Origin of the sequence: Arenimonas sp., assembly GCF_022842045.1 — a bacterium.
Classification (GTDB): domain Bacteria; phylum Pseudomonadota; class Gammaproteobacteria; order Xanthomonadales; family Xanthomonadaceae; genus Arenimonas.
Genome location: NZ_JALHQI010000005.1, coordinates 1 through 55254, shown reverse-complemented (window position 1 = coordinate 55254; position 55254 = coordinate 1). Strand labels below are relative to the sequence as shown.

General features: G+C 69.5%; 50 protein-coding genes, 10 tRNA genes and 1 pseudogene (1 of these 61 only partly in view). 16 read left to right on the top strand and 45 right to left on the bottom strand.

Features of this window, described 5'->3' with window-relative positions:
* The 4 genes in view from Q0C12_RS02415 to Q0C12_RS02400 are tightly spaced (at most 46 nt apart) and all read right to left on the bottom strand, a layout consistent with a single transcriptional unit that may run on beyond the window.
* On the bottom strand, positions 1-1508 hold the 5' portion of the coding sequence (locus tag Q0C12_RS02415) for a serine/threonine-protein kinase (RefSeq protein WP_290885676.1). It extends 13 nt beyond the left edge of the window; only the first 1508 of its 1521 coding nucleotides appear in the window; it begins with the start codon at positions 1506-1508; the stop codon falls past the left edge of the window.
* A 46-nt stretch (positions 1509-1554) separates the two neighbouring features.
* Entirely contained in the window at positions 1555-2262 is a 708-nt protein-coding gene (gene dnaQ, locus Q0C12_RS02410) for a DNA polymerase III subunit epsilon (protein WP_290885673.1), read from the bottom strand.
* Positions 2263-2270: 8 nt separating this feature from the next.
* On the bottom strand, positions 2271-2705 hold the full coding sequence (gene rnhA, locus Q0C12_RS02405) for a ribonuclease HI (protein ID WP_290885670.1): 435 nt from the start codon (positions 2703-2705) through the stop codon (positions 2271-2273).
* Positions 2706-2730: 25 nt separating this feature from the next.
* Entirely contained in the window at positions 2731-3423 is a 693-nt protein-coding gene (locus Q0C12_RS02400) for a methyltransferase domain-containing protein (RefSeq protein ID WP_290885667.1), read from the bottom strand.
* Positions 3424-3468: 45 nt separating this feature from the next.
* Between Q0C12_RS02400 and gloB the strand changes: the two genes are divergently transcribed.
* The 3 genes from gloB (at position 3469) to Q0C12_RS02385 (ending at position 6315) form a co-directional block, all read left to right on the top strand.
* On the top strand, positions 3469-4236 hold the full coding sequence (gene gloB / locus Q0C12_RS02395) for a hydroxyacylglutathione hydrolase (protein WP_290885720.1): 768 nt from the start codon (positions 3469-3471) through the stop codon (positions 4234-4236).
* Positions 4233-5435: a transglycosylase SLT domain-containing protein gene (locus tag Q0C12_RS02390; RefSeq protein WP_290885664.1), complete on the top strand. Its 1203-nt coding sequence runs from the start codon at positions 4233-4235 to the stop codon at positions 5433-5435. The genes gloB and Q0C12_RS02390 overlap by 4 nt, the downstream gene beginning before the upstream one ends.
* Positions 5436-5523: 88 nt before the next feature.
* Positions 5524-6315 (top strand): enoyl-ACP reductase, encoded by a 792-nt coding sequence (locus tag Q0C12_RS02385; RefSeq protein ID WP_290885661.1) that lies wholly within the window; start codon positions 5524-5526, stop codon positions 6313-6315.
* Positions 6316-6385: 70 nt separating this feature from the next.
* On the opposite strand, the gene Q0C12_RS02380 is transcribed toward Q0C12_RS02385, so the two are convergent.
* The 21 genes from Q0C12_RS02380 to Q0C12_RS02280 form a co-directional block, all read right to left on the bottom strand.
* Complete coding sequence (locus Q0C12_RS02380) at positions 6386-8332, bottom strand: SurA N-terminal domain-containing protein (protein WP_290885658.1); 1947 nt, start codon at positions 8330-8332, stop codon at positions 6386-6388.
* 83 nt (positions 8333-8415) lie between these two features.
* Positions 8416-8492: transfer RNA gene (locus tag Q0C12_RS02375), tRNA-Asp, on the bottom strand.
* 14 nt (positions 8493-8506) lie between these two features.
* Positions 8507-8581 (bottom strand) — tRNA-Val (locus Q0C12_RS02370).
* An 11-nt stretch (positions 8582-8592) separates the two neighbouring features.
* A complete protein-coding gene (locus Q0C12_RS02365; protein WP_034215002.1) occupies positions 8593-8865 on the bottom strand; it encodes an HU family DNA-binding protein in 273 nt (90 codons plus the stop codon).
* A 209-nt stretch (positions 8866-9074) separates the two neighbouring features.
* The gene (lon, locus tag Q0C12_RS02360) at positions 9075-11510 is read right to left on the bottom strand and encodes an endopeptidase La (protein WP_290885653.1); all 2436 of its coding nucleotides are present in this window, start codon (positions 11508-11510) and stop codon (positions 9075-9077) included.
* A 140-nt stretch (positions 11511-11650) separates the two neighbouring features.
* On the bottom strand, positions 11651-12946 hold the full coding sequence (clpX, locus tag Q0C12_RS02355; protein WP_290885650.1) for an ATP-dependent Clp protease ATP-binding subunit ClpX: 1296 nt from the start codon (positions 12944-12946) through the stop codon (positions 11651-11653).
* Between the two features lie 114 nt (positions 12947-13060).
* Positions 13061-13684 carry an ATP-dependent Clp endopeptidase proteolytic subunit ClpP gene (gene clpP / locus Q0C12_RS02350; protein WP_034215006.1) on the bottom strand — a complete coding sequence of 208 codons (624 nt, stop codon included), beginning with the start codon at positions 13682-13684 and terminating at the stop codon, positions 13061-13063.
* Positions 13685-13710: 26 nt separating this feature from the next.
* The gene (gene tig / locus Q0C12_RS02345; RefSeq protein ID WP_290885647.1) at positions 13711-15012 is read right to left on the bottom strand and encodes a trigger factor; all 1302 of its coding nucleotides are present in this window, start codon (positions 15010-15012) and stop codon (positions 13711-13713) included.
* Positions 15013-15097: 85 nt separating this feature from the next.
* Positions 15098-15182: transfer RNA gene (locus tag Q0C12_RS02340), tRNA-Leu, on the bottom strand.
* A gap of 32 nt (positions 15183-15214) precedes the next feature.
* A tRNA-Lys gene (locus tag Q0C12_RS02335) sits at positions 15215-15290 on the bottom strand.
* Positions 15291-15343: 53 nt separating this feature from the next.
* Positions 15344-15420, bottom strand: a tRNA-His gene (locus Q0C12_RS02330).
* Between the two features lie 38 nt (positions 15421-15458).
* Positions 15459-15535 (bottom strand) — tRNA-Arg (locus Q0C12_RS02325).
* Between the two features lie 71 nt (positions 15536-15606).
* A tRNA-Pro gene (locus Q0C12_RS02320) sits at positions 15607-15683 on the bottom strand.
* A gap of 135 nt (positions 15684-15818) precedes the next feature.
* A tRNA-Arg gene (locus tag Q0C12_RS02315) sits at positions 15819-15895 on the bottom strand.
* 139 nt (positions 15896-16034) lie between these two features.
* Positions 16035-16127, bottom strand: a tRNA-Ser gene (locus Q0C12_RS02310).
* A gap of 55 nt (positions 16128-16182) precedes the next feature.
* The gene (csrA, locus tag Q0C12_RS02305) at positions 16183-16401 is read right to left on the bottom strand and encodes a carbon storage regulator CsrA (RefSeq protein ID WP_290885644.1); all 219 of its coding nucleotides are present in this window, start codon (positions 16399-16401) and stop codon (positions 16183-16185) included.
* A 144-nt stretch (positions 16402-16545) separates the two neighbouring features.
* The gene (gene alaS / locus Q0C12_RS02300) at positions 16546-19209 is read right to left on the bottom strand and encodes an alanine--tRNA ligase (protein WP_290885641.1); all 2664 of its coding nucleotides are present in this window, start codon (positions 19207-19209) and stop codon (positions 16546-16548) included.
* Between the two features lie 167 nt (positions 19210-19376).
* Positions 19377-19889, bottom strand: coding sequence for a regulatory protein RecX (locus Q0C12_RS02295; protein ID WP_290885639.1), 513 nt, complete (start codon positions 19887-19889; stop codon positions 19377-19379).
* 28 nt (positions 19890-19917) lie between these two features.
* On the bottom strand, positions 19918-20952 hold the full coding sequence (gene recA, locus Q0C12_RS02290; RefSeq protein WP_290885636.1) for a recombinase RecA: 1035 nt from the start codon (positions 20950-20952) through the stop codon (positions 19918-19920).
* A gap of 182 nt (positions 20953-21134) precedes the next feature.
* The gene (gene lexA, locus Q0C12_RS02285) at positions 21135-21791 is read right to left on the bottom strand and encodes a transcriptional repressor LexA (protein WP_290885633.1); all 657 of its coding nucleotides are present in this window, start codon (positions 21789-21791) and stop codon (positions 21135-21137) included.
* Positions 21792-21847: 56 nt separating this feature from the next.
* Complete coding sequence (locus Q0C12_RS02280; RefSeq protein ID WP_290885630.1) at positions 21848-22354, bottom strand: CinA family protein; 507 nt, start codon at positions 22352-22354, stop codon at positions 21848-21850.
* 117 nt (positions 22355-22471) lie between these two features.
* Between Q0C12_RS02280 and Q0C12_RS02275 the strand changes: the two genes are divergently transcribed.
* The 4 genes from Q0C12_RS02275 to Q0C12_RS02260 all read left to right on the top strand — a co-directional run bounded on the left by Q0C12_RS02275 (position 22472) and on the right by Q0C12_RS02260 (position 28218).
* Positions 22472-22840, top strand: coding sequence for a BlaI/MecI/CopY family transcriptional regulator (locus Q0C12_RS02275; protein ID WP_290885626.1), 369 nt, complete (start codon positions 22472-22474; stop codon positions 22838-22840).
* The gene (locus tag Q0C12_RS02270; RefSeq protein WP_290885624.1) at positions 22830-24029 is read left to right on the top strand and encodes a TonB family protein; all 1200 of its coding nucleotides are present in this window, start codon (positions 22830-22832) and stop codon (positions 24027-24029) included. The genes Q0C12_RS02275 and Q0C12_RS02270 overlap by 11 nt, the downstream gene beginning before the upstream one ends.
* Positions 24030-24164: 135 nt before the next feature.
* Entirely contained in the window at positions 24165-26747 is a 2583-nt protein-coding gene (mutS, locus tag Q0C12_RS02265) for a DNA mismatch repair protein MutS (protein ID WP_290885621.1), read from the top strand.
* A gap of 163 nt (positions 26748-26910) precedes the next feature.
* On the top strand, positions 26911-28218 hold the full coding sequence (locus tag Q0C12_RS02260) for an amidohydrolase family protein (protein WP_290885618.1): 1308 nt from the start codon (positions 26911-26913) through the stop codon (positions 28216-28218).
* A gap of 7 nt (positions 28219-28225) precedes the next feature.
* On the opposite strand, the gene Q0C12_RS02255 is transcribed toward Q0C12_RS02260, so the two are convergent.
* The 6 genes from Q0C12_RS02255 to ffh form a co-directional block, all read right to left on the bottom strand.
* Entirely contained in the window at positions 28226-28630 is a 405-nt protein-coding gene (locus Q0C12_RS02255; RefSeq protein ID WP_290885616.1) for an RNA-binding S4 domain-containing protein, read from the bottom strand.
* Positions 28631-28716: 86 nt separating this feature from the next.
* The gene (rplS, locus tag Q0C12_RS02250) at positions 28717-29073 is read right to left on the bottom strand and encodes a 50S ribosomal protein L19 (RefSeq protein WP_034215033.1); all 357 of its coding nucleotides are present in this window, start codon (positions 29071-29073) and stop codon (positions 28717-28719) included.
* A gap of 115 nt (positions 29074-29188) precedes the next feature.
* Positions 29189-29947, bottom strand: coding sequence for a tRNA (guanosine(37)-N1)-methyltransferase TrmD (gene trmD / locus Q0C12_RS02245; RefSeq protein WP_290885612.1), 759 nt, complete (start codon positions 29945-29947; stop codon positions 29189-29191).
* Positions 29948-29961: 14 nt separating this feature from the next.
* Positions 29962-30468, bottom strand: a complete 507-nt coding sequence (gene rimM / locus Q0C12_RS02240; protein WP_290885609.1) for a ribosome maturation factor RimM — start codon at positions 30466-30468, stop codon at positions 29962-29964.
* A gap of 34 nt (positions 30469-30502) precedes the next feature.
* Positions 30503-30757: a 30S ribosomal protein S16 gene (gene rpsP / locus Q0C12_RS02235; protein ID WP_290885606.1), complete on the bottom strand. Its 255-nt coding sequence runs from the start codon at positions 30755-30757 to the stop codon at positions 30503-30505.
* Positions 30758-30883: 126 nt separating this feature from the next.
* Positions 30884-32257 carry a signal recognition particle protein gene (gene ffh, locus Q0C12_RS02230; protein ID WP_290885603.1) on the bottom strand — a complete coding sequence of 458 codons (1374 nt, stop codon included), beginning with the start codon at positions 32255-32257 and terminating at the stop codon, positions 30884-30886.
* Between the two features lie 108 nt (positions 32258-32365).
* On the opposite strand from ffh, the gene ccsA reads away from it, so the two are divergent.
* Complete coding sequence (gene ccsA / locus Q0C12_RS02225; protein WP_290885600.1) at positions 32366-33169, top strand: cytochrome c biogenesis protein CcsA; 804 nt, start codon at positions 32366-32368, stop codon at positions 33167-33169.
* 200 nt (positions 33170-33369) lie between these two features.
* Here the strand turns inward: ccsA and radA are convergent, their stop codons facing one another.
* Entirely contained in the window at positions 33370-34767 is a 1398-nt protein-coding gene (gene radA, locus Q0C12_RS02220) for a DNA repair protein RadA (RefSeq protein WP_290885597.1), read from the bottom strand.
* Positions 34768-34860: 93 nt separating this feature from the next.
* Positions 34861-34936 (bottom strand) — tRNA-Thr (locus Q0C12_RS02215).
* A 235-nt stretch (positions 34937-35171) separates the two neighbouring features.
* On the opposite strand from Q0C12_RS02215, the gene Q0C12_RS02210 reads away from it, so the two are divergent.
* Positions 35172-35648, top strand: a complete 477-nt coding sequence (locus Q0C12_RS02210; protein ID WP_290885594.1) for a PA2169 family four-helix-bundle protein — start codon at positions 35172-35174, stop codon at positions 35646-35648.
* 126 nt (positions 35649-35774) lie between these two features.
* On the opposite strand, the gene ispH is transcribed toward Q0C12_RS02210, so the two are convergent.
* The 5 genes from ispH to murJ are packed head-to-tail and all read right to left on the bottom strand — an operon-like array spanning position 35775 to position 42618.
* Positions 35775-36725, bottom strand: coding sequence for a 4-hydroxy-3-methylbut-2-enyl diphosphate reductase (ispH, locus tag Q0C12_RS02205; protein ID WP_290885591.1), 951 nt, complete (start codon positions 36723-36725; stop codon positions 35775-35777).
* Positions 36726-36732: 7 nt separating this feature from the next.
* A complete protein-coding gene (gene lspA, locus Q0C12_RS02200; protein ID WP_290885718.1) occupies positions 36733-37245 on the bottom strand; it encodes a signal peptidase II in 513 nt (170 codons plus the stop codon).
* Positions 37242-40019, bottom strand: a complete 2778-nt coding sequence (ileS, locus tag Q0C12_RS02195; protein WP_290885714.1) for an isoleucine--tRNA ligase — start codon at positions 40017-40019, stop codon at positions 37242-37244. Before ileS ends, lspA begins: the two co-directional genes overlap by 4 nt.
* A 59-nt stretch (positions 40020-40078) precedes the next feature.
* Positions 40079-41035, bottom strand: coding sequence for a bifunctional riboflavin kinase/FAD synthetase (locus Q0C12_RS02190; RefSeq protein ID WP_290885588.1), 957 nt, complete (start codon positions 41033-41035; stop codon positions 40079-40081).
* A 23-nt stretch (positions 41036-41058) separates the two neighbouring features.
* The gene (gene murJ / locus Q0C12_RS02185; protein WP_290885585.1) at positions 41059-42618 is read right to left on the bottom strand and encodes a murein biosynthesis integral membrane protein MurJ; all 1560 of its coding nucleotides are present in this window, start codon (positions 42616-42618) and stop codon (positions 41059-41061) included.
* Between the two features lie 152 nt (positions 42619-42770).
* Here murJ and rpsT point away from each other — a divergent pair, with 152 nt between their 5' ends.
* A complete protein-coding gene (rpsT, locus tag Q0C12_RS02180) occupies positions 42771-43040 on the top strand; it encodes a 30S ribosomal protein S20 (protein WP_034215061.1) in 270 nt (89 codons plus the stop codon).
* A 115-nt stretch (positions 43041-43155) separates the two neighbouring features.
* Here the strand turns inward: rpsT and cgtA are convergent, their stop codons facing one another.
* The 3 genes from cgtA to rplU form a co-directional block, all read right to left on the bottom strand.
* Complete coding sequence (gene cgtA / locus Q0C12_RS02175) at positions 43156-44229, bottom strand: Obg family GTPase CgtA (RefSeq protein WP_290885580.1); 1074 nt, start codon at positions 44227-44229, stop codon at positions 43156-43158.
* Positions 44230-44377: 148 nt separating this feature from the next.
* Entirely contained in the window at positions 44378-44638 is a 261-nt protein-coding gene (rpmA, locus tag Q0C12_RS02170; protein ID WP_034215066.1) for a 50S ribosomal protein L27, read from the bottom strand.
* A gap of 18 nt (positions 44639-44656) precedes the next feature.
* Positions 44657-44968 carry a 50S ribosomal protein L21 gene (gene rplU, locus Q0C12_RS02165; RefSeq protein WP_290885574.1) on the bottom strand — a complete coding sequence of 104 codons (312 nt, stop codon included), beginning with the start codon at positions 44966-44968 and terminating at the stop codon, positions 44657-44659.
* 324 nt (positions 44969-45292) lie between these two features.
* On the opposite strand from rplU, the gene uvrA reads away from it, so the two are divergent.
* Positions 45293-48229, top strand: a complete 2937-nt coding sequence (uvrA, locus tag Q0C12_RS02160) for an excinuclease ABC subunit UvrA (protein ID WP_290885571.1) — start codon at positions 45293-45295, stop codon at positions 48227-48229.
* Complete coding sequence (locus tag Q0C12_RS02155) at positions 48226-48624, top strand: thioesterase family protein (protein ID WP_290885568.1); 399 nt, start codon at positions 48226-48228, stop codon at positions 48622-48624. Before uvrA ends, Q0C12_RS02155 begins: the two co-directional genes overlap by 4 nt.
* 1 nt (position 48625) lies before the next feature.
* Here Q0C12_RS02155 and Q0C12_RS02150 read toward each other — a convergent pair whose 3' ends face one another.
* Complete coding sequence (locus Q0C12_RS02150) at positions 48626-49000, bottom strand: copper chaperone PCu(A)C (protein WP_290885565.1); 375 nt, start codon at positions 48998-49000, stop codon at positions 48626-48628.
* Positions 49001-49116: 116 nt separating this feature from the next.
* Here Q0C12_RS02150 and Q0C12_RS02145 point away from each other — a divergent pair, with 116 nt between their 5' ends.
* Genes Q0C12_RS02145 through Q0C12_RS02135 form a run of 3 tightly spaced genes read left to right on the top strand, consistent with a single transcriptional unit; the run spans position 49117 to position 51729 of the window.
* Positions 49117-50586, top strand: coding sequence for a DUF4139 domain-containing protein (locus Q0C12_RS02145; protein ID WP_290885562.1), 1470 nt, complete (start codon positions 49117-49119; stop codon positions 50584-50586).
* A 10-nt stretch (positions 50587-50596) separates the two neighbouring features.
* Positions 50597-51346 carry an enoyl-CoA hydratase/isomerase family protein gene (locus Q0C12_RS02140; protein ID WP_290885559.1) on the top strand — a complete coding sequence of 250 codons (750 nt, stop codon included), beginning with the start codon at positions 50597-50599 and terminating at the stop codon, positions 51344-51346.
* The gene (locus Q0C12_RS02135) at positions 51343-51729 is read left to right on the top strand and encodes a hypothetical protein (RefSeq protein WP_290885557.1); all 387 of its coding nucleotides are present in this window, start codon (positions 51343-51345) and stop codon (positions 51727-51729) included. Before Q0C12_RS02140 ends, Q0C12_RS02135 begins: the two co-directional genes overlap by 4 nt.
* On the opposite strand, the gene Q0C12_RS02130 is transcribed toward Q0C12_RS02135, so the two are convergent.
* The 3 genes and pseudogenes from Q0C12_RS02130 to Q0C12_RS02115 form a co-directional block, all read right to left on the bottom strand.
* The gene (locus tag Q0C12_RS02130) at positions 51730-52581 is read right to left on the bottom strand and encodes a sulfurtransferase (RefSeq protein ID WP_290885554.1); all 852 of its coding nucleotides are present in this window, start codon (positions 52579-52581) and stop codon (positions 51730-51732) included. It lies immediately after the preceding gene.
* Positions 52578-53380: pseudogene (locus Q0C12_RS02125) on the bottom strand (CoA pyrophosphatase). Before Q0C12_RS02125 ends, Q0C12_RS02130 begins: the two are co-directional and overlap by 4 nt.
* Positions 53381-53428: 48 nt before the next feature.
* On the bottom strand, positions 53429-54160 hold the full coding sequence (locus tag Q0C12_RS02115; protein WP_290885546.1) for an FKBP-type peptidyl-prolyl cis-trans isomerase N-terminal domain-containing protein: 732 nt from the start codon (positions 54158-54160) through the stop codon (positions 53429-53431).
* A gap of 163 nt (positions 54161-54323) precedes the next feature.
* Here Q0C12_RS02115 and Q0C12_RS02110 point away from each other — a divergent pair, with 163 nt between their 5' ends.
* Entirely contained in the window at positions 54324-55106 is a 783-nt protein-coding gene (locus tag Q0C12_RS02110) for an enoyl-CoA hydratase-related protein (protein ID WP_290885543.1), read from the top strand.
* The last annotated feature ends 148 nt before the right edge of the window (positions 55107-55254 follow it).

The following is a 55254-nucleotide window of genomic DNA, read 5'->3' as shown; positions in this document are numbered from 1 at the left end:
GGTGCCGGCGGCAGCGTAGGCTCCTCGCCCGCTTCGCCGCTGGTGACGGCGTCCTGGAGTCCGAGCAGGTAGGCATCGGCGGGATCCACCGCCAGCCCGGCGCGCACGATGACGCCGCATTGCGCCCAGCGGCCGGCCGCGCAGGCCTTGTGGCCGAAGCTGCGGTAGAACGCGACGATGCCCGCGATGCCGGCCTTCGCGCGCGCGTTCTCGGGATCCAGGCGCAGCGCCTGGCGGTAGTAGCCCAGCGCGCTGTCGTCATCGGGCAGGGTCAGTTTGCGGCCTGGCTCGGTCCGGGTGCCGTACTCGAAGAGCTGGTCGGCGGCATTGAGCAGGCGCGCGACTTCATCGGCGTCGCCGGCATCGACCGGCTTGGGCATCTGGAAATCGGCCGGCAATCCGGGGTCGTCCGGCGCATCGACCTGCCGTGCGTCGGGGCGTGCCCCGGCGACGTCCGCCGCTGCACCGGCGGGCTCCGCCGACGGCGACAGCAGCCACCAGGCCAGCACCGCCACCACGAACAGGCCGGTCAGTCCGGCCACCGGCAGCACCCAGGCCCGTCGTTTGCCGGCGCGCGCCACGCTGACGCGCGTGCGCTGCTGGGTGGCGGCGCCGCTGGCGATGCGCTGCCCGGCGCCCGGCTTGCGCGCGCGGGTTTCCTGGATTGCCGCCGCTTCGGGCGAGTTCGACACCACGCGATGCAGCGCCTCGATGAACGCGGCGCCGGTGTTGAAGCGCTGGCCCGCCTCCTTGGCCATCAGGCCATCGAGCAGCGGCTGCAGCCATTCGTGCGGCGCCGGCAGCCTCGGCACGGGATGCGTGACGTGCATCAACGCGACGGTGAACGGATCGGCGGCCTGGTAGGGCGGCGCACCGACCAGCATCTCGTAAAGCACGGTGCCGAGGCTGTAGAGGTCGGAACGGCCGTCCACCGGCTCGCCGCGCGCCTGCTCCGGGCTCATGTAGTCGGGCGTGCCGATCGACGCACCGGCGACCGTGGAGCTGTTGCTGCCGTCCATGGCCTTGGCGATGCCGAAGTCGGCCAGCACCACGCGGCCATCCTTGCGGAACAGCACATTGCCCGGCTTGACGTCGCGGTGCACGAAGCCCTTCTCGTGGGCGAAATCCAGGCCCTGCGCGATGTCGGTGGCGATGTCGAGCACGTGCGCGACGCTGAGGTCGCCCGCGGCGATGCGCTCCTTCAGCGTGCCGCCCGGGATGTATTCAGCGGCCAAGTAATACACGCCGTTGTGGCTGCCGATGTCGTACACCGTCACCAGGTTCGGGTGCTGCAGCTTGGCGGTGATCTTGCCTTCGACCACGAAGCGGCCGGCGAACTCGGCGTTGGCGGCCAGCACCGGCGACATCACCTTGAGCGCGACCTCGCGGTCGAGCGACTCCTGCATGGCCAGGAACACCGAGGCCATGCCGCCCTCGCCGATCGGCCGCAGGATGCGGTAGCCCGGGATGTTGATGTCGACCGAGGTGAGCAGGACGGTGGCGTTCAAGGCGACCCCAAGGCCAGTGGCTCCGGCCGATTATCCACCAAACGCGTCAGGCCGCCGGCCCGGGCCACAGGCATTTGCCGGCCTTGGCCGTGATCTTCTGCAGCCGGGCCTCGTGCGCGGCCAGCTCGGCGTCGCTGGCGCGCAGCACGCGGCGCGGCGCGGCCGGGATGGCCACGGCCCCGGGCAGTCGCGCCGCGGCCTCCGGTTCGCCCAGCGGCGCCAGGCCCAGGTCGCCCTGGCCCGCAGTCAGGCCCAGGTAGACCTCGGCCAGCAGCTCGGCGTCGAGCAATGCGCCGTGCAGCTTGCGGTGGCCGTTGTCGACGCCCAGGCGCTTGCACAGCGCGTCAAGCGAATTGCGCTGGCCCGGGAAGCGCTCGCGCGCCATCGCCAGCGTATCGAGCACGCTGGCGTGGTCCTCGAGGCGACCATAGTGTGCGCCGGCCAGCGAAAGCTCATGGTTGAGGAAGCCGACGTCGAAGCTGGCGTTGTGGATGATCAGCTCGGCGCCGGCGATGAACCCGAGCAGCTCGTCGATGACGGTCTCGAAGCGCGGCTTGTCGCGCAGGAAGTCCAGGCTCAGGCCGGTCACTTCCTGCGCCCCCGGCTCCATCTCGCGGCCGGGGTTGAAGTAGCGCTGGAACTGGCGGCCGGTCGGGCGCCGCTCGATGAGCTCGATGCAGCCGACCTCGACGATGCGGTTGCCCTTTTCCCAGGACAGGCCGGTGGTTTCGGTGTCGAGCACGATCTGGCGCATGGCGGGCCTCAGCGGAATTTTTCGGCGGCGGCGCGGGCGAGCTGGTCCACGCGTTCATTCTCGACGTGGCCGGCGTGGCCCTTGACCCACTTCCACTGCACCTTGTGCGGCTGGGCGGCGGCCTGCAGGCGCTCCCAGAGGTCTTTGTTCTTGACCGGCTCGCCCCCGGCGGTCTTCCAGCCGCGGCGGATCCAGTTCGGCAGCCATTCGCCGATGCCTTTCTGCACGTACTGCGAGTCGGTCGAGAGCACGACCTCGCAGGGCGACTTCAGCGCCTCCAGCGCCATGATGGCCGCCAGCAGCTCCATGCGGTTGTTGGTGGTGTTGGCCTCGCCGCCGGCGAGCTCGCGCTCGGTGTCGCCATGGCGCAGCAGTGCGCCCCAGCCGCCGGGTCCGGGGTTGCCGAGGCAAGCACCGTCGGTGTGGATTTCTACGGATTTCATTCGGGCTTCCATGCGTTGCATCGTGTCAGCCGGCACTCATGCCGGGGCGGAACTTCAGGGCGGGCGAACCAGCGCGCAGCGGGGTCATCCCGGGGTCGCGGCGCCGCGCCACCAGCAGGCTGGCCATGCGCAGGCCCGACCACGGATGATCGCGGCCCCGGACCGCCAGGTCCACTGCCTTGGAACTGGACCATAGCGGTCCGACTCCCCGGCGCCGCTGCACTTCGAGGCCGGCCGCCCGGACGTCGGCGGCCACGGCGGCCGGGTCGCGCGCCACCAGGCCGCGGAAGCCCCAGCGCAACCTCACCGGGCTCCACGGGTTCAGCGTCAGCAGGATTGCCACGCCTTCGGGCTTGAGTACCCGCGCCACTTCGTCCAGCAGGGCCGTCGGCGCCGCCGAGGTCTCGAGCACGAACAGGCCGTAGACCAGGGACACGCAGCCGCTGGCGATCGGCAGCTGGCCGTCGCGGCAGGCCAGGTCGCCCGTGAACCCGTCGCCACCACGGTGCAGGCTGACCACGTTGGCCAGCATGTTGCCCGACAGCACCGGCGCCAGCGCGGGCGTTGGCCGAAGGTACAGCCCGGTGTGGCCGAACACCCGGGTCAGCTCGGGGATGGCCTGGCGCTGGACCTCGTGGAGCATGCGCAGGGTGGCTTCGCGCCCGAACCAGGCCGCGGCGGGCGTGTCGGGTTGACGAGGGACGGGAGCCGGGGGCATGGTCGCGATTCTGCGTCATCAGCGCGCCCCAGGTCACCCCGTTTGCTGCGTGCGATCGCCCTGCCCGCCTTCCAGGACAACTACATCTGGCTCCTGGGCGGGCCGGACGGGGCCGTCGTGGTGGTGGACCCGGGTGACGATGCCCCGGTGCGGGCCGCCATCGCCGGCGGCCTTCGGCCGGTCGCCCTGTTGCTGACCCACCATCACGCCGACCACGTCGGCGGCGCCGCGCGGCTCCAGTCGGCGCTGGGTATTCCCGCCTATGGTCCGGACGATGCGCGCATCCCCGGCGAGGTGGTCCGCGTCGGCGACGGCGACCGGGTGGAAGTGCCGGCGCTGGGCGCGACCTTCGACGTGCTTGCCGTACCCGGGCACACGCGGAGCCATGTCGCCTTCCACGGCGCCGGCCACCTGTTCTGCGGCGACACGCTTTTCAGCCTCGGCTGCGGCCGGATGTTCGAAGGCGAGCCGGCGCAGTTCCTGGCTTCGCTGGAGCGCCTGGCCGCCCTGCCCGCCGACACCCGGGTCTGCTGCGGGCATGAATACACCGAGGCCAACGGCCGCTTCGCCCGGGCGGTGGAACCCGACAACCCGGCCCGCGAGGACTGGCTGGCGCACGTGGCCGGGCTGCGCCGTGCCGGGCAACCGAGCCTGCCGAGCACGCTGGCGATCGAACGCGCGGGAAACCCCTTCCTGCGCGTCGACCAGCCGGCGCTGCAGGCTCGGCTGGCCACGCACCTGGGCCGGGCGCCCGCGAACCGCATCGAGGCGTTCGCCGCGCTGCGCCAATGGAAGGATGGATTCACCGGATGAAACCGAACCGCATCGCCCTGGCTTTCCTGCTGCTGGTGCTGGCCGCGTGCCAGCCGACGGTGAGGCCCGATCCGCTCGAACCCTTGGAGCCGGCGACGCCGGTGCGGGTGGTGCCCGGCGCCGCGACGCCGCAAACAAAACCCACACCGCCGGCGGAGCCGGCCGCCGAGGCGGCGCCGGACCCGATCGACACCGGCGCCGAGGTCTTCGACCGGATGCGGGCGCGGTTTTCGGACCCGATCTGCGTCAAGGGCAACCACAACCGGCTCTGGCGCAAGCGCTATGCCGGCCATCCGGCCAGCTTCGCCCGCCAAATCGAGCAGATCCTGCCGCTGATGGGCTACGTGGTCGAGGAAGTCGAGCGCCGCGACCTGCCGGGGGAATTCGCCCTGGTGCCGATCGTCGAGAGTTGGTACCGGCCGGCCGCGATCGGCCCGGGCGGGCCTGCGGGCATGTGGCAGATGATCGCCAGCACTGCGCGCAACCACGGCATCCGCATACAGCCCGGCTACGACGGCCGGCTGTCGCCGGTGGAATCCACGGACGCCGCGCTGTCCTACCTGGAGACCCTCGACGGGCTGTTCGACGGCGAGTGGCGGGCGATGGCGATGGGCTACAACGCCGGCGAGTACCGCGTCCTGCGCGCCTTCCGCAACAGCGGCGACCATCGCGTGTCGGGCGAGAGCCGGCTGCCGCGCGGCCTGTCCAACACCACCTACGACTACGTCGCCAAGCTGCACGCGCTGGCCTGTTTGTTCGACAAACCCGAGCGACATGGCCTGGTGCTGCCCCGCGAGGCGCGCTTCACGCCACTGGCGCGGGTGGCGCTGCCGGCGGGCGTAAACAGCCTGGACCAGGCGGCCGTGCGGCTGGGCGTGGATGCCTCCGCACTGCGTGCACTCAACCCCGCCTATCGCCAGGGACGCGTGGTCGCGGGCGTGCCGCGCGACGTGCTGGCGCCGGTGACGGCGCTGGCGCAGCTGGCGCAGGCGGCCGGCGGCACGGGCGAAGGGACCGCGTCCCAGTCCATGGCGACGCCCGCCGGCGACGCCGGCCGCGTGCACGAGGTCCGGCGCGGCGACACGCTGTCGCGGATAGCGGCGCGCTACGGCGTGCCACTGCGCGCCCTGTTCGAGATCAATGGACTCACTGGCCGTTCGATCCTGCGCCCGGGCCAGGTGATCCGCATCGACCCCTGAGGCGCGCCACCATGCTTGGCGGTATGGCCCGCCGCGGTTCAAACTACCGGCCACTCGCCGCCGGTAGGGCGGCCATCGGGAGGAAACCATGGGATTCTTGACCGGCAAGCGCGCCCTGATCGTGGGTATCGCCAGCCAACGCTCCATCGCCAGCGGCATCGCCGAGGCCATGCATCGTGAGGGCGCCGAACTGGCCTTCACTTACCAGAACGACAAGCTCAAGTCGCGCGTCGAGGCCGCCGCGGCCGACTGCGGCTCCAGCATCGTGCTGCCGTTGGACGTGGCCGAGGACGCGCAGATCGACGCGATGTATGCCGAGCTCGGCAAGCACTGGGACGGCTTCGACATCCTGGTGCACTCGGTCGGCTTCGCGCCGCGCGAGGCGCTCGAGGGCGGGTTCCTGGACAACCTCACGCGCGAGAACTTCCGCATCGCCCACGACATCTCCAGCTACTCGCTGGCGGCGCTGGCCAAGGCCGGCCGGCCGATGATGAAGGGCCGCGGCGGCAGCATCCTGACGCTGAGCTACCTGGGCGCCGAGCGCGCGCTGGCCAGCTACAACGTGATGGGCCTGGCCAAGGCCAGCCTCGAGGCCAACGTGCGCTACCTGGCCATGAACCTCGGCCCGGAAGGCACCCGCGTCAACGCGATCTCGGCCGGGCCCATCAAGACCCTGGCGGCCTCGGGCGTGGGCAACCTGCGCAAGATGCTCACCCACGTGGCGGAAACCGCGCCGCTTCGCCGCAACGTCACCATCGAGGATGTCGGCAACGTCGGCGCCTTCCTGTGCTCGGACCTCGCGGCCGGCGTCACCGGCGAAGTGACCTATGTCGACTGTGGCTACAACATCCTGGGCATGACGGGCATCAGCATCGACTGATCCGTCGCGCCAGGCATCAATGAAAAAGGCCCGGGATTCCCGGGCCTTTTCTTTTTGCGACGACCCAGCCTCAGAGCCGGTCTTCGGCGACCCGCACCGTGTAGACCTTTCGCAGCGCCTTGGTGTACTCCTGCAGCTCGACCAGGCCGCGGGCCTGGGCGTACTGGCCGAGGATCATCGTGCGGGTGGCGTCATCCAGCGTGGCCAGGTCGCCCGGGGTGACCTTGGTGACCTCGAACAGCACGTGGCGGTCGGGGCCGACCTTGGCGATGCCGAACGAGGGCTTGCCCTCCTCCGGCGCCGCGACGCGGAAGGCCTCCGCCACCAGCGCCGGCGGCAGCGCGGCCTGGCGGGCGATGTCCTCGAGCTCGGCCACGGTGCGGCCGACGTCGGTGGCCAGCGCGTCGAGCGCTTCGCCCGCGCGGGCACGCTCGAGCAGCGCCTCGGCCTGCGCCTGCGAGGCCTGGGCCAGGCGATCGGCGTTGTAGTCGGACAGCACGCGGTCCTTGACCTCCGCGAACGGGATCGCGGCTTCGGGCACGTGCTCCACGACGTGGATGACCACGATGTGGTTCGGGCCGATCTCGATGGCGTCGCTGACCTGGCGCTCGGTCTTCTGGGCGTCGCTGAAGGCCGCGGCGCGCACCGCCTCGATCGCCGACAGCCCCTGGTCCAGGCCGCCGCGACCAAACAGCGCGGTGCGCTGCACGGGCAGGCCCAAGGCCTCGGCCGACGGTGCCAGTGCGGTCGGATCCTTGTAGACGCGCTCCACCAGGCGCCCGCTGAGCTCGCTGAACAGGCGCTCGGCCTCGTTCTGGAAGTACTCGGCCTCGAGCTCGGCGCGGACTTCCTCGAACGGGCGCTCGGAACCTGGCGTGAGTTCACGCAGCTGGATCACGTGCCAACCGTCCGGGGTGCGCACCGGGTCGGTGACCTGGCCGGCGGTATCCAGGGCGAACAGCGCCTGCTCGAACGCCGCGTCGAACAGCCCGGCCTCGACCAAGCCGAGGTCGCCGCCCTCGGCCTTGGAGCCCAGGTCGTCGGAGTTCTCGCGCGCCAGGGCGGCGAAGTCGGCACCCGGCGCGCGCGCCTGCGCGGCCAGGGCGGCGGCGCGCTCACGCGCGGCGTCGTTGGTGGCCGCGTCGGCATCCGCGGCGGCGGCAACCAGGATGTGGGAAGCGACGCGCTGCGGCTCGGTCACGTAGCGGGCCCGCAGCTCCTCGTAGCGCCCGCGCAGGGTGGCCTCGTCCACCGTGGTGGGAACCTCGAGGCTGGCGCCGTCGATCTCCACGTATTCGACCGCGACCTTTTCCTCGCTGCGGTACAGCGATGGATTGGCGTCGTACCAGGCCTGCAGCTCGGCATCGGTCGGCGGCTCGGCCGGCAGCGACGGGGTCGGCAGGTCCACCAGGCGCAGCGAACGGGTCTGCTGGCTGAGCTTGAGGAAAGCCTCGAGCTCGGCGTTGCTGGCGATCGCGCTTTCGACGATCTCGTTGGGCAGCGTGCGGCTGGCCAGGTCGGCGCGCACCGACGCCATGAACTGGGCGTGGGTCAGGCCCTGCCCCGCCAGCGACAGCCGGTACTGGTCCGGGCTATAGACGCCGTTGACCTGGAACTGAGGCAGCGCCTTTAGCTGGTCGGCCACTTCCTGGTCGGACACGGTCATGCCTTCGCGCTCGGCCACCAGCGCCATCAGGGCGTTGTCCACCATGCCGTCGAGGATGTTGCGCTTGGACTCGATGGATTCGAAGGCGGCGCTGTCGAAGGCCTCGCCCTGCTGCTGGCGTGCCTCCTGGCGGGCCTGCTCGAAGCGGCGGCGGAATTCCTCCTGGGAAATCTCGCGCTCCTGCTTGCCGAAGATCCAGAACGTGGCGGGACCTTCGACCTTGGCGGCGTAGGTCTCGATTCTCGGGGAGAAATAGGCCTCTAGGCCGAAGAACGCCATCGTGACGATGACGGCGCCAAGGATGAGGTAGGCGATCCAACCCGAGGACTTGTCGCGAATGCGCTGCAGCATGTGGGCTTTGCCGTTCGAAGGTGGAGCCCGGTTTCCCGGGCCGGAAAAAACGAAGGCGCCCTTGTGGGGCGCCCTCGAGGATATGGCGGAGTGGACGGGACTCGAACCCGCGACCTCCGGCGTGACAGGCCAGCATTCTAACCGACTGAACTACCACTCCGCTGAATCACTTACTGGTGGGTGCTGAGGGTTTCGAACCCCCGACCCTCGCCTTGTAAGGGCGACGCTCTACCGCTGAGCTAAGCACCCCTACAAGACGCTCAGTTTACAGCATCCTTAAGGGCTTTGCCAGCCTTGAACGCAGGATTTTTGGAAGCCTTGATCTTGATGGTGTCGCCGGTCTGCGGGTTGCGGCCCTGGCGGGCGGCGCGCTTGCGGACGGAGAAGGTGCCAAAGCCCACCAGAGTGATGGTTTCGCCCTTCTTGAGCGCCTTCTTGATCACTTCGATCATGGCGTCGACAGCGCGGCCGGCGTCAGCCTTGGACAGCTCGGCGCCATCGGCGACGGCACTCGTAAATTCGGCTTTGTTCATTATTGACTCCCTGGGCGGGGGGTTACCCGCATTCTGAAAAACCGGGCCGGCCCGGCAATGGCCTGGGGCGCGGCATCGATCCACCTGTGCCAGCGCACCCGGACGTTTCCGGTGCGAAGGTTGGATGATTTATACCAGCCGCATTTTGACCGCGCAATACGCGAAAGCCAGATATTTCGCGGGTTTCAGGGGCTTGCGGTGCGTCGCGATCAGTGCGTCATCGCGGCGCCGCCAGCGTCCTTCCCGCCCGGTTCGCTGCTCGCCTCCGGGGCGGGCTCGGAGCCCGCGCCCGGCGACAGCGGCCGCACCAGGGCAACGTCCAGCACCTCGTCGATCCACTTGACCGGAATGATCTCAAGGCCTTGGGTGACGTTCTTGGGGATGTCCGCAAGGTCCTTCTTGTTCTCGTCCGGGATCAGCACGGTCCGGATGCCACCGCGCAGGGCCGCCAGCAGCTTTTCCTTCAGGCCGCCGATCGGCAGCACCCGGCCGCGCAGGGTGATCTCGCCGGTCATGGCGACGTCGGCGCGGATCGGTACGCCCGACAGCACCGACACCAGGGCGGTCACCATCGCGATGCCGGCGCTGGGTCCGTCCTTCGGCGTGGCGCCCTCCGGCACGTGCACGTGGGTGTCGAACTTGCTGTGGAACTCGGTGTCCAGGCCCAGCCGTTCGCTGCGCGAACGCACCACGCTGTAGGCGGCCTTCACCGACTCCTGCATGACGTCGCCGAGCTGGCCGGTGAGGATCAGCTGGCCCTTGCCGGGCAGCAGCGTGGCCTCGATCTGCAGCAGGTCGCCGCCGACCTCGGTCCAGGCCAGGCCCGTCACCAGGCCCACCTCGCTCTCCTGCTCCGCGCGGCCGAAGTCATAGCGCTGCACGCCCAGGTACTTGTCGAGGTTCTTGGGGGTGACGCTCATGGCCATCGGCTTGCCGTTCTTGCGCGGGCCGGCCAGTGCGATTTCCTTGACCACCTTGCGGCAGATCTTGGAAATCTCGCGCTCGAGGTTGCGCACGCCGGATTCGCGCGTGTAGTAGCGCACGATGTCGCGCACCGCCGCCTCGCTGACCTTGAGCTCGGCCGGCTTGAGGCCATTGGCCTTGAGCTGCTTGGGGATCAGGTACTTCTCGGCGATGTGCAGCTTCTCGTCCTCGGTGTAACCCGGGATGCGGATCACCTCCATGCGGTCGAGCAACGGGCCCGGGATGTTGAGCGAGTTCGAGGTCGCCACGAACATCACCTCCGACAGGTCCAGGTCGACCTCGAGGTAATGGTCGTTGAAGGAATGGTTCTGCTCCGGGTCCAGCACCTCGAGCAGGGCCGACGACGGGTCGCCGCGGAAGTCCATGCTCATCTTGTCGATCTCGTCGAGCATGAACAGCGGGTTCTTGCTGCCGACCTTGCTCAGGTTCTGGACGATGCGGCCCGGCATCGAGCCGATGTAGGTGCGGCGATGGCCGCGGATCTCAGCCTCGTCGCGCACGCCGCCCAGCGACATGCGCACGAACTTGCGGTTCGTGGCCTTGGCGATGGACTGGCCGAGCGAGGTCTTGCCCACGCCGGGCGGGCCGACCAGGCAAAGGATCGCGCCCTTCATGTTCTTCACCCGCGACTGCACCGCGAGGTACTCGAGGATGCGCTCCTTCACCTTCTCCAGGCCGTAGTGATCTGCGTCGAGGACGTCGAGCGCGGCCTTGAGGTCCTTGCGGACCTTGCTGCGCTTCTTCCAAGGCACGCCGACCAGCCAGTCGATGTAGTTGCGCACGACGGTGGCCTCGGCCGACATCGGCGACATCTGCTTGAGCTTGTTGAGCTCGGTGCGGGCCTTGGCCTCGACCGGCTTGGGCATGCCGGCGGCAGCGACCTTCTTGGCGAGCTCCTCGAGTTCGTTCGGCGCCTCGTCCAGCTCGCCGAGCTCCTTCTGGATCGCCTTCATCTGCTCGTTGAGGTAGTACTCGCGCTGGCTCTTCTCCATCTGCGACTTGACCCGGCCGCGGATGCGCTTCTCGATCTGCTGCACGTCGATCTCGCCGTCCACCAGGCCGATCAGCATCTCCATGCGCTGGCCGATGTCGAGGGTCTCGAGCAGCTGCTGCTTGTCCGACAGGCGCGCGCCGAGGTGGGCCGAGATGGTGTCGGCCAGGCGGCTGGGCTCGTCGATGCCCGACAGCGTGGTGAGCAGCTCGGGCGGCAGCTTGCGGTTGGTCTTGACGTACTGCTCGAACAGGGTCATCAGCGAGCGCTGGGTGACCTCGAGCTCGCGCGCATCGCGCTCGTGCAGGGAGTCGACCTCGACGCCGGTGGCGGTGAGCGCGCCCTCGCGGTCGCCGTAGCCGTCGATGGCCACGCGCGCGGAACCCTCGACCAGCACCTTGATGGTGCCGTCGGGGAGCTTGAGCAGCTGCAGCACCTGCGCCAGCGTGCCGACCGCGTACAGGTCGTCGGCGGCCGGGTCGTCGGTGTCCGGGCTCTTCTGCGCGATCAGCAGGATCTGCTTGTCGCCGGCCATCGCCAGGTCCAGCGCCTTGATCGAACGGTCGCGGCCGACGAACAGCGGGATGACCATGTGCGGGTAGACCACCACGTCGCGCAGCGGCAGCACGGGCAGGTCGAGGCGATTCGGGACGGGGGTCTTGTCTTCCATGGGATTGGCTCCGTCGGGGGCCGGGGGCCCCGCTATGGCTCAGGTTATGGGGGCCCGGGACGCCGCTTGCAAGTTTTTCGCGCGGAAAAGAAACGGGCCGGAAAGACCGGCCCGGGATTCAAGCACTTGCGTGGCCCGGCTCAGTCGCCGGAGGCCGCCTTGGGCGCCACGGCGGGCGCCGGGGTGCTGGAGTAGATCAGGTAGGGCTCGGTGGCATGGCTGATCACCGACTCGTCCACGACGACCTTGCTGACGTTTTCCAGCGACGGCAGGTCGTACATCGTGTCGAGCAACACCGACTCCATGATGGTGCGCAGGCCGCGGGCGCCGGTCTTGCGCTTGAGCGCGCGCTTGGCGATGGCCATCAGTGCGTCCGGACGGACCTCGAGCTCGACGCCCTCCATCTCGAACAGCTTCTTGAACTGCTTGGTGATGGCGTTCTTGGGCTCGGTGAGGATCTTGATCAGCGCAGTCTCGTCGAGCTCCTCGAGGGTGGCGACCACCGGCAGGCGGCCGACGAACTCGGGGATCAGGCCGAACTTGATCAGGTCCTCGGGCTCGACCTCGGCCAGCAGCTTGCCGACCTCGACCTTGCGCTCGCTGGACTTGACCTTGGACGAGAAGCCAATGCCGCCAGCCTCGGTGCTGCGGGCCTGGATGATCTTGTCGAGGCCGGCGAACGCGCCACCGACGATGAACAGGATGTTCTTGGTGTCGACCTGCAGGAACTCCTGCTGCGGGTGCTTGCGGCCGCCCTGCGGCGGCACCGAGGCCACGGTGCCTTCGATCAGCTTCAGCAGCGCCTGCTGCACGCCTTCGCCCGACACGTCGCGGGTGATCGACGGGTTCTCGGACTTGCGCGAGATCTTGTCGATCTCGTCGATGTAGACGATGCCCTGCTGCGCCTTCTCGACGTCGTAGTCGCACTTCTGCAGCAGCTTCTGGATGATGTTCTCGACGTCCTCGCCGACGTAGCCCGCCTCGGTGAGGGTGGTGGCGTCGGCGATGGTGAACGGCACGTTGAGCAGGCGGGCCAGCGTCTCGGCCAGCAGGGTCTTGCCCGAGCCGGTCGGGCCGATCAGCAGGATGTTCGACTTCGACAGTTCGATGTCGTCGTTCTTGATCCGGCTCTCGATGCGCTTGTAGTGGTTGTACACGGCGACCGAGAGCGTCTTCTTGGCGCGCTGCTGGCCGATCACGTACTGGTCGAGGACCTCGAGGATCTCGCGCGGCTTGGGCAGGTGGCTGCGGGCGGCGTGGGCCTTCTCCTCGAGCTCCTCGCGGATGATGTCGTTGCACAGCTCGACGCATTCATCGCAGATGAACACGCTGGGGCCCGCGATCAGCTTGCGAACCTCGTGCTGGCTCTTGCCGCAGAACGAGCAGTACAGGATCTTGCTGCTGTCGCCGGTACGGCCCTGGCGGTCTTCGGTCATGCTCTGGTTGCCCTGGTGGAATGGGTCGGAATCGAGAATATCACAGGCCGCCAATGGTCAAACCCCGGTCCGGACGGGGCCGGATCGGGGCGTGAAGGCGGCGTTCGTGGCGGGTCAGCCGGCCTGGACGGTGTCGTCGGGCCGCGAGCTGATGACCGCGTCCACGACGCCGTAGGCCTTGGCCTCTTCCGACGACATGAAGTAGTCGCGCTCGACGTCGCGCTCGATCTTGTCGATCGGCTGCCCGGTGTTGTCGGACAGTTCCTTGTTCAGGCGCTCGCGCAGGAACAGGATCTCCTTGGCCTGGATCGCGATGTCGCTGGCCTGGCCCTGGGCGCCGCCCGAGGGCTGGTGGATCATGACGCGCGAGTTCGGGAGGATGTAGCGCTTGCCCTTGGTGCCGGCGGCGAGCAGGAAGGAACCCATGCTGGCGGCCTGGCCGACGCAGATGGTGCTCACGTCGGGCTTGATGAAGCGCATGGTGTCGTAGATCGCCAGGCCGGCGGTGACGATGCCACCGGGCGAGTTGATGTACAGGCTGATGTCCTTCTCGGGGTTCTCGGCCTCGAGGAACAGCAGCTGGGCGACGATCACGTTCGCCATGTAGTCGTCGATGGGGCCGACCAGGAAGATCACGCGCTCCTTGAGCAGGCGCGAGTAGATGTCGTACGCCCGCTCGCCGCGGCTGGTCTGCTCGACCACCATCGGCACCAGGTTCAAGCCCTTGATCGGTTCCATGGGACGTTCCTCCGTTTTGGCCGAGTTTACGCGGCCGGGCGCATCAGTTCGGTGAAGCTCAGCGCCTGCTCGGTCGCGTCGGCCCGCTCGGCGATCCAGTCGATCACCTGCTCTTCCATCACGCGGTTCCGGAGGCCCTGCATGAGGTTGGGGTCGTTCTTGTAGAGTTCAACGACCTGCTCCGGCTCCTCGTAGGTCGAGGCGATCAGCTGCAGGGTCTCGTTCAGGCGGCGGCCGTCGAGCTTGAGGTTGTTCTGGCGGGCGACCTCGCCGACCAGCAGCCCCGCGGCGACGCGGTTGCGGGCGGCGGCCATAAACATCTCCGGGTCGGCCTTGGCGTTGGCCTGGCCCTGCTGGCGGGCCTGCTGCTCGGCGGCGGCGGCCATGTTGCGGGCCTCGGCCTGGATCAGGCGCGGCGGCAGCTCGACGCTGCTGTAGGCGGCCACCAGCTTCGAGGCGACTTCGGCGCGCAGGCGAGACATCAGGGTGCCCTTGAGCTCGCGCTCGAGGTTGGCGCGCACTTCCTTGCGGAACTGCTCGATCTTGCCGTTCTTGATGCCGAAGCTCTTGACGAAGGCTTCGTCGATCTCGGGCAGGTGCGGCTCGGAGACCTTGTGCACCTTGAGCTGGACCTTGGCGGACTTGCCGGCCAGCTCGGTGGCGCGCCAGTCGGCCGGGAAGGTCATGTCGACCTCGCGCTCGTCGCCGGCGGACATGCCGGCCAGCGCGGCCTCGAGCTCGGGCAGCATCACGCCCGAACCCAGCACGGTGTTGCCCTTGTCGCTGCCCTCGGGCGGCATGCGCAGCTCGCCGCTGGTGGCGACGGTCTCGACCGCGAGCAGGTCGCCCGGCTGCGCCGGACGCTCGACCGCGACCCAGGTGCGGCGCTGGGCGCGCAGGGTCTCGATCATGCCGTCGATGTCGGTGTCCTCGATGGACGACGTGGTGCGCACGACCTTGAGCTGCGTCGGGTCGATGGTGCCGAAATCGGGCACGACCTCGAAGGTGGCGGTGAAGCGGATCTCGCCTTCGGCGGCGGCCGGGTCGGCCTTCAGCTCCGGGTTGCCGGCGACCAGCAGCTTCTGCTCGCGCAGGGCCTCGCCGAGGCTCTCGCGGACCAGCTCGCCGTAGGCTTCGCTGCGGACCTGCGGGCCGAAGCGCTGCTCGATGACCTTGGCGGGCACCTTGCCCTTGCGGAAGCCCTTGATGTTCGCGGTGCGCGCGATCTCGACCAGGCGCTTGCCGACGACGCCGTCGAGGCGCTCCGCCGGCAGGGTGATGGTGAGGCGGCGTTCCAGGTTGGCGGTGTTCTCGAGCGAAACTTGCATGTCAACTCCTGACCGCGCCGTTCCCGGGCGCGAAAATGAAAAAACCCGCAGAGCCCCGAATCGTCCCCGCGCCTCCGTTTCCGGATGGTGCGAAAGGAGAGACTCGAACTCTCACGGGTTGCCCCACTGGAACCTAAATCCAGCGCGTCTACCAGTTCCGCCACTTTCGCATTGCCGCGCGGTGACGATTCAATCGGGAAGATGGTGGGCCGTGTAGGATTCGAACCTACGACCTATTGATTAAGAGTCAACTGCTCTACCAACTGAGCTAACGGCCCGTTATCTTCCCGCCGAAGCGGCTTGCGACGCGGCATTATGCCGCGCTTGGAACTGGGGTGGAAGACGGGACTCGAACCCGCGACCCTCGGAATCACAATCCGATGCTCTAACCGACTGAGCTACATCCACCACATTGTGAACCTTAACCCGTTCCACCCCTCCCGGCCTGGCGCGCCCGGCAGGAATCGAACCTGCAACCGCCGGCTTAGAAGGCCGGTGCTCTATCCAGTTGAGCTACGGGCGCCTGCCGGGATGATACCGGCCGCGTCCGCCCGCTTCCATGCGCGGTTACCGCAGGTGCCGGGGAAGCAGGCCTGGTCGGGGCAGAGGGATTCGAACCCACGACATCCAGCTCCCAAAGCTGGCGCTCTACCAGGCTGAGCTATACCCCGGCGGTGAAGCCCGGCACCCGGGAAGGCGCGCCGCACGAGTCACAACTTTACGGCCGCCCCGGCGGGAGGTGCAATGCACCACCTGCCTGGGCCACCGAACAAAAAGGGTGCCGAAGCACCCTGTTTGCCGAAGAGTGGCGCGCCCGGAGAGATTCGAACTCCCGACCACCAAGTTCGTAGCCTGGTGCTCTATCCAGCTGAGCTACGGGCGCGCAGAAGCGAAATTATGGGGGACGCTGGGGGAGCCGTCAATGCCTGCGATGAAACTAATCCGCGGGCCACCCAAACACACCCTGTCCGTCGTCGTTGCCGGGGCGAAAAAATCGCCGCCTTGCGGCGGCGGATTCGACCTGGCGGAGTGAGAGGGATTCGAACCCTCGATCAGGCTTTTGACCCGATACTCCCTTAGCAGGGGAGCCCCTTCGGCCACTCGGGCATCACTCCGGAACGGACACCGGCCCCGCCCTGTCGGGCGAAACCGGCCGCATAGGATAGCCTTTCAATCGGGCTTCGGTAAACCCGCATCGGCGGCGGCGGCGCCGGGCGCCTCGCCGTCGTCCTTCTGGATGCGCTGGAAGATTTCCTCGCGATGCACGGCCACGTCCTTGGGCGCCGTGATGCCGATACGCACCTGGTTGCCCTTGACACCCAGCACCGTCACGGTGACCGAGTCACCGATCATCAGGGTCTCTCCCACCCTACGCGTCAAAATCAGCATCGCTCTCCCTCCCGATACGTCCCTGCACCGGCCCGCGCGACCCGGTTGCTGCGCGCGGTTCCCAGCCGCAAGATCGCGGCGTTTTCCGATGGTAGTGCGCTACCGGGCGGGGCGCAACGAAACGCGCCGCGCGGAAGTCCGCGCTCAGCCCAGGCGTTCGGCTACCCAGGCCGGCACGCCCTGCAGGGCCGATACCAGCGCCGGGCCGTCGGGACCGCCGCCCTGCGCCATGTCCGGGCGGCCACCGCCCTTGCCGCCGATTTGCGCGGCGACGTGGGCCAGCAGCTCGCCGGCCTTGACCTTGCCCAGCGCGGCACCCTGCACGCCGGCCACCAGCGAGGCCTTGCCACCCTCGGCCGAGGCCAGGACGATCACCGCATCACCGAGTCGCGATTTGAGCTGGTCCACGGCATCGCGCAGCGACTTGGCGTCGAGGCCCTCGAGGCGGGCCGCGACCACCCTGGTGCCGGCAACCACGGGCGCCGAAGCGGCGAGGTCGGCCGTGGCGCCGGCGGCCGCCTTGGCCTTGAGCGATTCGAGTTCGCGCTCGAGCTTCTTCTGGCGGTCGAGCAGCTGGCGCAGCTTGTCGATGACGTCGCCGGCGTTGCCGCCCAGCAGGCTGGCGGCCTCCTCCAGGCGACGCTCCTCCGCGGCGATGTGCGCCAGCGCGCCCTCGCCCGTCACCGCTTCGATGCGGCGCACGCCGGCGGCAACGCCGCCTTCGCTGAGGATCTTGAACAAGCCGATGTCGCCGGTGTGGTGCACATGCGTGCCGCCGCACAGCTCGGTGGAGAAATCACCCATGCGCAGCACCCGCACGTGTTCGCCGTACTTCTCGCCGAACAGCGCCATCGCGCCGAAATCGAGCGCCTCCTGCATGCCCATGTGGTGCACTTCGGCCTCGGCGTTGCGGCGGATCTCAGCGTTGACCATCGCCTCGATGCGGGCGAGGTCCGCGGCCGGAATGGCCTGGAAGTGCGAAAAATCGAAGCGCAGGCGGTCGGGCGCGACCAGCGAGCCCTTCTGCGTCACGTGCTCGCCCAGCACCTGGCGCAGGGCCGCATGCAGCAGGTGCGTGGCGGAATGATTGAGCACGGTGGCCTGGCGCCGCGCTTCGTCCACGCGCGCCGAGATGCGGTCGCCCACCTTCAGCGCGCCGCCTGCAAGGCGACCGAGGTGGCCATGGAACGTGCCGGAGAGCTTGAGCGTGTCGCGAACCTCGAAACGGTTGCCAACCGGATCAAGCAGCTGGCCGGCGTCACCGACCTGGCCGCCGGACTCGGCGTAGAAGGGCGTGCGGTCGAGCAGCAGCACGGCCTCCTCGCCCACCGCCAACTGCTGGACGGGCTTGCCATCGCGGACGATCGCGACGATGCGGCATCCGTCGGCGTCGAGCGAGTCATAGCCCAGGAACTCGGTGGGGCGCAGGGTGGCGATCAGATCGGTGGGCAGCGCGGTCACGCCCGCGAACTTGCTGGCGGCGCGGGCGCGGTCGCGCTGCTGCTCCATCAACGCCTCGTAGTCGGCCAGCGCGTCGTCGGCCAGGGCCCAGCCCTTGTCGACGTTCTCGCGCAACAGGTCGGCGATCAGGTCGGGCGGGCAGCCGTAGGTGTCGTGCAGCTGGAACAGCTGCTCGCCGCCGATGCGGTTGCCCGAGGCCGCCAGGTAGTCGTGCAGTCGCGCCATGCCGGCGTCGAGCGTCTGCGCGAACGCGGCTTCCTCGCCCTTCAGCGCCTGCTCGACCAGCTTCTGCTTGGCCACCAGCTCGGGATAGGCCTCGCCCATCACCTCGGCCAGCGGCTGCACCATGCGCCAGAACTTGCCTTCGGCGCTGAGTCCATCGAGCTTCCAGAAATGGCGGATGGCGCGGCGGATGATGCGGCGCAGGACGTAGCCACGGCCTTCGTTGGACGGCAGCACGCCGTCGACCACCAGGAAGCTGCAGGCGCGGATGTGGTCGGCGATCACGCGCAGCGACTTGTGCTCGAGGTCGGTGGTGCCGGTGAGTGCGGCCGCGGCCTTGATCAGGTGCTGGAACAGGTCGATCTCGTAGTTGCTGTGCACGTGCTGCAGTACCGCCGAGACGCGCTCCAGGCCCATGCCGGTGTCCACGCAGGGCGCAGGCAGCGGCACCAGGGTGCCGTCGGCCTGGCGGTCGTACTGCATGAAGACGTTGTTCCAGATCTCGATGAAGCGGTCGCCGTCCTCGTCCGGGCTGCCCGGGGGGCCGCCGGGGATGTGGTCGCCGTGGTCGTAGAAGATTTCCGAGCACGGTCCGCAGGGGCCGGTGTCGGCCATCTGCCAGAAATTGTCGCTGGCGTAGGGCGCGCCCTTGTTGTCGCCGATGCGGATGATGCGCTCGGGCGGCAGGCCGACGACCTTGTTCCAGATCTCGAAGGCTTCGTCGTCGGTGTGGTAGACCGTGACCAGCAGGCGCTCCTTGGGCAGCTTCCAAACCTCGGTGAGAAGCTCCCAGGCGTAGACGATCGCGTCGTGCTTGAAGTAATCGCCGAAGCTGAAGTTGCCCAGCATCTCGAAGAAGGTGTGGTGGCGCGCGGTGTAGCCGACCTGGTCGAGGTCGTTGTGCTTGCCGCCGGCACGGACGCAGCGCTGCGAGCTGACCGCGCGCCGATAGCTGCGCTTCTCGGCGCCCAGGAACACGTCCTTGAACTGCACCATGCCGGCATTGGTGAACAGCAGGGTCGGGTCATTGCCCGGCACGAGCGGGCTGGAGGGAACGATCTCGTGGCCCTTGGAGCGGAAGAACTCGAGGAAATCCCGGCGGATCTGGTGGCTGGTCTTGGTCATGGACGGCGTGGGGCTCTGGGAACTCGGAGGCGGGGCCGCGGCGTAACCTGCCCGCCCTGCCCTGCAGATGCGGGGCGGAGCCGGAAATCACAACCGGATGGCGTGGCCGCCAAGATTACCAGCCCCGGAGCGGGGTCCGGAGGCTTTGGCCATGCGGCCGCAGGGGTTCAGAGCTCGCCTGGCTCGTCCGGCTCACCGAAGCCACCGACGTCTCCAGCCCGGCCACGGACCGCGCCATAGGCGGCGTTCTGGTCAAAACCGCGCCGCAGCAGGAAATCCACGGCTTTCCGTCGCCGCGCCGGATCTGCGAGGTCGGCGGGCCGGAAGCGCTTGTCGATCAGCGCCCGGGCCGACCCGGCCCAGTCGGTTTCGCAGGCGTCCAGGGCCTGCACCACGGCCTCCGCCGGCAGGCCATGCCCCGCCAGTTCCTGGCGGATGCGGACGGGGCCGTAGCCCGAGTGCGCCCGATCGCGGGCGAAGGCGGTGCCGAATCGCAGGTCGTCCTGGTAGCCGAGGCCAGCCAGCTTTTCGATGGCGGCCTCCGCCTCCTCGGGGTCGGCGCCGCGCAGCCCCAGCTTGCGCCTCAGGTCACGGCGGGAGTGCTCCCGCCGGACCAGCAATTCCAGCGCCTTCTGGTAGGCGTCCGGCTTCGGACGCTCGGGGCGGTCACCGAATCCCATGCGCTCGCCCCGCGCCCCGCGTGCCGTCTCAGGCCTCGACCGGCTCGGCGTTCTCGTCGCCGATCACCAGGCCGGGCACGAACTTGTCGCGCAGCTTGCCCTCGAGGTCCTTGGCCACGGCCGGGTTGTCCTTCAGCCACTGGCGGACGTTTTCCTTGCCCTGGCCGATGCGCTCGCCGTTGTAGCTGTACCAGGCACCGGCCTTCTCGATCAGCTTGGCGTCCACGCCCATGTCGATGATTTCACCCTCGCGGCTGATGCCCTGGCCGTAGAGGATCTCGGTGACGATGACCTTGAACGGCGGCGCCATCTTGTTCTTGACCACCTTGATCTTGGTCTGGTTGCCGATGACCTCTTCGCCCTTCTTCACCGAGCCGATTCGGCGGATGTCGAGGCGCACCGAGGCGTAGAACTTCAGCGCGTTGCCACCGGTGGTCACTTCCGGGCTCTGGCCCGGCATCATGACGCCGATCTTCATGCGCAGCTGGTTGATGAAGATGACCATGCAGTTGCTGCGCTTGATGTTGCCGGTGAGCTTGCGCAGGGCCTGGCTCATCAGGCGGGCCTGCAGGCCCGGCAGCTGGTCGCCCATCTCGCCCTCGATCTCGGCGCGCGGGGTGAGCGCGGCCACGGAGTCCACCACGACCATGTCCACCGAGTTCGAGCGCACCAGCATGTCGGCGATCTCCAGCGCCTGCTCGCCGGTGTCCGGCTGGCTGACCAGCAGGTCGTCGATGTTGACGCCCAGCTTGACGGCGTAGGTGGGATCGAGCGCGTGCTCGGCGTCAATGAAGGCCGCGGTGCCGCCGGCCTTCTGGCACTCGGCGATGGCCTGCAGGGTGAGCGTGGTCTTGCCCGAGGACTCCGGGCCGTAGATTTCGATCACGCGGCCCTTGGGCAGGCCGCCGATGCCCAGCGCGATGTCGAGCATCAGCGAGCCCGTGCCGATGACTTCGGCCGGTTCGGTGCTCTTGTCGCCCATGCGCATGACCGCGCCCTTGCCGAACTGCTTTTCGATCTGGCTCAGGGCGGCGGTGAGGGCGCGCTTCTTGTTCTCGTCCATCGTCGGGTTCCTCGGGGGTTTGTTGTCAGGTGTGGCGAGGTTAGCGGGGCGGGGTCTCACGGACTGAGAACCGGCGGCTGGCCCTGAATCTGCCGGAGCGGCGGCCTCCGCGGCAGCCGCTTCCGCCTCGATGCGCTGTAGGGAAAGCGACTTCTTCGGGCCGGACTTCTTGCCACCGAAGCTCAACGGTTCGGCCTTACGAGGCCGCAGTAAAGTCCTTCGATCGCGAACTCCTGGTCGGGCTTCACCACGATGGGCGCATAGTCGGGATTGCGGGGGAGCAGGCGGATGCCATCCTTGCCAATCTTGAGCAGCTTCACGGTGATTTCCTCATCAATGCGGGCGACGACGATCTGGCCGCTGCGCGCGTCGTTGGTGCGGTGCACGCCGATCAGGTCGCCGTGCAGGATGCCTTCGTCACGCATGGAGTCGCCCTTGACCTTGAGCAGGTAGTCGGGCGCCGGCGAGAAGAAGACGCGATCGAGCAGGACCATGTCGTGGAGGCCGGCGTCGGCACCGATGGGCAGGCCGGCCGCGACCTGGCCGAGCACGGGCAGGCGAAGGAGGTCGTCCCCGGCCGCGGGGACGAGGTCCGCGGCCGGGGACGACACGTTCTGGGGCGGCGCGACCGGGGCCACCAGGCGGATGCCGCGGGCCTGCCCCGGCACGCGACGGATGGCGCCGGCCAGCTCGAGGGCCTCCAGGTGGTACTGGGCCGCGCGCACGCCCTTGAAGCCGAAGGCATGGGCGATCTCGACCTGGGACGGCGGCACGCCGTCGGCCTCAATGCGCTCGGTGATCATGGCCAGGATGGCCTGCTGGGTGTCGGTGATGTCCATTAGTAGTAATACTACTAACAATCCTCCCCGCCCTGTCAAGCACTTTTTGGCGCGGGTTAGCGGGCCAGTTCCAGCAGGCCGCGCAGCGCGGCTTCCACGGTCTGCCGGCGCACGGCTTCGCGGTCGCCGTCGAAGTGGAACAGCTCGGCCTTGGGGTAGCCGCCGCGCCGCTTCCAACCCAACCAGACGGTGCCAACGGGCTTCTCCGCGCTGCCGCCGGTGGGGCCGGCGATCCCGGTCACGGCCACCGCGATGCTGGCGCCTGAGGTGACCAGCGCGCCGGACACCATTTCCACGACGGTTTCGCGGCTGACTGCGCCGTGCTCGATCAGGGTCTCGGGCCGCACGCCCAGCAGCGCCTGCTTGGCCTCGTAGCTGTAGGCGGCCATGCCGCAATCGAACCACGCCGAGCAGCCCGGGATGTCCGTGATCATCTTGGCGATCCAGCCGCCGGTGCAGCTTTCGGCCGTGGCCAGCATCAGGTGTCGGGCCTGGAGGGCGGCGCCCACCTGCTCGGCCAGGGCGTGCAGCAGGTCGTCTTGGGGCAGCGGTCGGGAGTCCATGCGCCAAGCCTAGTCCGCGGCGCCGGAAGTGGCTACCGCTGTCGGCTGCCGCCCACCGCTTGACACATTCGTTTACATCTGTAGTCTTCAGCCAGGATTACAAACGTAGACGAGCCCATGCAGATCAGCGAAGCCGAAAGCGTCGTCATGGAAGTGCTCTGGCGCGGCAGCCCCCGCAGTTCGGAGGAAGTGATCACCGAACTGTCCCGCGACCAGGACTGGCAGGTGTCCACCATCAAGACCCTGCTGGGCCGCCTGGTGAAGAAGGGCGCAGTGAAGGCGGCGAAAGACGGCCGGCGCTTCAGCTACTCGCCGGTGCTGACCCGCGAGGCCTGGGCCCGCAGCCAGAGCAGCAACCTGCTCGAGCGCGTGTTCGACGGCCGGCTTGCGCCGCTCATCGCCCATTTCACCGAAACCCACAAGCTCTCGCCCAAGGACATCGCCGACGTGAAGCGGCTGCTGAAGGATCTCGACAATGGCAAGTGACGCCCTGATCGAACTGCTCCAGGCCAGCGTCGCCCTGACCCTTGCCCTGGCCCTGGTGCTGGCCTTGCGCCGGCCGCTGCGCCGCTGGGCCGGCGCGCGCGCGGCCTACGCATGCTGGGCAATCGCGCCGCTGGCCGTGATGGCGGTCCTGGTGCCTGCCCCGACCGGGGTATCCGCGACCATCGGCACCGTGCAGGCGGTCTCACTGTTCGCCGCGATGCCGACGACGACGCAGGCCGCGGTATCGATGGCGCCGGGCCTGCTGGGTCTCTGGCTGCTGGGTGCCGCGGCGTGGATGCTGCTCATGCTGGTCCGCCAGCGCCGCTTCCTTCGCAGCGTGACGCGCTTGCCGGGGCAGGCCCACGACGCGTCCGAATGGGCCACGCCGGCCGTCAGCGGCCTGTGGCGCCCCCGCATCGTGCTGCCCTCCGATTTCCAGTCCCGCTACACGCCGGACGAGCAGCGCCTGGTAATCGCCCACGAGCAGCTTCATATCGAGCGCGGCGACATCCCCGCGCAAGCCCTGGCCACGCTGATGCGCTGCCTCTTCTGGTTCCACCCGCTGGTGCACGTCGCGGCAGCGCGCTTCCGCTTCGACCAGGAACTCGCCTGCGATGCCGCCGTGGTGGCCCGTTTCCCGGCGGCGCGGCGCAGCTACGGCGACGCGATGCTGAAGACCCAACTGGCCGCTTTCGGCCTTCCCGTGGGCTGCCATTGGCAGTCCAGCCACCCCCTGAAGGAGAGGATCAGCATGCTCAAGCAAACCTTGCCCAGCCCGCGTCGACGCCGCATCGCCGCCGTTTTGACGCTCGCGCTGGCAGCCACCACCACCCTGGCCGCGTGGGCCGCGCAGCCGGTGGCACCGGCTGCCGGGGCCGTGCCCCTCTCCACGCTCACCGACGTGGATTCGCTGACCCCGCCGAAGTATCCCAAGGAGGCCGCCGACCAAGGCTTGGGCGGCATGGTCATGCTGGAGATCCTGGTCGGCGTGGACGGCGTGCCCAAGGAAATCAAGGTCGCCGAATCCACGCCCGCGGGCCTGTTCGACCAGCAAGCGGTGGAAGCGGCCTGGAACTGGCGCTTCAACGCCGGTCGAAATGGCGCCTCGGGCGAGAGGGTGGAGGGCTGGGTCCGCGTGCCGGTCAGCTTCAAGCCGGACGAGCCCGCCGAAGCCCGGGCCGCCGAGTAAGCGACCTCGCCGGGTTGGCCCGACGGCCAGCCCGGCGACACTCCCGTTGGCGGGGCGCGTGCCGACCGCATGCGGCACAATGCAGCAGTTCCGACGGTCGGACTTTCGCCGTCCATCCCCTGACTGCCTGCCTTCATGTCCACGCCTGATCCGAACAGCCCCGCCCACACCCCGTTGATGCGCCAGTTCTTCGCCGCCAAGGCGGAGCACCCGGACATCCTGCTGTTCTTCCGGATGGGCGATTTCTACGAGCTGTTCTACGACGATGCGCGCAAGGCCGCGCGCCTGCTCGACATCACCCTGACCCAGCGCGGCGCCTCGGCCGGTTCGCCGATCCCGATGGCCGGCGTGCCGGTGCATGCGATGGAGGGCTACCTGGCCCGCCTGGTCGCGCTGGGCGAATCGGTCGCCATCTGCGAGCAGATCGGCGATCCGGCGGCCTCGAAGGGCCTGGTCGAGCGCAAGGTCGTGCGCATCGTCACGCCCGGCACCGTCACCGACGAGGCGCTGCTGCAGGAGCGGCGCGACACGCTGCTGCTGGCGGTCTCGCGCGGCAAGCAGGGATTTGGCATCGCCTGGGCCGACCTCGCGGGCGGCCGCTTCCTGGTGTCTGAAGTAGGCACCGAGGACCAGCTCACCGCCGAACTCGCGCGACTGGATCCTGCTGAAATCCTGCTGCCAGACGAAGACGGCTGGCCGACCGCGGTCGCCACCCTGCCCGGCCTGCGCCGCCGGCCGCCCTGGGGCTTCGACGCCGACGCCTGCCGGCGCCAGCTGCTCCGCTTCTTCTCGCTGCACGACCTCACCGGCTTCGGCCTGGAGGACAAGCCGCTGGCGATCGGCGCGGCCGGCGCCCTGCTCGCCTACGTCGAGGAAACCCAGAAGCAGCGCCTGCCGCACCTGACCGCCATCGCCTTCGAGTCGGCCGACGACGGCATCGCCATCAACGCCGCCACCCGCCGCCATCTCGAGCTCGACAGCCGCACCGACGGACGCACCGAGCACACGCTGCTCGGCGTGCTCGACGCCAGCATCAGCCCGATGGGCGGCCGCCTGCTGCGCCGCTGGCTCAACCGCCCGCTGCGCGACCGCCGCGTGCTGGGCGAGCGCCACCACGCCGTCGCCACCTTCGTCGCGTCGGCGGCCGGCGACGGATTGCGCGAGCGTTTCCGCGGCCTGGGCGACGTCGAGCGCATCCTCTCGCGGGTCGCGCTGCGTTCGGCGCGGCCGCGCGACCTGTCCACGCTGCGCGACGGCCTGGGCATGCTGCCGGCGCTGCGCGCGGTGCTGGCGCCGCTGGATTCGCCGCGCCTGCAGGCGCTGGCCGCGGCGCTGGGCGAACACGCCGGCCACGCCGCCCTGCTCGCCTCGGCGATCGTCCCGCAGCCGCCAGTGCTGCTTCGAGACGGCGGCGTCATCGCCGAAGGCTTCGACGCGGAGCTCGACGAGCTGCGCACGCTGTCCACCAACGCCGACCAGTTCCTGGTCGACCTGGAAGCACGTGAGAAGGCGGCCACCGGCATCGCCACGCTGAAAGTTGGCTACAACCGCGTGCACGGCTACTTCATCGAGATCAGCAAGGGCCAGTCCGAGCGCGCGCCCACGCACTACACGCGCCGCCAGACGTTGACCGGCGCCGAGCGCTACATCACCGAAGAGCTGAAGGCCTTCGAGGACAAGGTGCTCAGCGCCCGCGAGCGCTCGCTGGCGCGCGAGAAGCTGCTTTACGAGCAGCTGCTGGACGCGCTGAACGAGCAACTGGAGTCTCTCAAGCGCTGCGCCGCCGCGCTGGCCGAGCTCGACGTGCTGGCCGCCTTCGCCGAACGCGCCCAGGCCCTGGACTGGTCACGCCCCGAACTCACCGACGCGCCCGGCCTGCGGATCGAGCGCGGCCGCCACCCGGTGGTCGAGGCGGTCCGCAGCGAACCCTTCGAGCCCAACGACCTGGTGCTGGACGAAGACCGCCGCATGCTGGTGATCACCGGCCCGAACATGGGCGGCAAGAGCACCTACATGCGCCAGAACGCGCTGATCGTGCTGCTGGCGCACGTGGGCAGCTTCGTGCCGGCGGCGCGCGCGGTGATCGGGCCGATCGACCGCATCCTCACCCGCATCGGCGCCGGCGACGACCTGGCCCGGGGCCAGTCGACCTTCATGGTCGAGATGGCCGAGACCAGCTACATCCTGCACCACGCCACCGCGAACTCGCTGGTGCTGATGGACGAGATCGGCCGCGGCACCTCCACCTACGACGGCCTGGCGCTGGCCGAAGCCTGCGCGCGCCATCTTGCGCACTCGAACCGGGCGTACACCCTGTTCGCGACCCACTATTTCGAACTGACCGCCCTGGCCGAACCCGGCAGCGGCATCGCCAACGTGCACCTGGACGCGATCGAGCACGGCGACAAACTGGTGTTCATGCACGCAGTGAAGGACGGCCCGGCCAACCGAAGCTTCGGCCTGCAGGTGGCGGCGCTGGCCGGCCTGCCGCGCACGGTGGTCGAGCAGGCGCGGCGCACGCTGGTGGAACTGGAGCAGCGCGGCGCGCCGCACGCGGTGGCGGAAATGAGCCCGGCGGCGCTGGAGTCGCCGCAGCAGTTCGGGCTGTTCGCACCGGCGCCCTCGCCGGCCCTCGAGGCGCTGGCTGCGATCGATCCCGACGAGCTGACGCCCAAGCAGGCGCTCGAGGCGCTCTACCGGCTGAAGCTTCTCCGGTGAAGGCCTGGCGCCGAGCCCGCCGCACCGGGATGCGCGCGGCGGACCAGTCGCCCGTCCGCGGCTCGCCGCCGACATCGAATCGCGACGGGCGTCGACGGCCCCGGGACGCGAGGTTTGCTAGGGTGGCCGGCGTCCGTGTCACCCCACCTTCCGGAGCGCCTGCATGACCCGCCAAACCCTTGCCCTCGCCGTCTCGCTGTTCGCCGCCTCGCTGGGGGCACAGGCGCAGACCGTTATCGTGCAGGCTGGCCAACTGCTCGATCGCCCGGGCCAGGCGCCGCGCGGCGCCGCCACGCTGTTCATCCGTGACGGCAAGGTCGAACAGGTGCGAGACGGCCACCTCGACGCCGCCGCGTTCGGCGCGCCGGCCGACGCGCGCGTGCTCGACCTGCGCCAGCATTTCGTGTTGCCGGGCCTGATCGACAGCCACGTGCACCTCACCAACGACCTCGGCGGCGTCGCAGGCCAGCTGGCCGAAGTGCAGCGCAGCCCGGCCGACAACGCGCTCGAGGCCGCCGTCAACGCCCGCAAGACGCTGCGGGCCGGCTTCACCACGGTGCGCAACCTGGGCGACGGTGACGGCGAGATCCGCGCGCTGCGCGACGCGATCTACGCCGGCAAGCTGCCCGGGCCGCGCATCCTCACCGCCAATACCTCGATCTCGGCCACCGCCGGGCATGGCGACCCGCGCCTGGGTTACCGCGCCGACCTGCACGATGCGCTCGACACCGGCGGCAACGTCTGCGACGGCGTCGAAAGCTGCCGTCGTGCGGTGCGCCGTCAAGTCGCCGAGGGCGCCGACGTGATCAAGCTGCTGATCACCGGTGGCGTGAACAGCCGCATCGGCGCCGGGCTCGGCGCGCAGATGTTCGAGGACGAGGCGCGCGCAGTGGTCGAGACTTCGCGCATGTACGGCAAGAAGGTGGCGGTGCACGCGCACGGCGCCGACGGCATCAACCTTGCCCTGCGCCTGGGCGTGGACTCGATCGAGCACGGCACGCTGCTGGACAAGGAGGGCCTGCGCCTGTTCCGCGAGAGCGGCGCGTACTACGTGCCGACCCTGTCCACGGTGAACGGCTACCGCGAGCGGCTGGCCGCGAACCCGCAGGCCTACCAGGGCGAAGTGCTCGACAAGATCCTCTGGCGCATCGACATCACCGGCAAGGCGCTGGAGCAGGCCGTGCCGGCCGGCGTGAAGATCGCCTTCGGCACCGATGCCGGCGTCAGCCTGCACGGCCGCAACGCCGACGAATTCGAGCTGATGGTGGCGCACGGCATGACGCCCGCGCAGGCGATCGTCGCGGCCACCCGCAATGCCGCCGACCTGCTGGGCCTGGGCGACCGCATCGGGAGCCTGGAACCCGGCAAGCAGGCCGACCTGATCGCGGTCTCCGGCAATCCGCTGGAGGACGTCACGGCGCTGAAGAAAGTGGACGTGGTGATGAAGGGCGGCGAGGTCCAGGCGCCCTGAGCGCGACTTACAGCGCGTCGAGGTCGCCCAGCGCCTGGATCAGCCGGCGCGCGCGCTTGTCGGGTTTCCCGGCCGGTGCGCGATAGCCGGCGTTCGCGGCGCGCCGCTCGTCCGCCAGGCGCAGGCGCGCCTCGCGCGACGCCTCGGATTCGGCGTACAGCGCTTGCGCCACCGGCGCCGGGCCACGCCGTTCGCTGAGCCCCAGCACCTGGATCTCGAACAGGTCCTCGCCGCGGCGCAGCTTCAGCTGTTCGCCGCCCTTGACCAGGCGCGAGGCCTTCGCACCCTGCCCCTGCACTTCGACCTTGCCGCCCTCGATCGCCTGCTTGGCCAGCGCGCGCGTCTTGTAGAAGCGCGCGGCCCACAGCCAGATGTCGAGCCGCACCGCAGCCAGCGTTTCCGGTTTTTCCATGCCCTGATCCTAGCGCCTCGCGGCCGTGCCGCACCAACGCAAACGGCCGCCTTTCGGCGGCCGTTCGGGGTGCAGCCAGGTGGCGATTACTCGCCCTGGTAGCCCAGGTCTTCCTTGATGCGCGCCTTCTTGCCTTCCAGGCCACGCAGGTAGTACAGCTTGCCGGCGCGGACCTTGCCGCGGCGCTTCACCGTCAGCGAGTCGATGATCGGGCTGTGGGTCTGGAACACGCGCTCGACGCCGAAGCCGTGCGAGATCTTGCGCACGGTGAAGGCGGAGTTGAGGCCGGCGTTCTTGATGGCGATGACCACGCCTTCATAGGCCTGGACGCGCTCGCGGTTGCCTTCCTTGACCTTGACGTTGACCACGACGGTGTCGCCGGGACCAAACGCGGGCAGCTTGCGCTGCGACTGCTCTTGCTCGAACTGCTGCAGGAAATTCATGGTTACACGCCTCTGATATTTATTGGATGTGCGCGCCAGAGGCCCGGTAACCGTGCTTGGCTTTGGAAAAATTAGCGCGCAAGTATAGCCCGCCAAGCCCTTGAAGGGGAAGGGGTTAGCCGCCCGCGGGGTTTTCCGCCCGCCAGCCGGCGATGAACTCGGCCAGCAGGGCCCGGTCGGCCTTGTCCAGGCGGGCCCGGGCCAGCAGGTCCGGGCGCCGCAGCCAGGTCCGGCCCAGGCTTTGCTGGCGGCGCCAGCGGGCGATGGCAGCGTGGTCGCCAGACAGCAGCACCGCCGGGACGCCCTCGGTGCCCGTGGCTTCGGACCGGGTGTAGTGCGGGCAGTCCAGCAGGCCGTCCTCGAAGCTGTCCTGGGTGGCGGAGTCGGCGTGGTTCAGGGCGCCCTCCTGCAGCCGGCCAACGGCGTCCACCAGCACCGCCGCGGCCAGTTCGCCGCCGGACAGCACGTAATCGCCGATCGACAGCTCTTCATCCACCTCGCGGGCGATGAAGCGCTCGTCCAGGCCTTCGTAGCGGCCGCAAAGCAGGACCAGGCGCGGCTCGGCGGCCAGCTGGCGCACCTTGGCCTGGGTCAGGCGCTCGCCCTGCGGGCTGAGGTAAATGACTTTCGCCGGGGCCGGATCGGCGGCGCGGGCCGCGGCCAGGCAGGTGCCCAGCGGTTCGGCCAGCATCAGCATGCCGGGGCCGCCGCCGAAAGGGCGCTGGTCCACGCGCCGATAGTTGTCGGTGGCGTAGTCGCGCGGGTTCCAGCCGTGCACGGACAGCAGGCCACGCTCCTGCGCGCGCCCGACCACGCCCAGCGCGGCGGATTCGCGGATGAAGTCGGGGAACAGCGTGACGACGTCGATGCGCACGGCGCGTCCCGGCGTCAGAAATCCGCGTCCCAATCGACCACGACCAGGCCGGCGTCGAAGTCCACGGACTTCACGTACTGGTCGATGACGAAGGGAATCAGGCGCTCGCGCTCGCCGACCGCGACCAGCACCGGGTTGGCACCGGTATCGAACAGGTGCGACACCCTGCCGAAGTCCACGCCCTCGAGGTTGCGGACCGCCAGCCCCTCCAGATCCACCCAGTAGTATTCGCCGGGCTTGGGCGCCGGCAGCTGGCTGCGCAGGACCCAGATCTCGGCGCCCTTGAGCGCCTCGGCCTGCTCGCGGTTCTCCACGCCCGGGAAGCTGGCGATGACCAGCTTGCCGGTGTCGCGGCCGCGGACGCCGGAGACCTCGCGCTCGGCATTGCCGGCGCGGAGGATCCAGGGCTGGTACCTGAAGATGGCGTCGCGGGGATCGGTCCAGGAGAGCAGCTTGAGCTCGCCCCGGACGCCGAAGTCGCCGGCGACCCTGCCCAGCAGGATGCGGCGATCGGTGCTCATGGCATCAGGCCTCGCGCGGGGCGAGGCCAGTGCCTCAGGCCGAAGCCTGGGCCGAAGCTTCCTTGAACAGCACGCGGACCTTGTCGGTCAGCTGCGCACCGTTGGAGATCCAGTGCTTGACGCGCTCGGTGTCGAGCTCGACGCGCTTTTCGTTCGGGGTGGCGATCGGGTTGTAGTAACCCAGGCGCTCGATCGAACGGCCATCGCGCTTGTTGCGCTGGTCGGTGACGATGATGTGGTAGAAGGGGCGCTTCTTGGCGCCACCGCGGGTCAGACGGATCTTGACCATGTCGATTTGCTCTGTAGTTCTGGGACAGGAAGCCCGGCCGCAACCCGGTCGGGGGAATCGCGAATTCTAACCCCTTGGCCGCCCGAAGGAAACCCCGGCGGCTGAACCGGGGTCTGGCCGGCCGATTCAGCGCCCCGGGAACCGCCCCGGGAAGCCGCCGCCCATCAGCCCCTTCATGCCCCGCAGCATGCCCTTCATGCCGCCCTGGGACAGCTTGGACATCATCTTTTCCATCTGCTGGAACTGCTTGAGCAGCTTGTTCACGTCGGCCGGGGTGGTGCCCGAGCCCTTGGCGACACGGGCCCTGCGCGAGCCATTGAGCAGGCCGGGGTTGCGCCGCTCCTTCTTGGTCATCGAGTTGATGATGGCCACCATCCGGGGGATTTCCTTGCCGGTCACCTGGGCCTTCACGTGGTCGGGGACCTGGCCCATGCCCGGCAGCTTGTCCATGAGGCCGGACAGGCCGCCCATGTTCTGCATCTGCTCGAACTGGTCCTTCATGTCGTTGAGGTCGAACTTCTTGCCCTTGGCGACCTTCTCGGCCAGCTTCTGCGCCTTGTCCTTGTCGACCTGCTGCTCGACCTGCTCCACCAGCGACAGCACGTCGCCCATGTCGAGGATGCGGCTGGCGGCGCGGTCCGGGTGGAACACGTCGAGCCCGTCGGGCTTCTCGCCGACGCCAACGAACTTGATCGGCTTGCCGGTGATGTAGCGCACGCTGAGCGCGGCGCCGCCGCGGGCGTCGCCGTCGGTTTTGGTCAGCACCACGCCGGTCAGCGGCAGCGCCTCGCTGAAGGCCTTGGCGGTGTTGGCGGCGTCCTGGCCGGTCATGGCGTCGACCACGAACAGGGTCTCGACCGGGTTCACGGCGGCGTGCAGGGCCTGGATCTCGGCCATCATCGCCGCGTCGATGGCGAGGCGGCCGGCGGTGTCGACGATCAGCACGTCCACGAAGCTCTTGCGAGCGTCGTCGATGGCGGCGCGGACGATGTCCACCGGCTTCTGGTCGGCGCTGGAGGCGAAGAACAGCACGTCCACCTGCTGGGCCAGCGTCCGCAGCTGTTCGATCGCGGCCGGACGGTAGACGTCGGCCGACACCACCATCACCTTTTTCTTCTTGCGCTCCTTGAGGTGCTTGGCGAGCTTGCCCACCGTGGTGGTCTTGCCCGCGCCCTGCAGGCCGGCCATCAGGATGATCGCGGGCGCCGGCACGTTGAGGTTCAGGTCGGCGGCGGCCGACCCCATCACCGTCGCCATCTCGTCGCGCACGACCTTGATCAAGGCCTGGCCGGGGGTCAGGCTGGTCAGCACTTCCTGACCGACCGCGCGCACCTTGATGCGCTCGATCAGGGCCGAGACCACCGGCAGCGCCACGTCGGCCTCGAGCAGGGCGATGCGGACCTCGCGAGTCGCCTCGCGAATGTTTTCCTCGGTCAGCCGGCCGCGGCCGCGAAGGCGCTGGAGGGTGCCGGACAGGCGTTGGGTGAGCGACTCGAACATGGGCTGCGGCGTCTGGCCTTGGGGGCGCGAAGTATAGCGCGGGCGCCCGGCCCGCCCTCCCAGTCGAGAATGGTTCTCACCTTCCGCGGGCTGTGCCAAACTCGGCCCATGACCGCCCTCGCCTTCGCCTTCGCCATCGTCGCGTCCGTCCTGTACCTGCTCGCCAGCCACCAACTGGCGGGCCACGCGCAGGGGCCCAACCCGACGTCCCGCCGCTGGCTGCTGCTGGCGGTACCGGCGGTGCTGGTGCACGCCGGCCTGCACATCGCGGCCTGGCGGCTGCTGGGCGGCGCCGACCTGCACTTCTTCGCGGCGCTGTCGCTGGTGGGCCTGGGCATGGCTGCGCTGACGACGGGCCTGGGGCCGGCACAGCGCATCGAGGCGCTCGGCATCATCGTGTTTCCGCTGGCCGCGGCGGTGCTGCTGGCCTACGCCGGCTTCGGCGGGGGCCTGCCGCGGCGCGACCTGGGCTGGCCGCTGCAGCTGCATGCCCTGCTGGCGCTGCTGGCCTACGCCACGCTGGCGGTGGCGACGCTGCTGGCGCTGATGCTGTGGTTCCAGGACCGCGCCCTGCGCCAGCGCCATCTTGGCGGCTGGCTCCGGGTGCTGCCGCCACTGACGCAGATGGAAACCCTGCTGTTCCGCTGCCTGGGCGTTGGTTTCGGCCTGCTAAGCCTGACCCTGCTCACCGGCGTGGTCTTCGTCGAAAACCTGTTCGCGCAGGACCTGGGGCACAAGACCGTGCTGTCGATGCTGTCGTGGGCCGTGCTCGGCGTGCTGCTGTTCGGCCGCTGGCGCTGGGGCTGGCGTGGCCCGCGCGCAGTGAAGCTGACGCTGGTGGCGATGGGGCTGCTGTTGCTGGCGTTCTTCGGCAGCAAGTTCGTGTATGAGCTGGTGCTGGGGCGGAGTTAGTGGGGAGGAGTTAGTAGGGAGGAAATAGTGAAGAGGAACTAGGAACTAGTAATGGCTTGGACGACCGGTGCAACACCAACCGCCTTTACTATTTCCTATTTCCTATTTCCTATTTCCTATTTCCTAGTTCCTAGTTCCTAGTTCCTAGTTCCTAGTTCCTAGTTCCTAGTTCCTATTCACCAGTTCCCAGCGCCAAGCGCCTAGTCCGCCGCGGCATCCAGCGCCTCCGACAGACGCTCCACGGCGATCACTTCCATGTCCTTGAACGCGCCCTTCTTCGGCGCGTTGGCCTTGGGCACGATCGCGCGCCTGAACCCGTGCGTGGCGGCTTCCTTCAGGCGCTCCTCGCCGTTGGGCACCGGACGGATCTCGCCGCTGAGGCCCACTTCGCCGAACACGACGGTCTTTTCCGCCAGCGGCCGGTCGCGCAGCGAGCTCAGCACCGCCAGCAACACCGGCAGGTCGGCGGCCGTTTCCTGCACGCGGATGCCGCCGACCACGTTGACGAAAACGTCCTGGTCACCGGTGACCACGCCGCCGTGGCGGTGCAGCACCGCCAGCAGCATGGCCAGGCGGTTCTGCTCCAGGCCCAGCGCCACGCGCCGCGGATTCGACAGCGGCGAGCTGTCGACCAGCGCCTGCACCTCGACCAGCAGCGGGCGCGTGCCTTCGCGCGTCACCATCACCGCACTGCCCGGCTGGGCCGTGCTGGAGCCGGAGAGGAAGATCGCCGACGGATTCGGCACTTCGCGCAGGCCCTTGTCGCCCATTGCGAACACGCCCAGCTCGTTCACCGCGCCGAAGCGGTTCTTGAACGCGCGCAGCACGCGGAAGCGGCTGCCCGACTCGCCCTCGAAATACAGCACGGCATCGACCATGTGCTCGAGCACGCGCGGGCCGGCGATGCCGCCTTCCTTGGTGACATGGCCGACCAGGAACACGCTGGTGCCGGTTTCCTTGGCGAAGCGCACCAGCTTGGCGGCGCTCTCGCGTACCTGGCTCACGGAGCCGGGCGCCGCGGAGAGCAGCTCGCTCCACAGGGTCTGGATGGAGTCGGCGACCAGCAGCCGCGGCGCCGGCCTGGCCGACGCGGCCTGGCCGAGGATCTTCTCGACGCAGGTCTCGGCCAGCGCATGCAGGTTCTCCAGCGGCAGGCCCAGGCGCTGGGCACGGCCTGCGACTTGCGCCAGGCTCTCCTCGCCGGTGACGTAGATCGCGGGCAGGTGGGCCGACATCAGCGCCAGCGCCTGCAGCAGCAGCGTGGACTTGCCGATGCCCGGGTCGCCGCCGACCAGCACGACCGAACCTTCCACCAGGCCGCCACCCAGCACGCGGTCGAGCTCGCCGATGGTGGTGGAGACGCGGACCTCGGCGTCCTGGCTGACGTCCTTGAGCGCCACCACGCCGGCCGACGCCGGCCGCCCGGCCCAACCCACCTGGTGCGAAGGCGCCGCACCCCCGCCCTTCCCGGCCGCGGCCGGCTCGACCACGAACTCGGTCAGGGTGTTCCAGGCGCCGCACTCCCCGCACTGGCCCTGCCATTTGCTGGAGGACGCCCCGCAATCGGTGCAGACGTAGGCGGTCTTGGCTTTGGCCATCGGGATCGGGCTCGCGGGAACGGAGCGCTAATGTAACCGGCGCCGGTCGCAAGGCATGAGAAAGAAAAAAGCCCGCGTCGGGGCGGGCTTTTCTGGTGCCGGAAACAGGAATCGAACCTGCGACCTACGCATTACGAATGCGCCGCTCTACCAACTGAGCTATTCCGGCGTAAGCCGCGGATTCTAGTCTGCGGGGCCGGGACGGTCAATTTGCCTGCCTGCCCGGGCGGGGCGCGCCGGCGCCGCTGGCCGGCCAGGGGCCGCATGGCACCGGCCCCCGGGGCGACATAACGCGAGATTCAGGCGCCCCCCGCTAGGGTCGTAACCGCTGCAAGCAAGAGCACTCGCCGCAACAAGAGATCACCTTGCAGCGTGATCACCGGCCGCTTCAAAGGAGAAATCCAATGACGACCAACAACGCCGAACTCCGCAAGGAGAAAGTCGAAACCCTGAACGAGCTCATCCAGGCGACGCGCGACAGCGCCAGGTTCTACGCCGATGCCGCCAAGGCGGTGCACAACCCCGGGCTCCGTACCCTGTTCGACCAGATGGCCGAATCCAAGCAGGGCCTCGTGGGCAGCATGTCCCGGGAAGTGAGGGCCGAGGCCGCCGAGCCCGCTGCCGACGGCAGCCTGCGCGGCAAGCTCCACCAGGTCTACTCCACCCTCCGCGCCGAGATGGCGCGCGACAACGGTGACTACGCCTACGTCAAGGAACTCGAGAAGAGCGAGGACCGACTGATGAGCGCCTTCCACGACGCCATCCAGCGCGACGACGCGCCCAAGGCGGTCAAGGAATCGCTGCTCAGCTACCTGCCCAAGGTGCAGCAGCACCACGACGCCATGCGCGATCGCAAGTGGGCGATGGAAGCCCGGCACTAGGGCATTCCCGCCGCGACGGCCCAACGCGGCCCGCTGGCGTCCACACGCAGGAAAAGAAACGGGCCCGGATTTCCGGGCCCGTTTTCTTGCGCGCGTTTGCCCTGGCCGCGGGTGCCGGCGGGCCGCTCAGTTCACCAGGCTGATGCGCAGTTCCTTTGGCAGGGCGAAGACCACGTTCTCCGGCTCACCCTCGACGTGCTCGACCTGGCCGGCGCCGAGTCCCTGGAGGCGGGCCACGACGCCCTGAACCAGCACCTCGGGGGCCGAGGCGCCGGCGGTCACGCCGACCCGGGCCACGCCCTCGACCCACGCGGGTTCGATGCCTTCGGCGCCGTCGATCAGGTAGGCGCGGGCGCCCTGCTTCTCGGCCAGCTCGCGCAGGCGGTTGGAGTTCGAGGAGTTCACCGAGCCCACCACCAGCACCACTTCGCAGCGGCCGGCCAGCAGGCGCACGGCGTCCTGGCGGTTCTGGGTGGCGTAGCAGATGTCGTCGTGCTTCGGTCCCTGGATGGCCGGGAAGCGGGCCTGCAGGGCGGCGATGATTTCCTTGGTGTCGTCCACGCTCAGCGTGGTCTGGGTGGTGTAGGCCAGGTTGCCGGGCTGCGTGGGGGCCAAGGTGGCGACGCCGGCCACGTCCTCGACCAGGTGGATGTGGTTGTCGCCGTGCTCGCGGCGCCACTGGCCCATCGTGCCCTCCACCTCCGGGTGGCCGGCGTGGCCGATCAGCACCACGTCGCGGCCGGCGCGGCAATGGCGCGCCACCTCGATGTGCACCTTGGTGACCAGCGGGCAGGTGGCGTCGAACACCTTCAGCCCGCGGCGCTCGGCCTCGGCGCGCACGGCCTGCGAGACGCCGTGGGCGCTGAAGATGACGGTGGCGCCCGCGGGCACTTCGTCCAGCTCCTCGACGAACACGGCGCCGCGCTGGCGCAGGTCCTCGACCACGAAGCGGTTGTGCACCACCTCGTGGCGCACGTAAATCGGCGCGCCCAGCGAATCGATGGCGCGCTTCACGATCTCGATGGCGCGGTCGACGCCGGCGCAGAAACCGCGGGGATTGGCCAGCAGGATGTCCATTCCGGGATTATCCCTTGCCCTGGGCCGTCGGGGGCGTGTTGAAGCTGAACAGCACCAGGCCGATCGCGCCGCCGACGATGCAGGCATCGGCCACGTTGAAGGCCGGCCAATGCGGCAGGTCGGTGAATCCCAGGTACCAGTCGATGAAATCCACCACGTAGCCGTAGCGGACGCGGTCGATGACGTTGCCGATGGCGCCGGCGATCACCAGCGCGAACGGCAGCGCCGTGCGCCAGTCACCGCGCGGGGTGCGCGCGAGCCACGCCACCAGCACGCCGCTGATCACGAGCGCCAGCGCGGTGAAGAACCAGCGCTGCCAGCCGCCAGCCTCGGACAGGAAACTGAAGGCGGCACCGTAGTTGTGCACCAGCGTCCAGTTCCAGAAGCCGTCGATGAACGGCACCGGCCTGAGGTATTCGAGCCGCGTCACCGCGATCCACTTGGTGACCTGGTCCAGCGCCAGGAGCACGGCCGACAGGCCGAGCCAGGCCAGCGCGTTCGGGCGCGGGCGGTCCATCAGAACCACCGCCGGGTTTCGCCGGCACCGTTGACGTTCTCGACGCAGCGGCCGCACAGGCCCGGGTCGTCGGCGTGGCTGCCGACGTCGGCGCGGTAGTGCCAGCAGCGCACGCACTTGGCGTGGGCCGTGGACACGGCGTGGATCCAGGCGCCCTCGCGCGGCTCCACCGGCACCGGCTTGAGGTCGAAGCGCGAAGTGATGAAGAAGAAGCGCAGTTCGTCGGCCATCGGCGCCAGCTTCTGCGCGAGCTCAAGCTCGACAAAGACCTCGACCTCGGCCTCGAGCGACGCGCCGATGGCGCCGTCGGCGCGCATCGGCTCGAGCACCTTGCTCACCGCCTCGCGCATTGCCAGCAGGCGGTCGAAGTCGGCCGGCGCCAGCGGCGCACCGGCCGGCATCGGCGCCAGCCCGTCATACCAGGTGGTGAAGAGCACGTTGCCCTCACGCCCGCCCGGCAGGTGCTGCCAGATCTCGTCGGCGGTGAAGCTCAGGAACGGCGCCACCCAGCGCGCGAAGGCCTCGGCGATGCGGAACATCGCGCTCTGCGCCGAACGGCGGCCGACGCTGTCCACCGGCATCGTGTAAAGCCGGTCCTTGGTCACGTCCAGGTAGACCGAGCCGAGGTCATTGGTGCAGTAGTTCTGCACCATCGCCACCACCGCGGCGAAGTCGTAGCGCGCGTAGGCGGCCTTGATCTCGTCCTGCAGCGCGTGGGCGCGGTGCACGGCCCACTGGTCGAGCAGCAACAGTTGGTCGTTGGGCAACAGGTGCGACGCCGGGTCGAACCCGTTGAGGTTGCCCAGCAGGAAGCGCGCGGTGTTGCGGATGCGGCGGTAGGCGTCGGCGGTGCGCTTGAGGATGTCGTCGGACACCGACATCTCGTTGCGGTAGTCGGCCGAGGCCACCCACAGGCGCAGCACGTCGGCGCCAAGCGCGTCGTTGACCTTCTGCGGCTCGACCACGTTGCCGATCGACTTCGACATCTTGCGGCCCTGCGCATCCACCGTGAAGCCGTGGGTCAGCACCTGGCGGTAAGGCGCGGCGCCGTCCATCGCGATGCCGGTCAGCAGCGAGCTCTGGAACCAGCCGCGGTGCTGGTCGGAGCCCTCGAGGTAGAGGTCCGCCGGCTTGCGCAGGCCATCGCCTTCGCGCGCCGCCAGCACGCCCTCGTGGGTGACACCCGAATCGAACCAGACGTCCAGGATGTCGGTGACCTTGAAGTAGTCGTCGGCCTCGGCGCCCAGGAACTCCGCGGCATCGAGCGCGAACCAGGCGTCGGTGCCGTGCTGCTGCACCCGGTCGGCGACCAGGCGCATGAACTCGATCGAGCGCGGATGCGGTTCGCCGCTGACCTTGTGCACGAACAGCGCGATCGGCACGCCCCAGGTGCGCTGGCGGCTGATGCACCAGTCCGGGCGGCCTTCGATCATGCCGGCGATGCGTGCCTCGCCCCACTCCGGCACCCAGCCCACCTGCTTGATCGCGGCCATCGCGTCGCGGCGCAGGTTGGCCTGCTCCATCGAGATGAACCACTGCGGCGTGGCGCGGAACGCCACCGGCGACTTGTGGCGCCAGCAGTGCGGGTAGCTGTGCTCGAGCTTGCCCGAGGCCAGCAGCACGCCGCGCTCGGCCAGCAGCGCGGTGATGCTGTCATTGGCCTTCCAGATGAACTGGCCGGCGAACAGCGGCGTGCCCGGCAGGTACACGCCGTTGCCGCCGAGCGGATTGATCTCGGCCGGCGAGTACTTCTCCAGCAGGCCGTACCTCACGCCCACCACGAAGTCTTCCTGGCCGTGGCCGGGCGCGGTGTGCACGGCGCCGGTGCCGGCGTCGGTGGTGACGTGCTCGCCGAGGATCAGCGGGATCTCGCGCTCGTAGAACGGATGCCGGAGGCGAAGGTTCTCCAGCGCGGCGCCGGTGGCGCGGCCCAGCACCACGACGGTGTCGATGCCGTAGCGCTTGAGCGCAGCCTCGGCCAGCGCCTCGGCCAGCACCAGGCACTGGCGGCGGCCGGCGCGCGCCGGGCCCTCGACCAGCACGTAGTCGATCTCCGCGCCCAGCGTGACGGCGATGCTCGCCGGCAGCGTCCAGGGCGTGGTGGTCCAGATCGGCACACCGACGATGGCGTCGCCGGCCTCCACGCCGAACTTCGCCGCCAGGGCCTGCGGATCGATCGCGTCATACGCCACGTCCACCATCGGCGACACCTTGTCGGCGTACTCGATCTCGGCCTCGGCCAGGGCCGAGCCGCAATCAAAGCACCAGTGCACCGGCTTCACGCCGCGGCTGAGGTGCCCGCGCTCGATGATCTTCGCCAGCGCGCGCAGCATGTCCGCCTCGAAGGCGAAGTCCATGGTGCGGTACGGATGGTCCCAGTCACCCAGGATGCCCAGGCGCTGGAAATCCTTGGACTGCCCGGCGATCTGCTCGGCGGCGTACTCGCGGCACTTGGCGCGGAAGGCGCCGGCGTCGAGCTTGTCGCCGACCTTGCCGTGCTTCTTCTCCACCACCAGTTCGATCGGCAGGCCGTGGCAGTCCCAGCCCGGCACGTAGGGCGCGTCGAAGCCCGAGAGCAGCTTCGACTTCACCACCATGTCCTTGAGGACCTTGTTCACCACATGGCCGATGTGGATCGAACCGTTGGCATACGGCGGGCCGTCGTGGAGCACGAACAGCGGCCGGCCCTTGGCTTTGGCCCGCACCTGCGCGTACAGGCCCTGCTGCTGCCAGCCGGCCAGCATCGCGGGCTCGCGCTTGGGCAAGTCGCCGCGCATCGGGAACGCCGTCTCCGGCAGGCTGATGGTGTGCTTGTAGTCCTTGCCGCCGTTCTCGGTCACGCCAACGCTCCGCTTTCCTGCATGTCGTGGCGCAAAACGCGCCGGGCTTGCGCCGAGTCCCGATCCATCTGCCGGACCAGGGCGGGCAAGTCGTTGAATTTTTCCTCGTCGCGCAGCTTGGCGACGAACTCCACCTCAAGCCGGCGCCCGTACAGGTCGCCCTCGAAGTCGAACACATGCGCCTCGAGCAGCGGCTCCACGCCCTGCACCGTCGGCCGCGTGCCCAGGCTCGAGACGCTGGCCATCGGCGCGGGGCCGATACCGTGCACCCACGTGGCGTAAATGCCCGACAGCGCAGGGCGCTTGCCGGCGAAGCGGATATTGGCCGTGGGATAGCCCAGCGTGCGGCCCAACTGCTTGCCGCGCACCACTTTTCCGCTGATCGCATAACGCCGGCCCAGCTCGCGCGCGGCGCCCTCGAGGTCGCCCGAGGCCAACTGCTGGCGCAGCGCGGTGCTGGAGACGCGTTCGCCTCCCGCGACCACCGGGGCGATCGAGTCGGCGGTGAAACCGTGGGTCGCGCCCAGGACCTTCAGCAGCGCCAAGTCGCCGGTGCGGCGGTGGCCGAAGCGGAATTCGGGCCCGACCCAGACTTCCCGCGCGGACAACCGTTCCACCAGGACGCGGTGCACGAAATCCTCGGGCGCCATCGCCGCCATCGCCGCGTTGAAGCGCAGCAGCCCCACCACGTCCATGCCGAGGTCGCGCAGGCCCTCGAACTTGGCGCGCGGCAGTGACAGCCGCGGCGGCGCCTGGTCGCGCCCGAAGACTTCGCGCGGCAGCGGCTCGAAGCTCAGCGCCACGGCCGCCAGCCCGGCGGCGCGCGCACGGGTGCGCACGTGGCCGACCAGCGCCCGATGCCCCAGGTGGAGGCCGTCGAAGGCGCCGATGCAAACCACGCTGCCCTGCGGGCAAAGTGATTCGCCCTCGACGTCCCGGAACAGCCTGCTCATGCCCGAATTATAGCCAGCTGCGGTCACGGCCCGCGCAGCTGCCGCGGCCGCCAGCCGCTGGCAAGCAGGCCCAGGCCGTACGCGGCGGCGCCCGCGGCCACCACGCCCAGCATCAGCAGCCAGCGCAGCTCGCCCGACCAGGCCCGCCAGTCGCCCACCGCATGGTTGGCGGCCAGCACGGCCGCCGCCAGCGCCAGGCTGGCCACGGCGATCCGGACCAGGTGCCGCCCCCAGCCGGGCGACAGGCTGAAGCTGGCCTGGCGGCGCAGCGCCCGCCACAGCAGCCAGGCGTTCGCCAACCCCGCCAGGCCGGTCGCCAGGGCGATGCCGGCGTGGGCGCCCGGCACCTTCCAAAGCCACAGCGGCGTCACCAGTGCCGCCGTCAGTGCCACGTTGATCAGCACCGTGCGGATCGCCGCCTTCATCGGCGTGCGGGTGTCCTGCCGGGCGTAGAAGGCCGACAGCAGCACCTTGCTGGCCATGAAGCCAGGGATGCCGAGGCTCATCGCCATCAGGCTCAGCGCGGTCATGCGGCTGTCGGCGGCACTGAACTCGCCGCGCTCGAAGATGGTGGCCGAGAGCGGCTCGGCCAGCAGGGCCAGGCCCAGCGCCGCGGGGATGGCCAGCAGGAGCACCGTGCGCAGGCCCCAGTCGAGCGCGGAGGCATAGCCCTCGGCATCGGCATCGGCACTGCGGCGCGAGAGGTGCGGCAGGATCACGGTGGCCAGCGCGACGCCGAACAGCCCCAGCGGGAACTCGATCAGGCGATCCGAGTAGTAGAGCCAGCTCTGGCTGCCGTCCACCAGCAACGAGGCGAACACGGTGCCGACGATCAGGTTGAGCTGGGCCACCGAGGACGAAAACAGCGTCGGCAGCATCAGGCGGCCCACCTTTCGCACGCCCGGGTGCTTGAGCTTCAGGCGCAGCCGTGGCCGCAGCCCCAGCCGGCCCATCGCCGGCCACAGCAGCACCAGCTGCAGCACGCCCGCGGCCAGCACGCCCCAGGCCAGGGCGGTGATCGGGGTCTCAAGCCGGGGCGACAGCCAGATCATCGCGGCGATCACGGCCAGGTTATGCAGCACCGGCGTCACGGCTGGCAGCGCGAAGCGCTGGAAGGAGTTCAGCACAGCGCCGGCCAGCGCCGTCATCGACACCAGGGCCAGGTAGGGGAAGACGATGCGCAGCAGGTCGGCCGTGAGCTGGAATTTGGCCGGGTCGTCCAGGCTGCCCGGGGCAATGGTGGCCACCACCAGCGGGGCCGCCAGCATGCCCAGGCCGCTGACCACCAGCACCGCCGCACACAGGGCGCCGGCGACATGGTCCAGGAAGTCCTTCAGGGCCGCCGGGTCGTTCTTCTGGCGCAGCTCGGACAGCACCGGCACGAAGGCCGAGGCGAAGCTGCCCTCGGCGAAGATGCGGCGCAGGTAGTTGGGGATGCGGTAGGCGACCGCGAAGGCGTCGACGATGCCGCCGGCGCCGAACAGCTGGGCCTGGACCACGTCCCGGACGAAGCCGGCGATCCGGGACAGCAGGGTCATGGCGCTGAACACCGCCGTGGACCGCAGCAGGCCACCCCGGCTCATGCCCTGCCTCCGGCCGGCGCCAGGGGTAATTGACTCAAGCTACTGAATCCCCCATAATTTCGGGTCTTTCCAGCTCCACCCCCGCCGGCACCCCAAATTTCCCGCCGGTTTCCAACGACCCGGCTAACAACCCTCGATTTCAGGAGCCCTCCGTGGCCAACATCAAGTCCGCCAAGAAGCGCGCCAAGCAGACCGTCGTCCGCAACGCCCGCAATGCCAGCCAGCGCTCCATGCTGCGCACCGCCGTGAAGAAGGTCATCAAGGCCCTGGAAGCCAAGGACGCCGCCGGCGCCGAAGCCGCCTTCGCGACCGCCCAGCCGATCCTGGACCGCTACTCGGCCCGTGGCCTGATCCACCGCAACAAGGCGGCCCGCCACAAGAGCCGCATCAGCGCCCACATCAAGGCCCTGAAGCAGGCCTGATCCCGCGGCGCCCCCGGGCGCCCGGCCGATCGGCGAGAAAAGGCCGGCGAAAGCCGGCCTTTTTGCTGCCTGGGATTTGGATCGGCCGGCCATGCCGGCGTGCTGCAGGCCGGCCTCAGGCATTGCGGGACATCTCCGCGCGCGCGGCCGCGTCTTCCGCGGCCTCCAGCTCGGCGGCCTTCTTGTCGTCGAAGAACTGCTGGATCTTGAGCACGATCGGCCAGGTGCCGTCGCGACCGATGGCCGAGGCCATGAACCAGGGTTCCTTCCAGTCCAGCGCCTTCACCACGGCTTCGGCGCGCGCCTGGCGCTCGTCCTCCGGGATCAGGTCGCACTTGTTGAGCACCAGCCAGCGCGGCTTCTCGAGCATGGCCGGGTCGTACTTGCGCAGCTCGTTCTCGATGGCGCGCACCTGCTGCACCGGATCGACGCCATCGTCGAACGGCGCCATGTCCACCAGGTGCAGCAACACGCGGGTGCGCTGCACGTGGCGCAGGAACAGGCTGCCCAGGCCGGCGCCGTCGGCCGCGCCCTCGATCAGGCCGGGGATGTCGGCGATCACGAAGCTGCGGTCCATCTCGACGCTGACCACGCCCAGGTTCGGGTACAGCGTGGTGAACGGGTAATCGGCCACCTTCGGCGTCGCGGCCGAGACGGCGCGGATGAAGGTGGACTTGCCGGCGTTCGGGAATCCGAGCAGGCCGACGTCGGCCAGCAGCTTCAGCTCAAGGCGGATCTCGCGCTCTTCGCCCGGGGTGCCGGTGCCGGCCTTGCGCGGCGCACGGTTCACCGAGCTCTTGAAGTGCACGTTGCCCTTGCCGCCGACACCGCCCTGCGCGACCAGCAGGCGGTCGCCATGGTCGGTGAGGTCGCCGATGATCTCGTCGGTCTCGACGTTGATGACCTCGGTGCCGACCGGCACGCGGATCACCACGTCCTCGCCCGCCTTGCCGAAGGCCTGGCGGCCCATGCCGTTCTGGCCGCGCTGGGCGCGGAACTGGCGCTGGTGGCGGAAGTCGATCAGGGTGTTGAGGTTCTCGTCGGCCTCGAGCCAGACGCTGCCGCCGTTGCCGCCGTCGCCGCCGTCGGGGCCGCCGAGCGGGATGAACTTCTCGCGCCGGAAGCTGATGCAGCCGTTACCGCCGGCACCGGCACTGACCATGATCTGGGCTTCGTCTACGAACTTCACTGGGCGCTTCCCGGGCGGCGGAACGGGGCGTTCGCCGCGATTGTGGGCCGTCCGCGCCGCGCCGTGAAGGGCGCGGGCCGGGACCGGCAGGATACTGAAACGAAAAGCCCCGCCGAAGCGGGGCCCTTCAGGCGGTGCCGGGCGGGGTTCAGGCCGCCGGGACCACGCTCACGGTGCGACGCTTGTTCGGACCCTTGACCGAGAAGTCGACCACGCCGTCCACCAGGGCGAACAGGGTGTGGTCGCGGCCGAGGCCGACGCCCATGCCGGGGTGGAACTCGGTGCCACGCTGGCGGACGATGATGTTGCCCGCTTCGATGGCCTGGCCGCCGTAGATCTTGACGCCCAGGTACTTCGGGTTCGAATCGCGGCCGTTGCGGGACGAGCCTACGCCTTTTTTCTGTGCCATGACGTTATCTCCTCGGGCTTAGCCGGCGATGCCGGTGATTTCGATTTCGGTGAAGTACTGCCGGTGGCCCATCTGCTTGCGATGGTGCTTGCGGCGGCGGAACTTGACGATGCGGACCTTGTCGAGGCGGCCGTGCGACTTGATCTTCGCGGTGACCTTGGCGCCGGCGACGTTCGGGGTGCCGACGGTGACCTTGTCACCATTGCCCACCATCAGGACGCTTTCGATGTCGAAGGACTGGCCTTCTTCGAGGTCGAGCTTCTCGACCTTCAGGGTCTCGCCCTGCATCACGCGGTACTGTTTACCGCCGGTAACGATGACTGCGTACATGACCGGGATTCCTCTGTAGTTATTTTGACCAATGCCTGCCCGCGGTCAACGGACAGAAGCGGGATTCTAGGCGAAAAACCCTTTGCCGGTCAAACCCTTCCCGCTTCCACCCGCCACCGGGGCGGCACCCCGTCCTTGACCCGACCCCGGCCCCGGGCGGGACGGGGCCCCCGGCGGCGGCGGCGCGAGCCGCCGGCAAGGCGGTCCAGGCAGGGTAAGTGCCTGACGGGCCTAGACTTCGGACCGGCGAACGGGGAGTCACGGCCTGCCGACGGCGGGCTGCTAGACTGCCGGGTTCCTCCCTCCGGAGCCGCCCCCAGGCGCATGGACACGATCCGCATCCGCGGTGCCCGCACCCACAACCTCAAGAACATCGACCTGGACCTGCCCCGGGACAAGCTCATTGTCATCACCGGCCTGTCCGGGTCCGGCAAGTCCTCCCTGGCCTTCGACACCATCTATGCCGAGGGCCAGCGCCGCTACGTGGAGTCGCTGTCGGCCTACGCCCGGCAGTTCCTGAGCGTGATGGAGAAGCCGGACGTGGACCACATCGAGGGCCTGTCCCCGGCCATCTCGATCGAGCAGAAGTCCACCTCGCACAATCCGCGCTCGACCGTCGGCACCATCACCGAGATCTACGACTACCTGCGCCTGCTGTTCGCCCGCGTCGGCAGCCCGCGCTGCCCGGACCACCATTACCCGCTCGAGGCCCAGACCGTGGGCCAGATGGTCGACCAGGTGCTGGCCCTGCCCGAGGACCGCCGCTACATGCTGCTGGCCCCGGTCGTCCGAGACCGCAAGGGCGAACATGCCCAGGTGTTCGACCAGCTGCGCGCCCAGGGCTTCGTGCGGGTGCGGGTGAACGGCGTGCTGCACGAGCTGGACGCGGTGCCCACCCTCGCCCTGCGCCAGAAGCACACCATCGAGGCCGTGATCGACCGCTTCAAGCCGCGCGAGGACCTCAAGCAGCGGCTGGCGGAGAGCTTCGAGACCGCGCTCAAGCTCGGCGATGGCCTGGCCCAGGTGCAGGACCTCGACGATGCCGAAGCGGCACCGCTGCTGTTCTCGTCGAAGTTCAGCTGCCCGGTCTGCGACTACGCCCTGCCCGAACTCGAGCCGCGCCTGTTCTCGTTCAACTCGCCGATGGGCGCCTGCCCCACCTGCGACGGCCTGGGCATCACCCAGTTCTTCGACCCGGCCCGCGTGGTGGTGCATCCCGAGCTCAGCCTCGCCGCCGGCGCGGTCCGCGGCTGGGACCGCCGCAACGCCTACTACTTCCAGCTGATCGCCTCGCTGGCCAAGCACTACGGCTTCGACCCCGACACCCAGTGGCAGGAGCTGGCCGAGCAGGTGCGCCAGGCCGTGCTCTACGGCAGCGGCGAGGAGATCGTCACCTTCACCTACCTCACCGAATCCGGCGGCCGCACCCAGCGCAAGCACGTGTTCGAAGGCATCCTGCCCAACCTCGAGCGCCGCTACCGCGAAACCGAATCGCAGGTGGTGAAGGAGGAGCTGGCCAAGTTCATTTCCGACCGCCCTTGCCCCGACTGTGGCGGCGCGCGCCTGAACCGCTCGGCCCGCAACGTGCTGGTGGCCGACCGCAATCTTTCGCAACTCACGCAACTGCCGGTGGATGAGTCGCTGGAGTTCTTCTCGCACCTGAGCCTGGCCGGCTGGCGCGGCGAGATCGCCGCCAAGATCGTCAAGGAAATCCGCGACCGCCTGCGCTTCCTGGTCGACGTCGGCCTCGACTACCTCACGCTCGAGCGCAAGGCCGATTCGCTCTCGGGCGGCGAAGCCCAGCGCATCCGCCTCGCCAGCCAGATCGGCGCCGGCCTGGTGGGCGTGATGTACGTGCTGGACGAGCCGTCCATCGGCCTGCACCAGCGCGACAACGAACGCCTGCTCGGCACCCTCACCCGCCTGCGCGATCTCGGCAACACCGTCATCGTGGTCGAGCACGACGAAGACGCCATCCGCCTCGCCGACCACATCGTCGACATCGGCCCGGGCGCCGGCGTGCACGGCGGCGAAGTGATCGCCCAGGGCAGCTACGAGGACGTATTGAAGGCCCCGCGTTCGATCACCGGCGCCTTCCTGTCCGGCCGCCGCCGAATCGAGATCCCGAAGCAGCGCCACCGGCCCAACCCGAAGATGATGCTGCGGCTGCTGGGCGCCAGCGGCAACAACCTCAAGGACGTCGACCTGGCGATCCCGGCGGGCCTGTTCACCTGCATCACGGGCGTCTCGGGCTCGGGCAAGTCCACGCTGATCAACGACACCCTCTACCACCTGGCCGCGAACGAGCTCAACGGCGCCTCGCACACGCCGGCGCCCTACCGCGAGCTGCAGGGCATGGACCTGTTCGACAAGGTGGTGGACATCGACCAGAGCCCGATCGGCCGCACGCCGCGCTCGAACCCGGCCACCTACACCGGCCTGTTCACCCCGCTGCGCGAGCTGTTCGCGCAGGTGCCCGAGGCGCGCGCCCGCGGCTACTCGCCGGGCCGCTTCAGCTTCAACGTCCGCGGCGGCCGCTGCGAGGCCTGCCAGGGCGACGGCCTGATCAAGGTCGAGATGCACTTCCTGCCGGATGTGTACGTGCCCTGCGACGTCTGCCACGGCAAGCGCTACAACCGCGAGACGCTCGAGATCCGCTACAAGGGCTACACCATCCACGACGTGCTGGAGATGACGGTCGAGGACGCGCTCAAGCTGTTCGAGCCGGTACCCACGCTTGCCCGCAAGCTCGAGACCCTGGTCGACGTGGGCCTGAGCTACATCAAGCTGGGCCAGTCGGCCACCACGCTCTCGGGCGGCGAGGCCCAGCGCGTGAAGCTGTCGAAGGAGCTCAGCCGCCGCGACACCGGCCGAACGCTCTACATCCTAGACGAGCCCACCACCGGCCTGCACTTCCACGACATCGAGCACTTGCTGGCGGTGCTGCACAAGCTGCGCGACGACGGCAACACCATCGTCGTGATCGAGCACAACCTCGACGTCATCAAGACCGCCGACTGGGTCATCGACCTGGGGCCGGAAGGCGGCCACCGCGGCGGCCGCATCCTGGCGGAAGGCACGCCCGAGCACCTGGCCACCGTCGCCGCCTCCCACACCGGCCGCTTCCTGGCCAAGATGCTGGCGCCCGACGCCGTGCTGCCGACGAAGAAGGCGGCGACGCCCAGAGCCACCGGGCTGCCGCCGCGCCCGGCCGCGAAGAAGGCCGCGCCGGCCAAGAAAGCCACCCGGAAGAGCGCATGACCCCGACCGTCTACACCCTCGACATCGAGTCGCGCTGGCGCGACATGGATGCGTTCAACCACGTCAACAACGCCAGCTACCTCGGCTACATCGAGGAGGCGCGCGTGCGCTGGTTCAAGTCGCTTTCCAGCGACTGGGCCGGCGAGACCTCGGCGCCGGTGATGGCGTCGGTGACGGTGAACTACCGCCGCCCGGCACACTGGCCGGAGACGCTGCGGATCGAGCTGTTCGCCGAACGGGTCGGCGGCAAGAGCCTCACGCTCGGCCACCGGATCCTGTCGGCGGCCGATCCGTCCATCGTCTATTGCGACGGCCACACCGTGCTGGTGTGGATCGAACGCAGCGGGCAGTCGGTGCCGCTGCCGGACAACGTGCGCGCCGCCTGCGGCGGCTGAGTCAAGGCGCCGCGGGCGCTTCGCGTCGCACCGGGAACTCCGCGAACACCCGCCGCCCGTCCGCCAGCACCAGGCGGACGCGCGCGGTGTCGCCTTCGGCGAGCGGCCGCAGCGGGCGCATCAGCATCAGGTGCAGGCCGCCGGGCTCGAAGCGCAGCGTCTCGCCGGGCGCGACCACCCGTTTCCCCGCCGGCCGCATCCGGCTGACGCCGTCCTCGACCACGGTGCGGTGGATCATCGGCATGCCGAAGTCCTTGCTTTCGACATCGGCCACTTCCACCGCCGCCGCGCAGGGATTACGCAGCACCAGGTAGCCCGCCAGCGAAGCGGCCCCCGGCGGCGCGGCGCGCACCCACGGCGTTTCGATGACCGGCATGCAATCCGGTGGAGCCCCAACGGCGGCTGAAGCCGACAGGACCGCGGTTAACCCCAAGACAAGGCGCAGTGCGTTCATGGGCCTATGATAATCCCACGCGCCTCAAGGAGTTGTTGATGAAACGCACCCTGCTCGCCGCCGCCATCGCCCTGCCCACCCTAGCCACGGCCGACGCCGCCGAAACCCGGCTCACCCTCTACAGCGGCGACTACGACGCCGTCGTGCAGTCGGAAGCCATGCCCGGCGGTCCCGGCTATGCCCTGGTCGCGTCCGCGCTGGGCTTCGACCTGGCCAGCGGCAGCAATTCCGTGTCGCTCGGCGGCCTGCCCGCCGCACTCGATGCCAGCACCGTTCGCCTGCGCCCGCAGGGCAATGCCCAGGTGCGCAGCCAGCGCTTCGACTTCGCGCTGGCCGGCCAGGACGACCTGCTGCGCCGCGCCCTGGGCCAGACCGTCACCGTCGAACAGTCGGTCGGCGATGCCCGCCAGTCTTACACCGGCGTGCTGCTGGCCGCCGGCAACGGCCTCACCCTGCGCCTGCCCGACGGCCGGGTGAAGGTGTTGGCGAACTACTCGAACTTCGAACTGCCGCGCCTGCCCGCCGGCCTGGTCAACGAGCCGACGCTGAGCTGGGAGCTGGTCGCCAGCCGTGCTGGCCGGCAAACCTTCAACCTCGGCTACGCCACCGCCGGCCTGGCCTGGCGCGCCGACTACCAGGTGGATGTGTCCGGCGGCGCGCGCGCCTGCCGCATGGACCTCGAGGGCGCGGCCATGGTCGCCAACCGCGCCGGCGCCGACTTCAACGGCGTGGCCCTGACCCTGGTCGCAGGCGAACCGAACCGCACCCAGGCTTCGGGGCCGCGCATGGCCAAGGCCTATCGCAGCGAAGTGATGATGGACGCGATGGCGGCACCGGCGCCGGCAGCGGAAGCCTCCGGCGAATACCACGCCTACCGCATCCCGGGCAGCGCCGACTTGCCGCAGGGCAGCGTGCAGCGAATCCCGCTGGTGGCACCGGCGAACGGCATCGCCTGCCAGCGCCGGTACGAAACCCGCGCACCCATCGGCACCTGGCGCCCGCCGCAGCCCATGATCGACGCCAACTTCAATGCCGTCGAAGGCGAGCAGCCGGTGATCGCCAGCCTCGGCTTCACCAATGCCAAGGCGACCGGGCTGGGCGCGCCGCTGCCCGCCGGCCGTGTCCGCGTGTTCGATGGCGGCAACTTGCTGGGCGAGGCCATGCTGGGCCACACGCCCGCCAACGCGGAAGTGGAGTTGGCGCTGGGCACCGTCTTCGACCTCACCGCCGAGCGCAAGCGCGAGTCGTTCCGCGTCGACCGCGCCGGCCGCCAGATGGAGGAGCGCGTCAGCGTGCTCGTCCGCAATGCCAAGGACGAGGCCGCCACCGTGCGCATCCACGAGGCGATGCCGCGCTGGAGCGACTGGGACATCACCAGCACCAGCGTGCAGCCCGGCGAGCGCGATGCCCAGTCCGCCTGGTTCGACCTGGCCGTGCCCGCGGGCGGCGAGGCGCGCCTGACCTACACGGTGCGGTATCGTTGGGCCCCCGACGTACGCATCGACTGAAGGCTTGGCCATGATCGAACTCCACCGCCACGGACACATCCAGGAAATCCGGCTGGCCCGCCCGCCGGTCAATGCGCTCACGCCGGAACTGCTCAGTGCGCTGCGCACCGCGGTCCAGGCCGCGCCCGCCGAGGGTGCCCGCGGCATCATCCTCACCGGCGGCAGCAAGGTGTTCTCCGGCGGCATGGACGTGCCGCACCTGATGGGCCTGGATCGCGCCGCGCTGGGGCCGGGCTGGGCTTCGCTGTTCGCCGCCGCGCGCGCCATCGCGAACTGCCCCGTGCCGGTCGTGGCCGCGATCGGCGGCCACAGCCCGGCCGGTGGCTGCGTGCTGGCGCTGTGCTGCGACTACCGGGTCATGGCCCGCGGACCGTTCCGCATCGGGTTGAACGAAGTGCAGGTGGGCCTGGTCGCGCCCGACGCCATCCAGCACCTGATGCGCCGCGTGGTCGGCCCCTACCGCGCCGAGCGCCTGCTGGTGTCGGGTGCGCTGGTGGAATCGGAGGTGGCGCAGGCCATCGGCCTGGTCGACGAACTCACCGACGCCGAACATGTCCTGGTGCGCGCCAAACACTGGCTGGAGGAACTGCTGGCGCTGCCGTCGGCCGCGATGCTGGCCACGCGCCGCATCGCCCGCGCCGACCTGGTCGCCGCGCTGGAAGGCTTCGACGACCGCCAGCTCGAGGGGTTCATCGACGCCTGGTACGCCCCTGACACGCAGGCGGCGCTGCAGGCGCTGGTGGCCCGGCTCAAGAAGTGAGCGCCCGGCCGTCCGCCCGCTGGCTGTGGCTGGCCGCCTGCCTGTGGCTGGTGGCCTGCGCCAAGCCCGTGCCGGCGGACTACGCCAACTACGTCGGCCACTGGCGCGGCGACGGCACGCTGCTGGTGATCCGCGCGGACGGCCACGCCGACTACGAGCGCGTGACCGGCACGTCCCGGCTGACCATCGAGGGCGCCTGCCATTCGTTCAACGAACGCGGCTTCAAGATCGGGATGGGCTTGCTCAGCGCCAGCTTCGAGGTGACGCACCCGCCGCGGCGGGTCGATGGCCGCTGGAGGATGACGGTGGATGGCGTCGAGCTGACGCGCGTGGACATCCTGCCGGTGCCTGCCGCCGGACCGGACGACGCGCTCAGGCTCTGATCAGTCGCCGGTGGCCACCGGCCGCGCGCGGTCGCTGACCCAACCGCTCCAGGATGGCGCGTAAACACGCGCACCCGGCAACCCGGCGTGCGCCATCGCCAGTGCGTTATGGCAGGCCGTCACGCCCGAGCCGCAGGACAGCACGAGCTCCGACGGCGAGCGCGCGCCGAGCAGCGCCCTGAACTCGGCAGCGAGTACCTCCGCGGGCTTGAAGCGGCCGCCGGAAAGATTGGCGCCGAACGGCCGGTTCACCGCACCCGGGATGTGGCCGGCCACGGGATCGAGGGGCTCCACTTCGCCGCGGAAGCGCTCGGGCGCACGTGCATCGAGCAACCATCCCGCAGGCCCCGGGAGGCGCCCGAGGACCTCGTCGGTCGTTGCGACCTGGCTTGGGTCGAACCCCGCCGAATAGCGTCCCGGCGCGGGCGTCGGCAGGTTCGCGTCCACGGGCAGGCCTTTCGCCGTCCATGCCGCGAACCCGCCATCGAGCACCGCGACGCGAACGTGCCCGGCCAGCCGCAGCAGCCACCAGAAGCGCGCCGCTGCCATCGCGCCATCGCCCGCGTCGTAGGCCACCACCTGGTGCGCGGGCGTGATGCCCAGGCGCACCAGCAGGGCATTGAACGCCGCGGCGTCGGGCAGCGGGTGGCGGCCGAAGGCGGCTGGCTTGCCGTGATCGCTGAGGTCGCGGTCCAGGTGCGCGTGGCTGGCGCCGGGCACGTGCGATTCGCGCCAGGCACGCTCGCCGGCATCGGCATCGGCGAGCACGTGGCGGCAGTCCACGACGACCAGTTCGGCGCGGCCGAGCGCCGCGGCCAGGTCCTCGGGCGACACCAGCGCCTGCCAGTTCACGCCGCCTGCTCCAGGCGCTGGCGGAAGTTCACCAGCATCGCCGCGGTGGCGCCCCAGATGCGGTGGCCTTCGTAGCGGTACTCGAGCAGGCGGCGGCGACGCCCCTGCCAGTCCACCTCCAGCTCGTGCACGTTGGCCGGGTCGAGCAGGAAGTCCAGCGGCACTTCGAAGGCCTCGGCGACTTCCGACGGATCCACGACCGGCTGGTAGCCGTCGCCCACGATGGCCACCACCGGATACACGTGGAAACCGGTGATGGTCACGAACGGATCGAGGTAGCCCAGCGGCGAGGAATGCGACGAGGCCAGCCCGACTTCCTCGTGCGCCTCGCGCAGCGCGGCGGCCACCGGGTCGGCGTCGCTGGTTTCGATCCGGCCGCCCGGGAAACTGACCTGCCCGGCATGCAGCCTCAGCGCTTCTGTGCGGCGCGTCAGCAGCACGCGCGGGCCGCCGGGACGCTGCACCAGCGCCACCAGCACGGCGGCCAGGCGCAGGGGCACGTCCAGCGGCAGCAGGTCGGCGAGTTCGGCGTGGTTCCAGCCGGGTCCGGACGGGGGGTGGTCGAGCGAATGAAGCGCGCGGGGCAGGCGTTCGAAAGGATCGAACCGCGGGCTCACACCCGTTGCGCCTCGCGACGCGGCAGGACGACGTCCATGAACTGCAGGCGCTCGTCGTCACTCATTTGCGACCAGCGCGCGATTTCGGCGCTGGTGCGGTGGCAGCCTTCGCACAGGCCGTTGGCGTCCAGGGAACAGATCCCGACGCAGGGGCTGAGGACGGCGCGATAAGGGGTTTGCATGCAGGCAACGCCAGTCCGCCGCGCCCGGGGGCGCGGCGGACCGCGGGATTACTTGACGCTGATGAGCTTGATGTCGAGCACGAGGGCCTGGCCCGGGCCCACGGGGCGCGGATTGTCGCCGAAGGCCTTGCCCGGCGGCACGAAGACTTCCCAGCGCGAACCGGCCGGCATCATCATCAACGCCTCGCGGCCACCCTCGACCGGGAACTGCTCGATCTTGAGCGACGCCGGCGGCGGGACCGCCGTGTTCTGGGCGTAGGTGTTGAAGAACTCCTGGCCGGTGGAGATCGAGCCCCGGTAGTGGATCTCGATCGTGCTGCCCGGCGTCGGCTTCGGGCCGGTGCCCGTCTCGATGATGCGGTACTGCACGCCGCTCGGCAGGGTGATCACGCCGGACTTGGTGCGGTTCGCGGCCAGGAAGGCCTCGGACTTGGCGCGGTTCTCGCGCGCGGCGGCTTCGAGCTGGGCGCGCATCTTGGCGTTCATGCGCTGCGAGAAGCCGGCGAGCTGGGCTTCCATCTGCGCCTGCGGATAGGCCGGCTGCTTCTTGGCATAGCCATCCTGCATCGCGCGGATGACCGCATTGATGTCGATGTCGGTGCCCAGCTCGGCCAGGCCAGCGCCCTGGTCGTAACCGATGGCGTAGTTCAGGACGGCCTTGTCAAGCGGCGCCGGCGCAGGGGCCTGCTGCTGGGCGGGGGCCGGGGCGGTCTGGGCAACGGCGACGCCGGCCCCGAGACCAAGGGCCGCCAGGGAGGCAGCCAACAGACGCAACTTCATCAGGGAATCTCCAGTGGTGGAAAGGGGGCGCTGTGGCGTCCCAAAGGCCGCGCTAGGATATCCCCCGCACGGCTGAACCGCTACTGACACGGGCCAGTCGCCCCTGTCCGACCCGCGCGGACGCCGAGAGTTCCCTGGAATCACCGCCCCGAACGGAGTCCCCATGACCTTCCGCAACCTGCTCGTCGAGGACGCCGGCGCCGTCCGCCGGATCACGCTCAACCGCCCCGACAAGCTCAACGCCCTCAACCAGGACACCCTGGCCGAACTCCACCACGCCTTCGCCGCGGCCGCGGACGATGCCTCGGTGCGCGTGGTGGTGCTTACCGGCGCCGGTCCCAAGGCCTTCGTCGCCGGCGCCGACATCGCCGAGATGAACGGCCTCACCCCGGCCCAGGCCCGCGATTTCTCGCGCCACGGCCAGCGACTGATGAGCCGCATCGAGCAGCTGGGCAAGCCGGTGGTGGCGATGGTGAATGGCTTCGCCCTCGGCGGTGGCCTGGAGCTGGCCATGGCCTGCCACCTGCGCATCGCCGCCGACACAGCCAAGGTCGGCCAGCCCGAGATCAACCTCGGCCTGGTGCCCGGCTTCGGCGGCACCCAGCGCCTGCTGCGCCTGGCCGGCCGGTCCGCGGCGCTGGAGCTGTGCCTGCTGGGCCAGCCGATCGACGCTGCCCGGGCCGCCGCGCTGGGCATCCTGACCCGCGTGGTGCCGGCCGCCGAGCTCGAGGCCGAGACCCTGAAGCTGGCGAACCAGCTGGCCAACGCCGCGCCGCAGGCGCTGCGCGGCATCCTCGACGCCGTGCTGGTCGGCGGCGAAGCCGCGCTGGATGCCGGCCTCGAGTTCGAGACCCAGGTATTCGCGGTCACCTTCAGCACCGAGGACATGAAGGAAGGCACCAGCGCCTTCCTGGCCCGCCGCAGCCCGACCTTCAGCGGCCGCTGAGGGCGAGCGCCGGCCGTGCGCCTGCACTCCTTCCCCGGCGGCCTGCGCCTGCCCGGCCACAAGGCGGAGTCGCGCGCGGGCGGCCTGCAGGCGATCGCGCCTCCGCCGGCGCTGCGGCTGGCGCTGCAGCAGCACGCAGGCCTGCCGG

What these genes read in the sequence shown, in the direction of transcription:
- dnaQ (WP_290885673.1), bottom strand. Translation starts at nt 2,262, where the DNA reads ATGCGCCAGATCGTGCTCGACACCGAAACCACCGGCCTGTCCTGGGAA.
- rnhA (WP_290885670.1), bottom strand. Translation starts at nt 2,705, where the DNA reads ATGAAATCCGTAGAAATCCACACCGACGGTGCTTGCCTCGGCAACCCC.
- Q0C12_RS02400 (WP_290885667.1), bottom strand. Translation starts at nt 3,423, where the DNA reads ATGCCCCCGGCTCCCGTCCCTCGTCAACCCGACACGCCCGCCGCGGCC.
- Q0C12_RS02390 (WP_290885664.1), top strand. Translation starts at nt 4,233, where the DNA reads ATGAAACCGAACCGCATCGCCCTGGCTTTCCTGCTGCTGGTGCTGGCC.
- Q0C12_RS02385 (WP_290885661.1), top strand. Translation starts at nt 5,524, where the DNA reads ATGGGATTCTTGACCGGCAAGCGCGCCCTGATCGTGGGTATCGCCAGC.
- Q0C12_RS02380 (WP_290885658.1), bottom strand. Translation starts at nt 8,332, where the DNA reads ATGCTGCAGCGCATTCGCGACAAGTCCTCGGGTTGGATCGCCTACCTC.
- Q0C12_RS02365 (WP_034215002.1), bottom strand. Translation starts at nt 8,865, where the DNA reads ATGAACAAAGCCGAATTTACGAGTGCCGTCGCCGATGGCGCCGAGCTG.
- lon (WP_290885653.1), bottom strand. Translation starts at nt 11,510, where the DNA reads ATGGAAGACAAGACCCCCGTCCCGAATCGCCTCGACCTGCCCGTGCTG.
- clpX (WP_290885650.1), bottom strand. Translation starts at nt 12,946, where the DNA reads ATGACCGAAGACCGCCAGGGCCGTACCGGCGACAGCAGCAAGATCCTG.
- clpP (WP_034215006.1), bottom strand. Translation starts at nt 13,684, where the DNA reads ATGGAACCGATCAAGGGCTTGAACCTGGTGCCGATGGTGGTCGAGCAG.
- tig (WP_290885647.1), bottom strand. Translation starts at nt 15,012, where the DNA reads ATGCAAGTTTCGCTCGAGAACACCGCCAACCTGGAACGCCGCCTCACC.
- csrA (WP_290885644.1), bottom strand. Translation starts at nt 16,401, where the DNA reads ATGCTGATTTTGACGCGTAGGGTGGGAGAGACCCTGATGATCGGTGAC.
- alaS (WP_290885641.1), bottom strand. Translation starts at nt 19,209, where the DNA reads ATGACCAAGACCAGCCACCAGATCCGCCGGGATTTCCTCGAGTTCTTC.
- Q0C12_RS02295 (WP_290885639.1), bottom strand. Translation starts at nt 19,889, where the DNA reads ATGGGATTCGGTGACCGCCCCGAGCGTCCGAAGCCGGACGCCTACCAG.
- recA (WP_290885636.1), bottom strand. Translation starts at nt 20,952, where the DNA reads ATGGACGAGAACAAGAAGCGCGCCCTCACCGCCGCCCTGAGCCAGATC.
- lexA (WP_290885633.1), bottom strand. Translation starts at nt 21,791, where the DNA reads ATGGACATCACCGACACCCAGCAGGCCATCCTGGCCATGATCACCGAG.
- Q0C12_RS02280 (WP_290885630.1), bottom strand. Translation starts at nt 22,354, where the DNA reads ATGGACTCCCGACCGCTGCCCCAAGACGACCTGCTGCACGCCCTGGCC.
- Q0C12_RS02275 (WP_290885626.1), top strand. Translation starts at nt 22,472, where the DNA reads ATGCAGATCAGCGAAGCCGAAAGCGTCGTCATGGAAGTGCTCTGGCGC.
- Q0C12_RS02270 (WP_290885624.1), top strand. Translation starts at nt 22,830, where the DNA reads ATGGCAAGTGACGCCCTGATCGAACTGCTCCAGGCCAGCGTCGCCCTG.
- mutS (WP_290885621.1), top strand. Translation starts at nt 24,165, where the DNA reads ATGTCCACGCCTGATCCGAACAGCCCCGCCCACACCCCGTTGATGCGC.
- Q0C12_RS02260 (WP_290885618.1), top strand. Translation starts at nt 26,911, where the DNA reads ATGACCCGCCAAACCCTTGCCCTCGCCGTCTCGCTGTTCGCCGCCTCG.
- Q0C12_RS02255 (WP_290885616.1), bottom strand. Translation starts at nt 28,630, where the DNA reads ATGGAAAAACCGGAAACGCTGGCTGCGGTGCGGCTCGACATCTGGCTG.
- rplS (WP_034215033.1), bottom strand. Translation starts at nt 29,073, where the DNA reads ATGAATTTCCTGCAGCAGTTCGAGCAAGAGCAGTCGCAGCGCAAGCTG.
- rimM (WP_290885609.1), bottom strand. Translation starts at nt 30,468, where the DNA reads ATGAGCACCGATCGCCGCATCCTGCTGGGCAGGGTCGCCGGCGACTTC.
- rpsP (WP_290885606.1), bottom strand. Translation starts at nt 30,757, where the DNA reads ATGGTCAAGATCCGTCTGACCCGCGGTGGCGCCAAGAAGCGCCCCTTC.
- ffh (WP_290885603.1), bottom strand. Translation starts at nt 32,257, where the DNA reads ATGTTCGAGTCGCTCACCCAACGCCTGTCCGGCACCCTCCAGCGCCTT.
- ccsA (WP_290885600.1), top strand. Translation starts at nt 32,366, where the DNA reads ATGACCGCCCTCGCCTTCGCCTTCGCCATCGTCGCGTCCGTCCTGTAC.
- radA (WP_290885597.1), bottom strand. Translation starts at nt 34,767, where the DNA reads ATGGCCAAAGCCAAGACCGCCTACGTCTGCACCGATTGCGGGGCGTCC.
- Q0C12_RS02210 (WP_290885594.1), top strand. Translation starts at nt 35,172, where the DNA reads ATGACGACCAACAACGCCGAACTCCGCAAGGAGAAAGTCGAAACCCTG.
- ispH (WP_290885591.1), bottom strand. Translation starts at nt 36,725, where the DNA reads ATGGACATCCTGCTGGCCAATCCCCGCGGTTTCTGCGCCGGCGTCGAC.
- ileS (WP_290885714.1), bottom strand. Translation starts at nt 40,019, where the DNA reads ATGCGCGGCGACTTGCCCAAGCGCGAGCCCGCGATGCTGGCCGGCTGG.
- Q0C12_RS02190 (WP_290885588.1), bottom strand. Translation starts at nt 41,035, where the DNA reads ATGAGCAGGCTGTTCCGGGACGTCGAGGGCGAATCACTTTGCCCGCAG.
- murJ (WP_290885585.1), bottom strand. Translation starts at nt 42,618, where the DNA reads ATGAGCCGGGGTGGCCTGCTGCGGTCCACGGCGGTGTTCAGCGCCATG.
- rpmA (WP_034215066.1), bottom strand. Translation starts at nt 44,638, where the DNA reads ATGGCACAGAAAAAAGGCGTAGGCTCGTCCCGCAACGGCCGCGATTCG.
- rplU (WP_290885574.1), bottom strand. Translation starts at nt 44,968, where the DNA reads ATGTACGCAGTCATCGTTACCGGCGGTAAACAGTACCGCGTGATGCAG.
- uvrA (WP_290885571.1), top strand. Translation starts at nt 45,293, where the DNA reads ATGGACACGATCCGCATCCGCGGTGCCCGCACCCACAACCTCAAGAAC.
- Q0C12_RS02155 (WP_290885568.1), top strand. Translation starts at nt 48,226, where the DNA reads ATGACCCCGACCGTCTACACCCTCGACATCGAGTCGCGCTGGCGCGAC.
- Q0C12_RS02150 (WP_290885565.1), bottom strand. Translation starts at nt 49,000, where the DNA reads ATGCCGGTCATCGAAACGCCGTGGGTGCGCGCCGCGCCGCCGGGGGCC.
- Q0C12_RS02145 (WP_290885562.1), top strand. Translation starts at nt 49,117, where the DNA reads ATGAAACGCACCCTGCTCGCCGCCGCCATCGCCCTGCCCACCCTAGCC.
- Q0C12_RS02140 (WP_290885559.1), top strand. Translation starts at nt 50,597, where the DNA reads ATGATCGAACTCCACCGCCACGGACACATCCAGGAAATCCGGCTGGCC.
- Q0C12_RS02115 (WP_290885546.1), bottom strand. Translation starts at nt 54,160, where the DNA reads ATGAAGTTGCGTCTGTTGGCTGCCTCCCTGGCGGCCCTTGGTCTCGGG.
- Q0C12_RS02110 (WP_290885543.1), top strand. Translation starts at nt 54,324, where the DNA reads ATGACCTTCCGCAACCTGCTCGTCGAGGACGCCGGCGCCGTCCGCCGG.